Annotated in this window: 55 protein-coding genes, 1 pseudogene and 1 riboswitch (1 of these 57 only partly in view); of the genes and pseudogenes, 33 read left to right on the top strand and 23 right to left on the bottom strand. The window is 61.3% G+C overall.

Going from position 1 to position 55,662, the window contains the following annotated elements:
• Positions 1–1,163, top strand: the 3' portion of a protein-coding gene (tldD, locus tag KGA89_RS10725; protein WP_003197828.1) for a metalloprotease TldD. Its footprint begins 280 nt before the window's first position; 1,163 of the gene's 1,443 nt are visible here — the last part of the coding sequence; the start codon falls outside the window, past its left edge; its stop codon occupies positions 1,161–1,163.
• A 46-nt stretch (positions 1,164–1,209) separates the two neighbouring features.
• Here tldD and yjgA read toward each other — a convergent pair whose 3' ends face one another.
• Positions 1,210–1,734, bottom strand: coding sequence for a ribosome biogenesis factor YjgA (gene yjgA, locus KGA89_RS10720; RefSeq protein ID WP_003197830.1), 525 nt, complete (start codon positions 1,732–1,734; stop codon positions 1,210–1,212).
• Positions 1,735–1,986: 252 nt separating this feature from the next.
• Here yjgA and pmbA point away from each other — a divergent pair, with 252 nt between their 5' ends.
• The 6 genes from pmbA (at position 1,987) to KGA89_RS10690 (ending at position 7,371) form a co-directional block, all read left to right on the top strand.
• Positions 1,987–3,333, top strand: coding sequence for a metalloprotease PmbA (pmbA, locus tag KGA89_RS10715; protein WP_223471504.1), 1,347 nt, complete (start codon positions 1,987–1,989; stop codon positions 3,331–3,333).
• Positions 3,334–3,602: 269 nt separating this feature from the next.
• On the top strand, positions 3,603–3,998 hold the full coding sequence (locus tag KGA89_RS10710) for a FagA protein (RefSeq protein WP_223471503.1): 396 nt from the start codon (positions 3,603–3,605) through the stop codon (positions 3,996–3,998).
• Complete coding sequence (locus tag KGA89_RS10705) at positions 3,991–5,367, top strand: class II fumarate hydratase (RefSeq protein ID WP_223471502.1); 1,377 nt, start codon at positions 3,991–3,993, stop codon at positions 5,365–5,367. The genes KGA89_RS10710 and KGA89_RS10705 overlap by 8 nt, the downstream gene beginning before the upstream one ends.
• A gap of 27 nt (positions 5,368–5,394) precedes the next feature.
• Complete coding sequence (locus tag KGA89_RS10700) at positions 5,395–5,835, top strand: hypothetical protein (RefSeq protein WP_223471501.1); 441 nt, start codon at positions 5,395–5,397, stop codon at positions 5,833–5,835.
• Between the two features lie 2 nt (positions 5,836–5,837).
• Positions 5,838–6,461, top strand: coding sequence for a superoxide dismutase (locus KGA89_RS10695; protein WP_223471500.1), 624 nt, complete (start codon positions 5,838–5,840; stop codon positions 6,459–6,461).
• 19 nt (positions 6,462–6,480) lie between these two features.
• A complete protein-coding gene (locus KGA89_RS10690; RefSeq protein WP_003197841.1) occupies positions 6,481–7,371 on the top strand; it encodes a ZIP family metal transporter in 891 nt (296 codons plus the stop codon).
• A gap of 182 nt (positions 7,372–7,553) precedes the next feature.
• On the opposite strand, the gene KGA89_RS10685 is transcribed toward KGA89_RS10690, so the two are convergent.
• The 10 genes from KGA89_RS10685 to KGA89_RS10640 form a co-directional block, all read right to left on the bottom strand.
• Complete coding sequence (locus tag KGA89_RS10685) at positions 7,554–7,829, bottom strand: HPr family phosphocarrier protein (protein WP_003197843.1); 276 nt, start codon at positions 7,827–7,829, stop codon at positions 7,554–7,556.
• 15 nt (positions 7,830–7,844) lie between these two features.
• Positions 7,845–8,702, bottom strand: coding sequence for an RNase adapter RapZ (gene rapZ / locus KGA89_RS10680; protein ID WP_003197845.1), 858 nt, complete (start codon positions 8,700–8,702; stop codon positions 7,845–7,847).
• 2 nt (positions 8,703–8,704) lie between these two features.
• Positions 8,705–9,169, bottom strand: coding sequence for a PTS IIA-like nitrogen regulatory protein PtsN (gene ptsN, locus KGA89_RS10675; RefSeq protein ID WP_003197847.1), 465 nt, complete (start codon positions 9,167–9,169; stop codon positions 8,705–8,707).
• Between the two features lie 12 nt (positions 9,170–9,181).
• Positions 9,182–9,490 (bottom strand): ribosome hibernation-promoting factor, HPF/YfiA family, encoded by a 309-nt coding sequence (hpf, locus tag KGA89_RS10670; RefSeq protein ID WP_003178005.1) that lies wholly within the window; start codon positions 9,488–9,490, stop codon positions 9,182–9,184.
• Positions 9,491–9,566: 76 nt separating this feature from the next.
• On the bottom strand, positions 9,567–11,060 hold the full coding sequence (locus tag KGA89_RS10665; protein WP_003197849.1) for an RNA polymerase factor sigma-54: 1,494 nt from the start codon (positions 11,058–11,060) through the stop codon (positions 9,567–9,569).
• A gap of 164 nt (positions 11,061–11,224) precedes the next feature.
• Positions 11,225–11,950, bottom strand: coding sequence for an LPS export ABC transporter ATP-binding protein (gene lptB, locus KGA89_RS10660; RefSeq protein ID WP_003197851.1), 726 nt, complete (start codon positions 11,948–11,950; stop codon positions 11,225–11,227).
• Positions 11,950–12,498, bottom strand: a complete 549-nt coding sequence (gene lptA, locus KGA89_RS10655) for a lipopolysaccharide transport periplasmic protein LptA (RefSeq protein WP_223471499.1) — start codon at positions 12,496–12,498, stop codon at positions 11,950–11,952. Before lptA ends, lptB begins: the two co-directional genes overlap by 1 nt.
• The gene (gene lptC / locus KGA89_RS10650; RefSeq protein WP_003197854.1) at positions 12,485–13,054 is read right to left on the bottom strand and encodes an LPS export ABC transporter periplasmic protein LptC; all 570 of its coding nucleotides are present in this window, start codon (positions 13,052–13,054) and stop codon (positions 12,485–12,487) included. The genes lptA and lptC overlap by 14 nt, the downstream gene beginning before the upstream one ends.
• Positions 13,055–13,061: 7 nt before the next feature.
• Positions 13,062–13,586: a KdsC family phosphatase gene (locus KGA89_RS10645; RefSeq protein ID WP_014336638.1), complete on the bottom strand. Its 525-nt coding sequence runs from the start codon at positions 13,584–13,586 to the stop codon at positions 13,062–13,064.
• Positions 13,587–14,561 carry a KpsF/GutQ family sugar-phosphate isomerase gene (locus KGA89_RS10640; protein WP_038858725.1) on the bottom strand — a complete coding sequence of 325 codons (975 nt, stop codon included), beginning with the start codon at positions 14,559–14,561 and terminating at the stop codon, positions 13,587–13,589. It lies immediately after the preceding gene.
• Positions 14,562–14,835: 274 nt separating this feature from the next.
• Here KGA89_RS10640 and KGA89_RS10635 point away from each other — a divergent pair, with 274 nt between their 5' ends.
• From KGA89_RS10635 to hisC, 10 genes are all read left to right on the top strand, one after another.
• Entirely contained in the window at positions 14,836–15,645 is an 810-nt protein-coding gene (locus KGA89_RS10635) for an ATP-binding cassette domain-containing protein (RefSeq protein WP_003197859.1), read from the top strand.
• Positions 15,645–16,442, top strand: coding sequence for a lipid asymmetry maintenance ABC transporter permease subunit MlaE (gene mlaE, locus KGA89_RS10630; protein ID WP_046063856.1), 798 nt, complete (start codon positions 15,645–15,647; stop codon positions 16,440–16,442). The genes KGA89_RS10635 and mlaE overlap by 1 nt, the downstream gene beginning before the upstream one ends.
• Positions 16,442–16,909 carry an outer membrane lipid asymmetry maintenance protein MlaD gene (gene mlaD / locus KGA89_RS10625; RefSeq protein WP_003178020.1) on the top strand — a complete coding sequence of 156 codons (468 nt, stop codon included), beginning with the start codon at positions 16,442–16,444 and terminating at the stop codon, positions 16,907–16,909. The genes mlaE and mlaD overlap by 1 nt, the downstream gene beginning before the upstream one ends.
• Before the next feature lie 11 nt (positions 16,910–16,920).
• The gene (locus KGA89_RS10620; RefSeq protein ID WP_003197862.1) at positions 16,921–17,574 is read left to right on the top strand and encodes a phospholipid-binding protein MlaC; all 654 of its coding nucleotides are present in this window, start codon (positions 16,921–16,923) and stop codon (positions 17,572–17,574) included.
• An 8-nt stretch (positions 17,575–17,582) separates the two neighbouring features.
• Entirely contained in the window at positions 17,583–17,888 is a 306-nt protein-coding gene (locus KGA89_RS10615) for a lipid asymmetry maintenance protein MlaB (protein ID WP_003197864.1), read from the top strand.
• Between the two features lie 115 nt (positions 17,889–18,003).
• On the top strand, positions 18,004–18,243 hold the full coding sequence (locus tag KGA89_RS10610; protein WP_003197866.1) for a BolA family protein: 240 nt from the start codon (positions 18,004–18,006) through the stop codon (positions 18,241–18,243).
• Between the two features lie 22 nt (positions 18,244–18,265).
• Positions 18,266–19,531 carry a UDP-N-acetylglucosamine 1-carboxyvinyltransferase gene (gene murA / locus KGA89_RS10605; protein ID WP_018614024.1) on the top strand — a complete coding sequence of 422 codons (1,266 nt, stop codon included), beginning with the start codon at positions 18,266–18,268 and terminating at the stop codon, positions 19,529–19,531.
• A gap of 242 nt (positions 19,532–19,773) precedes the next feature.
• Positions 19,774–20,409, top strand: a complete 636-nt coding sequence (gene hisG / locus KGA89_RS10600) for an ATP phosphoribosyltransferase (protein WP_223471498.1) — start codon at positions 19,774–19,776, stop codon at positions 20,407–20,409.
• Between the two features lie 123 nt (positions 20,410–20,532).
• Positions 20,533–21,885 carry a histidinol dehydrogenase gene (hisD, locus tag KGA89_RS10595; protein ID WP_223471497.1) on the top strand — a complete coding sequence of 451 codons (1,353 nt, stop codon included), beginning with the start codon at positions 20,533–20,535 and terminating at the stop codon, positions 21,883–21,885.
• Between the two features lies 1 nt (position 21,886).
• Positions 21,887–22,939, top strand: coding sequence for a histidinol-phosphate transaminase (gene hisC / locus KGA89_RS10590; protein ID WP_003197873.1), 1,053 nt, complete (start codon positions 21,887–21,889; stop codon positions 22,937–22,939).
• 184 nt (positions 22,940–23,123) lie between these two features.
• Here hisC and KGA89_RS10585 read toward each other — a convergent pair.
• A pseudogene (locus KGA89_RS10585) lies at positions 23,124–23,798 on the bottom strand (methyl-accepting chemotaxis protein); the annotation flags it as partial.
• The gene (locus KGA89_RS10580; RefSeq protein WP_223471496.1) at positions 23,741–24,007 is read right to left on the bottom strand and encodes a hypothetical protein; all 267 of its coding nucleotides are present in this window, start codon (positions 24,005–24,007) and stop codon (positions 23,741–23,743) included. The gene KGA89_RS10580 and the pseudogene KGA89_RS10585, both read right to left, overlap by 58 nt.
• A 127-nt stretch (positions 24,008–24,134) precedes the next feature.
• On the opposite strand from KGA89_RS10580, the gene KGA89_RS10575 reads away from it, so the two are divergent.
• Positions 24,135–24,950: a M48 family metallopeptidase gene (locus KGA89_RS10575; RefSeq protein WP_003197877.1), complete on the top strand. Its 816-nt coding sequence runs from the start codon at positions 24,135–24,137 to the stop codon at positions 24,948–24,950.
• A gap of 126 nt (positions 24,951–25,076) precedes the next feature.
• Here KGA89_RS10575 and KGA89_RS10570 read toward each other — a convergent pair whose 3' ends face one another.
• The 3 genes from KGA89_RS10570 to KGA89_RS10560 all read right to left on the bottom strand — a co-directional run bounded on the left by KGA89_RS10570 (position 25,077) and on the right by KGA89_RS10560 (position 27,919).
• Positions 25,077–25,661: a TMEM165/GDT1 family protein gene (locus tag KGA89_RS10570; RefSeq protein ID WP_003197879.1), complete on the bottom strand. Its 585-nt coding sequence runs from the start codon at positions 25,659–25,661 to the stop codon at positions 25,077–25,079.
• An 89-nt stretch (positions 25,662–25,750) separates the two neighbouring features.
• Positions 25,751–25,871, bottom strand: a riboswitch (yybP-ykoY riboswitch).
• Between the two features lie 50 nt (positions 25,872–25,921).
• A complete protein-coding gene (locus KGA89_RS10565) occupies positions 25,922–26,920 on the bottom strand; it encodes a class I SAM-dependent methyltransferase (RefSeq protein ID WP_223471495.1) in 999 nt (332 codons plus the stop codon).
• Between the two features lie 33 nt (positions 26,921–26,953).
• The gene (locus KGA89_RS10560) at positions 26,954–27,919 is read right to left on the bottom strand and encodes a 2-hydroxyacid dehydrogenase (RefSeq protein WP_223471494.1); all 966 of its coding nucleotides are present in this window, start codon (positions 27,917–27,919) and stop codon (positions 26,954–26,956) included.
• Between the two features lie 144 nt (positions 27,920–28,063).
• Here KGA89_RS10560 and KGA89_RS10555 point away from each other — a divergent pair, with 144 nt between their 5' ends.
• On the top strand, positions 28,064–28,693 hold the full coding sequence (locus tag KGA89_RS10555) for a LysE family translocator (RefSeq protein ID WP_223471493.1): 630 nt from the start codon (positions 28,064–28,066) through the stop codon (positions 28,691–28,693).
• Positions 28,694–28,738: 45 nt separating this feature from the next.
• Here the strand turns inward: KGA89_RS10555 and KGA89_RS10550 are convergent, their stop codons facing one another.
• Both KGA89_RS10550 and KGA89_RS10545 read right to left on the bottom strand, forming a co-directional pair.
• Positions 28,739–29,356 (bottom strand): CatB-related O-acetyltransferase, encoded by a 618-nt coding sequence (locus KGA89_RS10550; RefSeq protein WP_223471492.1) that lies wholly within the window; start codon positions 29,354–29,356, stop codon positions 28,739–28,741.
• Complete coding sequence (locus tag KGA89_RS10545) at positions 29,353–30,267, bottom strand: glycosyltransferase family 2 protein (RefSeq protein ID WP_223471491.1); 915 nt, start codon at positions 30,265–30,267, stop codon at positions 29,353–29,355. Before KGA89_RS10545 ends, KGA89_RS10550 begins: the two co-directional genes overlap by 4 nt.
• 269 nt (positions 30,268–30,536) lie before the next feature.
• Between KGA89_RS10545 and KGA89_RS10540 the strand changes: the two genes are divergently transcribed.
• The 5 genes from KGA89_RS10540 (at position 30,537) to KGA89_RS10520 (ending at position 39,340) form a co-directional block, all read left to right on the top strand.
• The gene (locus tag KGA89_RS10540) at positions 30,537–32,219 is read left to right on the top strand and encodes a fatty acid--CoA ligase (protein WP_223471490.1); all 1,683 of its coding nucleotides are present in this window, start codon (positions 30,537–30,539) and stop codon (positions 32,217–32,219) included.
• A 331-nt stretch (positions 32,220–32,550) separates the two neighbouring features.
• Complete coding sequence (locus tag KGA89_RS10535) at positions 32,551–34,407, top strand: DUF1302 domain-containing protein (protein ID WP_223471489.1); 1,857 nt, start codon at positions 32,551–32,553, stop codon at positions 34,405–34,407.
• A gap of 25 nt (positions 34,408–34,432) precedes the next feature.
• Positions 34,433–35,797, top strand: a complete 1,365-nt coding sequence (locus tag KGA89_RS10530; protein ID WP_003197892.1) for a DUF1329 domain-containing protein — start codon at positions 34,433–34,435, stop codon at positions 35,795–35,797.
• Between the two features lie 223 nt (positions 35,798–36,020).
• Positions 36,021–38,756, top strand: a complete 2,736-nt coding sequence (locus KGA89_RS10525; RefSeq protein WP_223471488.1) for a LuxR C-terminal-related transcriptional regulator — start codon at positions 36,021–36,023, stop codon at positions 38,754–38,756.
• An 83-nt stretch (positions 38,757–38,839) separates the two neighbouring features.
• A complete protein-coding gene (locus tag KGA89_RS10520; RefSeq protein WP_223471487.1) occupies positions 38,840–39,340 on the top strand; it encodes a methylated-DNA--[protein]-cysteine S-methyltransferase in 501 nt (166 codons plus the stop codon).
• A 132-nt stretch (positions 39,341–39,472) separates the two neighbouring features.
• Here KGA89_RS10520 and KGA89_RS10515 read toward each other — a convergent pair whose 3' ends face one another.
• From KGA89_RS10515 to KGA89_RS10495, 5 genes are all read right to left on the bottom strand, one after another.
• Entirely contained in the window at positions 39,473–41,377 is a 1,905-nt protein-coding gene (locus KGA89_RS10515) for an alkaline phosphatase D family protein (protein ID WP_013692282.1), read from the bottom strand.
• 147 nt (positions 41,378–41,524) lie between these two features.
• Positions 41,525–42,520, bottom strand: a complete 996-nt coding sequence (locus tag KGA89_RS10510) for a TRAP transporter substrate-binding protein (RefSeq protein WP_003197900.1) — start codon at positions 42,518–42,520, stop codon at positions 41,525–41,527.
• A 109-nt stretch (positions 42,521–42,629) separates the two neighbouring features.
• A complete protein-coding gene (gene dctM / locus KGA89_RS10505; RefSeq protein ID WP_003197901.1) occupies positions 42,630–43,913 on the bottom strand; it encodes a C4-dicarboxylate TRAP transporter large permease protein DctM in 1,284 nt (427 codons plus the stop codon).
• Positions 43,910–44,542 carry a TRAP transporter small permease gene (locus KGA89_RS10500; protein WP_223471486.1) on the bottom strand — a complete coding sequence of 211 codons (633 nt, stop codon included), beginning with the start codon at positions 44,540–44,542 and terminating at the stop codon, positions 43,910–43,912. Before KGA89_RS10500 ends, dctM begins: the two co-directional genes overlap by 4 nt.
• Before the next feature lie 64 nt (positions 44,543–44,606).
• Positions 44,607–45,602, bottom strand: coding sequence for a TRAP transporter substrate-binding protein (locus KGA89_RS10495; protein WP_411740629.1), 996 nt, complete (start codon positions 45,600–45,602; stop codon positions 44,607–44,609).
• A gap of 357 nt (positions 45,603–45,959) precedes the next feature.
• Between KGA89_RS10495 and KGA89_RS10490 the strand changes: the two genes are divergently transcribed.
• From KGA89_RS10490 to KGA89_RS10450, 9 genes are all read left to right on the top strand, one after another.
• The gene (locus KGA89_RS10490) at positions 45,960–46,472 is read left to right on the top strand and encodes a type VI secretion system amidase effector protein Tae4 (protein ID WP_003197908.1); all 513 of its coding nucleotides are present in this window, start codon (positions 45,960–45,962) and stop codon (positions 46,470–46,472) included.
• Positions 46,469–46,696 (top strand): hypothetical protein, encoded by a 228-nt coding sequence (locus KGA89_RS10485; protein WP_003197910.1) that lies wholly within the window; start codon positions 46,469–46,471, stop codon positions 46,694–46,696. Before KGA89_RS10490 ends, KGA89_RS10485 begins: the two co-directional genes overlap by 4 nt.
• A gap of 598 nt (positions 46,697–47,294) precedes the next feature.
• The gene (locus tag KGA89_RS10480) at positions 47,295–48,449 is read left to right on the top strand and encodes a mandelate racemase family protein (RefSeq protein ID WP_223471485.1); all 1,155 of its coding nucleotides are present in this window, start codon (positions 47,295–47,297) and stop codon (positions 48,447–48,449) included.
• Between the two features lie 72 nt (positions 48,450–48,521).
• Positions 48,522–50,144 (top strand): ABC transporter substrate-binding protein, encoded by a 1,623-nt coding sequence (locus KGA89_RS10475; protein WP_223471484.1) that lies wholly within the window; start codon positions 48,522–48,524, stop codon positions 50,142–50,144.
• A 34-nt stretch (positions 50,145–50,178) separates the two neighbouring features.
• Positions 50,179–51,216, top strand: a complete 1,038-nt coding sequence (locus KGA89_RS10470) for an ABC transporter permease (RefSeq protein WP_223471483.1) — start codon at positions 50,179–50,181, stop codon at positions 51,214–51,216.
• The gene (locus tag KGA89_RS10465) at positions 51,216–52,121 is read left to right on the top strand and encodes an ABC transporter permease (protein WP_013692287.1); all 906 of its coding nucleotides are present in this window, start codon (positions 51,216–51,218) and stop codon (positions 52,119–52,121) included. The genes KGA89_RS10470 and KGA89_RS10465 overlap by 1 nt, the downstream gene beginning before the upstream one ends.
• Before the next feature lie 10 nt (positions 52,122–52,131).
• Entirely contained in the window at positions 52,132–52,971 is an 840-nt protein-coding gene (locus tag KGA89_RS10460; protein WP_013692288.1) for an ABC transporter ATP-binding protein, read from the top strand.
• 10 nt (positions 52,972–52,981) lie between these two features.
• Positions 52,982–53,749 carry an ABC transporter ATP-binding protein gene (locus tag KGA89_RS10455; protein WP_028237158.1) on the top strand — a complete coding sequence of 256 codons (768 nt, stop codon included), beginning with the start codon at positions 52,982–52,984 and terminating at the stop codon, positions 53,747–53,749.
• Between the two features lie 134 nt (positions 53,750–53,883).
• A complete protein-coding gene (locus KGA89_RS10450; protein WP_013692290.1) occupies positions 53,884–54,606 on the top strand; it encodes an oligogalacturonate-specific porin KdgM family protein in 723 nt (240 codons plus the stop codon).
• The last annotated feature ends 1,056 nt before the right edge of the window (positions 54,607–55,662 follow it).

Below are 55,662 nucleotides of genomic sequence, written 5' to 3'. Positions count from 1 at the left end.
CTGCCCGTGCGGCCCGCTCGATCTCCCGCGCCGGGCAGAACGGCACGGTCCAGGCGTTCAGCAGCCAGGACGTGGCGCAGTTGTATGCGCCGGATAACCCGTTGGAAGTCATGAGCCGCGCCGAAAAAGTCGAGCTGCTCAAGCGCATCGACGTCGCCACCCGTGCCCTCGACCCGCGCATCCAGCAAGTGTCGGTCAGCATGGCCGGGGTCTGGGAACGGATCCTGGTGGCGTCCACCGACGGCGGCCTGGCGGCGGACGTGCGGCCGCTGGTGCGGTTCAACGTCAGCGTGATCGTCGAGCAGAACGGTCGCCGTGAGCGCGGCGGCCATGGCGGTGGCGGGCGCACCGACTACCGTTATTTCCTCAGCGAAGACCGCGCCATGGGCTACGCCCGCGAAGCGTTGCGTCAGGCGCTGGTCAACCTGGAGGCCATTCCGGCCCCGGCCGGTACGTTGCCGGTGGTGCTGGGGTCCGGTTGGTCCGGCGTGCTGCTGCACGAAGCAGTCGGCCACGGCCTGGAAGGCGATTTCAACCGCAAGGGCAGCTCGGCCTACAGTGGGCGCATGGGGGAAATGGTCGCCTCGAAACTCTGCACCATTGTCGATGACGGCACCCTGGCCGGGCGTCGTGGCTCCCTGAGCGTCGACGATGAAGGCACCCCGACCGAATGCACCACGCTGATCGAGAACGGCGTGCTCAAGGGCTACATGCAGGACAAGCTCAACGCCAGGCTGATGGGCGTGGCCCGCACTGGCAACGGTCGCCGTGAATCCTACGCGCACCTGCCGATGCCGCGCATGACCAACACCTACATGCTGGGTGGTCAAAGCGATCCGGCGGAAATCATCGCCTCGGTGAAAAAAGGCATCTATTGCGCCAACCTCGGCGGCGGCCAGGTGGACATCACCAGCGGCAAGTTCGTGTTCTCCACCAGCGAGGCCTACCTGATCGAAGACGGCAAGATCACCGCACCGGTCAAGGGCGCGACCCTGATCGGCAACGGGCCGGAGGCGATGAGCAAGGTGTCGATGGTCGGTAACGACCTGGCGCTGGACAGCGGTGTGGGCACGTGCGGCAAGGATGGGCAATCGGTGCCAGTGGGCGTCGGCCAGCCGACCCTGAAGATCGATGCGATTACCGTGGGTGGCACGGGCGCATGACCGGAGCATCGGGTGGAGTGCAAGGGCCTCCACCCGTGGGCGTTACTCAGCGCAGGCCGCGTTGGGTTTCGTCCAGCTCACGGATGTACTTGAAGATTTTACGGCTCGAGGCCGGTGGCTTGTTCTGTGCCAGTTCGTGCTGGGCCTGACGGATCAGGGAGCGCAATTGCTGACGGTCAGCCTCCGGGTAGTCGATGACGAATTTTTCCAGCACGCCGTCGTCGCCTGCGATCAAGCGATCGCGCCAGCGCTCCAGGTTGTGGAAACGTTCGTTGTACTGCCGGGTGGAGGCATCGAGTTGATCGAGCAGGACCAGGATGGCGTCAGTGTCCTGATCGCGCATCAGTTTGCCGATGAATTGCAGGTGCCGTTTACGCGCGATATTCGCGGTGTGCTTGGGCGCATCGGCCAGGGCCCGGCGCAAGGCGTCGGTCAAAGGCAGTTTGGCCAGCAAGTCAGGCTTGAGTGTTGTCAGGCGCTCGCCGAGGTCAACCAGAGCATGCAGCTCGCGTTTGACCTGGGATTTGCTTTTTTCACCCTCGTAGAGGGAGTCGTCGTAAGAATCAACCATGGTGGCAGTCCGCAAAGAAACGCCGCCATGATAACCAGTCGGGGGCCGCTTGTCCGGCCCGGTCGCTCGAAGGCCAAGGGTTTGTACGAAAAGTCGCCGAGCGGCGATCAGGCAAGGCGAAAACAGGCGAGGAAGCGGAGTTTACTGGTTGTAAATGAGCATTCCGAGCCTGTTTTCAACGCAGCATGATCGTCGCGCAGGCACTTTACGTACAAAGCCTTAACCGAAAGAAGAATTTGAGTGGAGAACACCATGAGTGCAGTTCAAAGCGTCGGCCCGCAGGCATTGCCGGCACTGCAGGAACAAGTCGAGCAGATCCTCGCCGAAGCCAAGCGCCAGGGCGCCAGTGCCTGTGAAGTGGCGGTGTCCCTGGAACAGGGCCTGTCGACATCGGTGCGCCAGCGTGAGGTGGAAACCGTCGAATTCAATCGCGACCAGGGCTTTGGCATCACCTTGTACGTGGGCCAGCGCAAGGGCTCGGCCAGCACTTCGGCGAGCGGCCCGGAGGCCATTCGCGAAACCGTCGCCGCGGCACTGGCGATTGCCCAGCACACCTCCGAAGACGAAGCCTCGGGCCTGGCCGATGCCGCGCTGATGTGCAAGGAACTGCGCGACTTCGACCTGTTCCACGCCTGGGACATCACCCCCGAGCAGGCCATCGAACAGGCACTGCGTTGCGAAGCCGCGGCATTCGAGGCCGACAGTCGGATCAAGAATGCCGACGGCACGACGCTCAATACCCACCAGGGCTGCCGGGTCTACGGCAACAGCCACGGTTTCATCGGCGGTTATGCATCGACCCGCCACAGTCTCAGTTGCGTGATGATCGCTGAGGCGAACGGCCAGATGCAGCGTGATTACTGGTACGACGTGAACCGCCAGGGCACCCTGCTGGCGGACCCGGTGAGCATTGGCCAGAAAGCCGCGCAACGGGCGGCCAGCCGCCTGGGCGCGCGGCCGGTGCCGACCTGCGAAGTGCCGGTGCTGTTTTCGGCCGAGCTGGCCGGTGGCCTGTTCGGCAGCTTCCTGTCGGCGGTGTCCGGCGGCAACCTGTACCGCAAGTCGTCGTTCCTCGAGGGCGCGCTGGGCCAGAAACTGTTCCCGGAATGGATGACCATCGACGAGCGTCCGCACCTGATGCAGGCCATGGGCAGCTCGGCGTTCGATGGCGACGGCCTGGCCACCTACGCCAAACCGTTCGTGGAAAACGGCGAGTTGGTGTCCTACATCCTCGGCACCTATTCGGGCCGCAAGCTCGGTATGCCGAGCACCGCCAATGCCGGTGGCGTGCATAACCTGTTCGTGACCCATGGCGAAGAAGACCAGGCGGCCCTGCTGCGGCGCATGGGGCGGGGCCTGCTGGTGACCGAACTGATGGGCCACGGCCTGAACATGGTTACCGGGGACTATTCCCGTGGCGCGGCGGGTTTCTGGGTCGAGAACGGCGAGATCCAGTTCCCGGTCCAGGAAGTGACCATCGCCGGGAACATGCGTGACATGTTCAAGCAGATCGTGGCCGTGGGCAACGATCTGGAACTGCGCAGCAACATCCGCACCGGTTCGGTGTTGGTCGAGCGGATGACCGTGGCGGGTAGCTAACGCTCACCGCTTGAAAAAGGCGCGTCACCCGTTGGGGTGACGCGCCTTTTTTGTGTCCGCAGAATTCTTTTGTGGCGAGGGGATTTATCCCCGCTGGGGCGCAAAGCGCCCCCCAAAATCTGACCCCGCGTTGTGTCTTGTTAATTGTCGAGGGCTGCTTCACGCCCAACGGGGATAGATCCCCTCGCCACAATGTGATCTTCATTAGACTTGTGTTGCTTCTTATTATCATCTAATAATGAATCTCATTCGCCGAGTGAGCCCCGGTCATGAGTTCTGCCCTGCACGAACAACCCTACCTTGAAAGCTGGCGCTGGATGAGCCGCCAGATCCGTTGCGCGATGAACCCGGACGAGCCGCGGTTGATCGAGCACTACCTGGCCGAGGGCCGCTATCTGGCCTGCTGCACCGTCACTTCGCCATGGATGATCTCCGAGACCGCGTTCCGGCTGCTGCTCGATACCGCCTCGGATGTCGCGCTGCCCTGGCATTGGCGCAATCTCTGCCTCGACCAGGCCTGGCGCCCTCTGCGTGAGCTCGAACAACAATCACTGTGCCGCTGCCGCCTCAAGCGCTGGCAGAGCCACGCCTGGGCGCTGGCGACCTGCGCCCTGGAGCCGTCGATTCCTCTTATTGAACTGGTGCAAGGATCTCCCGATGAGTAATACCCGTATCGAACGCGACAGCATGGGCGAGCTGCAAGTCCCGGTGGATGCCCTCTATGGCGCCCAGACCCAGCGCGCAGTGGATAACTTTCCGGTCAGTGGCCAGCGTATGCCGGCACAGTTCATCCGCGCCCTGATCCTGGCCAAGGCTGCCGCCGCCCGGGCCAACGTAGAGCTGGAACAAATCAGCGCAGCCCAGGGCAAGGCCATCGTCGATGCGTCCCTGGGGCTGCTCGAAGGCCGTTTCATGGACCATTTCCCAGTGGATATCTTCCAGACCGGCTCCGGCACCAGCTCCAACATGAACGCCAACGAAGTGATCGCCACCCTCGCCAGTCGTCTGCTGGGGGAAACGGTCAATCCGAACGACCACGTCAATTGCGGCCAGAGCAGCAACGACATCATCCCCACCAGCATTCATGTCAGCGCGGCGCTGGCCTTGCATGAGCAGCTGCTGCCGGCGCTGTCGCACCTGGTGCAGGTGATCGAGCGCAAGGCCGAAGAGGTCCACCCATTCATCAAGACGGGTCGCACCCATCTGATGGATGCCATGCCGGTGCGCCTGAGCCAGGTGCTCGACGGTTGGGCGCAGCAGCTCAAGGCCAATATCGGCCACTTGCAGGATTTGCTGCCGAGCCTGCAATCCCTGGCCCAAGGCGGTACGGCGGTCGGCACCGGGGTCAATGCCCATCCACGTTTCGCCGAGCTGTTCAGCCAACAACTGACGCAATTGACCCAGGTGCAATTCACCCCGGGCAAGAATCTGTTCGCGCTGATTGGCTCCCAGGACACCGCCGTAGCGGTTTCCGGACAGCTCAAGACCACCGCCGTGTCGCTGATGAAAATCGCCAACGACCTGCGCTGGATGAATTCCGGGCCGCTGGCAGGCCTGGGCGAGATCGAGCTCGAAGGCTTGCAACCGGGCTCCTCGATCATGCCCGGCAAGGTCAACCCGGTCATTCCTGAAGCCACCGCGATGGTGGCGGCCCAAGTGATTGGCAACGACACGGTGATCACTATCGCCGGTCAATCGGGCAACTTCGAATTGAACGTGATGCTACCGATCATCGCCCAGAACCTGCTGAGCAGCATCGCCTTGATGTCCACCGCCAGCCGCTTGCTGGCGGACAAGGCCATCGCCACCTTCAAGGTCAACGAGGCACGGCTCAAGGAAGCGTTGTCGCGCAACCCGATCCTGGTGACCGCGCTCAATCCCATCATCGGTTACCAGAAGGCCGCTGAAATCGCCAAGAAGGCTTACCAGCAAGGCCGGCCGGTCATCGATGTCGCCCTGGAGCACACCGACCTGACACGCAGCGAACTCGAAGTCCTGCTTGACCCGGAGAAGCTCACCGCTGGCGGCGTGTAACCCCGACACCTGTGTGGAGGACTCATCATGGAACACTGGAAACGTACGATCGAACGGGCCAATCGCTGTTTCATGCTGGGCGAACTGGTAGACGCCCGCGAAGCCTACCTGCAAGCCCTGGCGCTGGCCCTGGTGCTGTTCGAGCGTTGGGCGGATGCCGACGAAGCCGTGGCCGCGTGCGTCGTCTCCCATCACAACCTGGCAGACCTGCACTTGCGCCTGAACCAGCCGGAGGAGAGCGCCGAGTATTTGTGCGCGATCCACCAACGGTTGTTGCAGACGATGCAGGACGAACGCCTGGCACCGGCCCTGCGCACCGCCGCACTGCGTCAGAGCCACAAGACCTATGTCGAACTGCTGAGTTTCATCAGCGAGCACGGTGAATACCCACGGACCCAACGCCTGCTGCACTGCAATGCCGCTACGCCCCGGCAGCGCAATGCCCCTCTTCATCATGGAGCTCATTGAACATGGCTTTTACCTTGCCTGCATTGCCCTACGCCTACGACGCCCTGGAACCGCACATCGATGCGCAAACCATGGAGATCCACTACACCAAGCATCACCAGACCTACATCAATAACCTCAACGCAGCGGTGGACGGCACCGAATACGCCGGGTGGCCTGTCGAAAAACTGGTGTCCAGTGTCGAGCAGTTGCCGGCAAGCCTGCAGGCCGCAGTGATCAACCAGGGCGGTGGTCATGCCAACCATTCGCTGTTCTGGGAAGTGATGACGCCCCGGGGCGGCGGCCAGCCCGATGGCGCCCTGGCGGCAGCGATCGAAGCGCAACTGGGCGGTATCGAGGGTTTCAAGGAAGCCTTCACCAAGGCAGCGCTGAGCCGTTTCGGCAGCGGCTGGGCCTGGTTGAGCGTGACCCCGCAAAAGACCCTGGTGGTGGAAAGCAGCGGCAACCAGGACAGCCCGCTGATGAAGGGCAACACGCCGATTCTTGGCCTGGACGTCTGGGAGCACGCCTATTACCTGCGCTACCAGAACCGCCGTCCGGAATACATCAGCGCCTTCTACAACGTGATCAACTGGCCTGAGGTCGCCCGGCGCTACCAGGCTGCGCTGGCTTCGAGTCCTTCATGAAAGCAACCCAAGGCTGACTATGGATACTCAAACACTGGCGATTGGAAGCGGACGGATGTTCCGCTATGCCTTGGGGTCGTTGTTGCTGCTGGCCGGAATGACATTGTTGGCTGCCCAGGGCCTGGCATGGCTGGACTTGGAGCCCAGGTTGTTGCGCGCGCTCGAGGGTGGCGGGCTCTGCGCCTTGGGCACCGCGCTGGGGGCCGTGCCGGTGTTGGTCATCCGGCGCATGCCCCAGGCCGTCAGCGATTCGCTGCTGGGATTCGGTGCCGGGGTGATGCTCGCGGCCACGGCATTTTCGCTGATCGTGCCGGGCATTGCTGCGGCCGAGCAGTTGGGACTGACGCCTTGGGCCGCCAGCGGCCTTATCAGTTTCGGCATTCTATCGGGCGCGTTCGGGCTGTATCTAGTGGACCGCAAAGTCTGCGCCTGTCCCGAAAGGCTGGTCGCTGCGCCAGGCCGGCCGATCATTGCGCCGCGGATCTGGTTGTTCGTGTTTGCCATCATCGCCCACAACATTCCCGAAGGCATGGCGGTGGGGGTGTCGGCGGGCGGCGGCATGCCGGATGCCGACAGCCTGGCGATGGGCATCGCCTTGCAGGATGTACCCGAAGGGCTGGTGATCGCGCTGGTGCTGGCTGCGGCGGGGATGTCGCGGGCCAGGGCGTTCCTGATTGGCGCGGCGTCAGGGTTGGTCGAGCCCGTGTTCGCGCTGCTGTGCGCCTGGTTGGTGAGTCTGGCCGAGATGCTCTTGCCCCTGGGGCTCGCGTTGGCGGCCGGGGCGATGTTGCTGGTGGTGACTCACGAGGTTATTCCCGAATCCCGTCGCAATGGTCACGAGAAACTGGCGAGCCTGGGCCTGTTGGTGGGGTTTTGTCTGATGATGGTGCTGGATACGGCGTTGGCGTGACAAACGGCAGGCATCTAGGGTGATGTGATTTATCTGTGGCGAGGGAATCTGTGGGAGCAAAGCTTGCTCGCGATCCAGGCACCTCGGTTTTCTGAGTTACCGAGTCGCCTTCATCGCGAGCAAGCTTTGCTCCCACAAATGAATTCCCTTGCCACAATAAATCCGCCTTGGGATTTGGTCAGTTATTCGCCTTCGTCGAAGTATCTGTTGATCAGGTCCACCAGGGCATCCATCGCCTCCTGTGCCTGTTCACCTTCGGTGTGCAGGTGGATCTTGGTGCCCTTGCCAGCGGCGAGCATCATCATCGCCATGATGCTTTTACCGTCGACCGCAGTCTCGGGTGTGCGGCCAACCCTGATGGTGGTGTCCTTGAACTGGCCTGCGACTCCGACGAACTTGGCCGACGCTCGGGCATGCAAACCCAGCTTGTTGATGATTTCAATTTCCTGAGCAGGCATCGCGATGTGAATCCTTTAGCTGAGGTCGCGGTGGCGAACCTGGACGTTCTTCAGGGATTGTTGCAGGAGTTGACCCAGGCGTTCGGTCAGGTAGACGGAGCGGTGATGGCCGCCGGTACAACCGATGGCGATCGTGACATAGGCGCGGTTGCTCGCGGCAAAGCGGGGCAGCCATTTGAGCAGGTAGCTGGAGATGTCCTGGTACATTTCTTCGACATCCGGCTGGGCGGCCAGGTAGTCGATCACCGGTTGGTCGAGCCCGGACTGCGCGCGCAATTCCGGCTTCCAATAAGGATTGGGCAGGCAACGCACGTCGAACACCAGGTCGGCATCGACGGGCATGCCACGCTTGAAACCGAACGACTCCACCAGGAACGCCGTGCCCGGCTCGGGTTGGTTGAGCAGGCGCAGCTTGATCGTGTCACGCAACTGATACAGGTTCAGGTGCGTGGTGTTGACCTTCAGGTCCGCCAGGTCGGCAATCGGCCCCAGTAGCTGGCTTTCATCCTCGATGGCTTCGGCCAGCGAACGGTTGGCGTTGCTCAGTGGGTGGCGCCGGCGGGTTTCGGAAAAACGCTTGAGCAGTGTCTCTTCATCGGCATCCAGGTACAGCACGTCACACTGGATATGCCGGCTGCGCACTTCCTCGAGCAGTTCAGGAAAACGCGACAGGTGGCTTGGCAGGTTGCGCGCATCGATGGACACCGCCACCAGCGGCTGCGCCAGCTCGGTGTGGATCAGGGCGCGCTCGGCCAGTTCCGGCAGCAGGCCGGCGGGCAAATTGTCGATGCAATAGTAGCCGCTGTCCTCAAGCACGTTGAGGGCCGTGCTTTTACCGGAGCCGGAGCGGCCACTGACAATGATCATGCGCATTTTTAATGACCGTTCTGCTCGTCCAGGACAACCTGGTACAAAGCTTCGTTACTCGGTGCGCTGCGCAGTTTTTCGCGCACTTCCTTGCGGTCCAGCATGCTGGCAATCTGGCGCAGCAGCTCAAGGTGCGCATCGGTCGCCGCTTCCGGTACCAGCAATACAAACAGCAGGTCGACCGGGGCGCCGTCGATGGCGTCGAAATCTATAGCGGTTTCAAGGTGCAACAGCGCGCTGATCGGCGCGGCACAACCCTTGAGACGGCAGTGGGGAATGGCGATGCCGTTGCCAAAACCGGTGGAACCGAGTTTTTCACGGGCAACCAATGCCTCGAAGACGTCCTGCATTTCCAGATCCGGTACCTCGCGGTGGATCAGGTTGGCAATGTGTTCGAGGGCTTTCTTCTTACTGCCGCCCGGCGCGTTCACCTGGGAACGGCCGGGGGTCAGGATGGTTTCTAGTCGGATCATGGATTGGGGGGGTTAACGACCGGTTGCGCCCTGGAGGAGGCTCTGGGTCTTTTCCTTATGCTTTTTGAGTTGGCGATCCAGCTTGTCGGTCAGCAGGTCAATCGCGGCATACATGTCTGTGTGCTCTGCGTTGGCAACCACTTCTCCGCCGGGGATATGCAGCGTGGCTTCGATTTTCTGCAGCAGCTTCTCGACGTTCATCGTGACTTGCACGTTGGTGATCTTGTCGAAATGCCTTTCCAATCGGTCGAGTTTTTCGCCGATGTAGGTGCGCAGGGGTTCGGTCACTTCCAGTTGGTGTCCACTGATGTTGACTTGCATACAGCTTCTCCTTCGTTGCCAGTGCATAAAGCGGCAGGCAGAAATGCCTGCCACTGGAACGCTGTGGCGTGGCCTGTTACATCAACCGCTTGCGTTCGCTCGAAGGCGCGATCCCGAGGGATTCGCGGTATTTGGCGACGGTACGGCGGGCCACCTGAATGCCTTGTGCCTCCAGTAAACCAGCGATCTTGCTGTCACTCAACGGCTTTTTCTGATTTTCCGCAGCTACCAGTTTTTTGATGATCGCGCGGATGGCCGTGGACGAGCATTCGCCGCCTTCGGAGGTGCTGACGTGGCTGGAGAAAAAGTATTTCAATTCATAGATACCCCGAGGGGTATGCATGAATTTCTGGGTGGTTACCCGGGAAATCGTCGACTCGTGCATGCCCACTGCCTCGGCAATGTCATGCAGGACCAACGGTTTCATCGCTTCATCGCCGTACTCCAGGAAGCCGCGCTGATGCTCGACGATCTGGGTGGCAACTTTCATCAGGGTTTCGTTGCGGCTTTGCAGGCTCTTGATGAACCAGCGCGCTTCCTGCAACTGGTTGCGCATGAAGGTGTTGTCGGCGCTGGTGTCGGCACGCTTCACAAAGCCGGCGTACTGGGCGTTGACCCGCAGCTTGGGCACCGACTCCTGGTTGAGCTCCACCAGCCAGCGATCATTGTGCTTGCGCACGATCACGTCGGGGACCACATATTCGGGCTCGGTGGATTCGATCTGCGAGCCGGGGCGCGGGTTGAGGCTCTGCACCAGTTCGATGACCTGGCGCAGCTCATCTTCCTTGAGCTTCATGCGGCGCATCAGTTGGCTGTAGTCGCGGCCGCCCAACAGGTCGATGTAATCGGTGACCAGTCGCTTGGCTTCGGCCAGCCATGGTGTCTTGGCGGACAACTGGCGCAGTTGCAGCAACAGGCACTCGCCCAGGTTGCGGGCACCGATGCCGGCCGGTTCGAACTGCTGGATGCGATGCAGGACGGCTTCGATCTCGTCCAGCTCGATGTCGAGCTCGGGATCGAAGGCTTCCAGGATTTCTTCGAGGGTCTCGTCCAGGTAGCCCTGGTTGTTGATGCAATCGATCAGGGTCACGGCGATCAGGCGATCGGTGTCGGACATCGGCGCCAGGTTCAACTGCCACAGCAGGTGGCTTTGCAGGCTTTCGCCAGCAGAGGTACGGGTGGTGAAGTCCCACTCGTCGTCATCGCTGCTCGGCAGGCTGCTGGCGCTGGTCTGGTAGACGTCTTCCCAGGCCGTGTCCACAGGCAGTTCGTTGGGGATGCGTTCGTTCCATTCGCCATCCTCGAGGTTGTCCACCGTCGGGGCGGTTTCCTGGTAGGCCGGTTCCGGGATTTCGGTGTTGGTCTTCTGCTCGACGTTGTCGGCCAGCGGATCGGTGTTGTCGAAGTCGTCGCCTTCTTCCTGGCGTTCGAGCATCGGATTGGACTCCAGGGCCTCCTGGATTTCCTGTTGCAGGTCCAGGGTCGACAATTGGAGCAGGCGGATGGCCTGTTGCAGCTGCGGTGTCATCGTCAGCTGCTGGCCCATTCTCAAGACTAGCGATGGTTTCATGGCAGGGGCTTAACACCTTATTCGCCGGCGCACATGCGCCATCCACTACAGGGCGCCGAGGCGCCAAACTTAAGCAAATTATATGCCTGAAACTGAAGTGTTTGCCTAGAGCGTCGCCATAATAAAATTAAACGACGCTCGGACAATTCGCCAGACACTTGTGCTTACAGGCGGAACTCATGGCCCAGATACACTTCCTTGACCAGGTCATTGGCCAGGATGGCTGCGGAGTCGCCTTCGGCGATCAGCTGGCCGTCGTTGACAATGTAGGCGGTTTCACAGATATCCAGCGTCTCGCGCACGTTGTGGTCGGTGATCAGCACGCCGATCCCCTTGGCCTTGAGGTGATGGATGATCTGCTTGATGTCGCCTACCGAGATCGGGTCCACGCCGGCGAACGGTTCGTCGAGCAGGATGAACTTCGGTGCGGTGGCCAGGGCGCGGGCGATTTCCACGCGCCGCCGCTCGCCGCCGGACAGGCTCATGCCCAGGTTGTCGCGAATGTGGCTGATGTGGAATTCCTGCAGCAGGCTTTCCAGCTCCTGGCGACGACCGGCCTTGTCGAGTTCCTTGCGGGTCTCGAGGATCGCCATGATGTTGTCGGCAACCGACAGTTTGCGGAAGATCGACGCTTCTTGCGGCAAATAGCCGATACCTGCCTTCGCCCGGCCGTGCATTGGCTGGTGGCTGACGTCCACGTCGTCGATCAGCACGCGACCCTGATCGGCCTGGACCAGGCCGACGATCATGTAGAAGCAGGTGGTCTTGCCCGCGCCGTTGGGGCCGAGCAGGCCGACGATCTGGCCGCTGTCGATGGACAGGCTGACATCACGCACGACTTGACGGCTCTTGTAGCTCTTGGCCAGGTGCTGAGCTTTCAGAGTTGCCATTACTGGGCCTTCTGCTCGTCGGTTTTCTTTTTCGGTTGGATCACCATGTCGATCCGCGGACGCGACTCGGTCACCTTGCTGCCGGTGGCGCGACCGGCGCTGGCCAGCTTCTTGACTGTGTCGTAGACGATTTTCTCGCCCTGGGTGACGTTGTTGTCCTTGTCGACGACCTTGGCGCGGTCGATCAGGACCACGCGATCCTGGGAGGCGTGGTACTGGATGGTTACCCCATAGCCCTGCACTGGCTTGGTATCGCCTGCGGTTTGCAGTTGCTCGAAATAGGCCAGGTTACCCACCGAGGTCACCACGTCGATGTCGCCGGACGGGGTGCGGGTGATGGTCACGGTATTGCCGGTGACCTTCATCGAGCCCTGGGTGATGATCACGTCGCCTTTATAGGTGGCAACGCCATTCTTGTCGTCGAGCTGGGCGTCGTCGGCCTGGATGCGGATAGGTTGGTCGCGGTCGTTGGGAAGAGCCCAGGCGCTCGCGCTTCCCAGTGCTGCGCCCAGACTGAGCAAAATAGGGAGGGTTTTAGCGAGCTTCATACTGTCCTCTTACGTTCGATAGCAGGTGTATCCTGCTTTCCTTCAAATACGCTTTCATTCCCGTGCCGGTCGATACACCCCCGGCGCCGTCGATTCTAACGGGTTGCTCGGTCTGCGCATATTCTTGCTGTGGGAACACGGTCATGCGCGTGCTGGTGATGATGGTCGTACGGTTTTTTTCGTCGGTTCGGGCGACGCGCACCGAGTCGATCAGTTCCACTTCGGTGCCGCCGGAATTGACTTCGGCGTGCTCGCTCTGCACGTGCCACGGAAACTCGGTGCCGCGGAACATGTTCAGATCGGGCTTGGTAACCAGCGTAATGTCAGTGGCTTTTACGTGGTCGACCTTGTCGGACGTCATCTCGTATTGCACCTTGCCGTCGGGCAGGTACTGCAGGGTATGCGTGTTGGTCGCGTACCAGTCGATCTTTTCCTCGACCTGGGCCGCAGGCTGGTCGAGAAACCGTTCGGGGCTGATGTTCCAGTAGCCCACCGCAGCAAAAATCGCCGCGATACAGCCGAACACCACGATGGTGCGAATCTTCTTGCTCAGCATAAATGGCTCACAGGTACGCGGCGTTGGCCGCTTCGAGGCGGCCCTGGGCGCGCAGGATCAGTTCACAGAATTCGCGGGCCGCACCTTCGCCGCCTCGCGCCGTGGTGACGCCGTGGGCATGCTCGCGGACGAAACTGGCCGCGTTGGCGACTGCCATGCCCAGGCCGACCCGGCGAATCACCGGCAGGTCTGGCAAGTCGTCACCGAGGTAGGCCACCTGTTCATAGCTTAGGTTGAGTTGACCGAGAAGCTCGTCCAGCACCACCAGTTTGTCTTCGCGCCCCTGGTAAAGGTGCGGGATGCCGAGGTTCTTCGCGCGCCGCTCGACCACCGGGGTCTTGCGGCCGCTGATGATAGCGGTCTGCACGCCGGCGGCCATCAACATCTTGATGCCTTGGCCGTCGAGGGTGTTGAACGTCTTGAACTCGCTGCCGTCTTCGAGGAAGTACAGGCGACCGTCGGTCAGCACGCCGTCCACGTCGAAAACCGCCAGCTTGATGGCTTGGCCACGTTGCAACAGGTCTGTGTTCATTTACATGACTCCCGCACGCAGCAGATCGTGCATGTTCAGGGCGCCCACCGGACGGTCTTCGTCGTCGACGACCACCAGGGCGCTGATCTTGTGGTCTTCCATGATTTTCAGGGCCTCGGCGGCGAGCATCTCGGCGCGGGCGGTCTTGCCGTGGGGCGTCATGACTTGCTCGATGGTGGCACTGTGGATGTCGATGGTGCGGTCCAGGGTGCGGCGCAGATCGCCGTCGGTGAAGATCCCGGCGAGCTTGCCGTCGACCTCCAGGACCACCGTCATGCCCAGCCCCTTGCGGGTCATTTCCATGAGCGCGTCCTTGAGCAGCGTGCCGCGCAGCACTTGTGGCAACTCCTGGCCAGCGTGCATTACGTTTTCGACTTTCAGCAGCAGGCGACGGCCGAGGGCGCCACCGGGATGGGAAAAGGCGAAATCTTCCGCGGTGAAGCCCCGGGCTTCCAGCAGCGCCACGGCCAGGGCGTCGCCCATGACCAGGGCAGCGGTGGTGGAGGAGGTCGGTGCCAGGTTCAGCGGGCAGGCTTCGTGTTCGACATGAACATTGAGGTTCACTTCGGCAGCCTTGGCCAGCGGCGAGTCCGGGTTGCCGGTCATGCTGATCAACTGGATGCCCAAGCGCTTGATCAGCGGCAGCAGCGTGATGATCTCATTGGTGGAGCCGGAGTTGGACAGGGCCAGGATGACGTCGTCCCGGGTGATCATGCCCATGTCCCCGTGGCTGGCTTCGGCCGGATGGACAAAAAAGGCCGTGGTGCCGGTGCTGGCGAGGGTGGCTGCGATCTTGTTGCCGATGTGCCCGGACTTGCCCATGCCGACCACGACCACGCGGCCTTTGCTGGCCAGAATCATCTCGCAGGCGCGTACGAAATCAGCGTCGATATGGGGCAGCAAGCCTTGCACGGCTTCGAGCTCGAGGCGGATGGTACGTTGTGCCGATTGAATCAGGTCGCTGGATTGGCTCATGTCAGAAATCGTATAGCCCGATGAAAAGGCGGCGATTATAGCGGCAATGAACAATTCCCTCACGTAAGTTCGTCATGCTTTGTTCGAGGGGCCGCAAGGTTCGACATAAAATGTGGCTTTTTACCTTAAACCAGGCTTAACAGGCGGGGCGTTGGCCTTGGGCGCTTGGCTGTTGCAGTGATATAGTTCGCCGCCGGTTCGTGTGCCCGGCGGTACCGGCGCTTGTCGGCTGCCCTGGGCATTCGAATGTGAGGCTGCATCGCAAGGAGTTTAGATGAGTGCCGACAACGCCTACGCGGTCGAGCTGAAGGGACTGTCCTTCAAGCGAGGGACGCGCAGCATTTTCAATGACATCGATATTCGCATTCCGCGCGGCAAGGTCACCGGCATCATGGGGCCTTCCGGGTGTGGCAAGACCACGCTGCTGCGGCTGATCGGGGCACAATTGCGCCCCAGCGCCGGCGAAGTCTGGGTCAATGGTCAGAACCTTCCCGAGTTGTCTCGCAGTGACCTGTTCGATGCGCGCAAGCACATGGGTGTGCTGTTCCAGAGTGGTGCGCTGTTTACCGATCTCGATGTGTTCGAGAACGTGGCGTTCCCGCTGCGGGTCCATACCGAGCTGCCGGAAGAGATGATCCGCGACATCGTCCTGCTCAAGTTGCAGGCCGTTGGGCTGCGGGGCGCCCTCGACCTGATGCCCGACGAGCTGTCCGGCGGCATGAAGCGCCGGGTCGCGTTGGCGCGGGCGATTGCCCTCGATCCGAAGATCCTCATGTACGACGAGCCCTTCGTCGGCCAGGACCCGATCGCCATGGGCGTGCTCGTGCGCCTGATCCGCCTGCTCAACGATGCGCTGGGCATCACCAGCATCGTGGTCTCCCACGACCTGGCCGAAACCGCGAGCATTGCCGACTACATCTATGTGGTTGGCGATAGCCAGGTGCTGGGGCAGGGCACGCCCCAGGAACTGGCGGATTCGGACAATCCGCGCATCCGCCAATTCATGAAGGGTGATCCGGACGGGCCGGTGGCGTTCCATTTTCCGGCCACGGATTACCGTACCGATCTGCTGGGGAAGCGCTGATGCGCAAGAAATCACTATTGGAAAGAATTCGCCTGTTCGGCCGTTCCGGCATCGATGTGGTGGCGGTACTGGGCCGTTCCTCGCTGTTCCTGATGCACGCCTTGCTCGGTCGCAACTCCACCGGCGGTGGTTTCGGCCTGCTGGTCAAGCAGTTGCACTCGGTGGGCGTGATGTCCCTGGTGATCATCGTGGTCTCCGGGATCTTCATCGGCATGGTCCTGGCGCTGCAAGGCTTCAGCATTTTGTCCAGCTATGGCTCGGAGCAGGCGGTCGGGCAGATGGTTGCGTTGACGCTGCTGCGTGAGCTCGGTCCCGTGGTAACGGCGCTGCTGTTCGCGGGGCGTGCGGGTTCGGCGCTGACCGCCGAAATCGGTAACATGAAGTCCACCGAGCAGTTGTCCAGCCTGGAAATGATCGGTGTCGACCCGCTCAAGTACATCATCGCCCCGCGCTTGTGGGCCGGTTTCATTTCCCTGCCGGTGCTGGCGATGATTTTCAGCGTCGTGGGGATCTGGGGCGGCTCGTGGGTGGCGGTAGACTGGCTGGGCGTCTATGAAGGTTCCTACTGGTCGAACATGCAAAACAGCGTCGACTTCCTCGACGATGTCCTCAATGGCGTGATCAAAAGTGCCGTATTCGCTTTCGTCGTGACCTGGATCGCCGTGTTTCAAGGCTATGACTGTGAGCCCACGTCAGAGGGGATCAGCCGTGCCACAACCAAGACCGTGGTGTACGCCTCGCTGGCGGTCCTGGGCCTTGACTTTATTCTGACCGCCTTGATGTTTGGAGATTTCTGATGCAAAACCGCACCCTGGAAATCGGTGTCGGCCTTTTCTTGCTGGCTGGCATCCTGGCTTTGCTGCTGCTGGCCCTGCGGGTCAGTGGGCTGGCGCCGACGGCAAGCACCGATACTTATAAACTTTATGCAAACTTTGACAATATCGCCGGTTTGACGGTCAGAGCCAAAGTGACCATGGCCGGTGTCACCATCGGCAAGGTCACGGCAATCGATCTGAATCGCGAGGATTTCACCGGTCGGGTGACGCTGCAGTTGGAAAAACGCGTGGATAACCTGCCGACTGATTCCACTGCATCTATCCTCACGGCTGGGCTGCTGGGTGAGAAGTACATTGGCATCAGCGTGGGTGGGGAAGATACCGTGCTCAAGGACGGTGGCGTTATCCACGACACGCAATCATCCCTGGTGCTCGAGGACCTGATCGGTAAATTCCTGCTCAATACCGTTAGCAAAGACGCCAAATGAGGAGCTTTTGAATGATCTCTATCTTGCGACGTGGCTTGTTGGTGCTGCTCGCCGCGCTGCCGTTGATGGCTAACGCCGTGGCTGCGCCTTCGGCCCATGACATCATCCAGGACACGACGACCCGGCTGTTGGCGGACCTTTCCGCCAACAAAGAGAAATACAAGCAGGACCCCAGCGCGTTCTATGACGCACTGAACGGCATTGTCGGCCCCGTGGTGGACGCCGATGGTATCTCCAAGAGCATCATGACCGTCAAGTACTCGCGCAAGGCCAGCCCGGCGCAGATGACCCGGTTCCAGGAGAACTTCAAGCGCAGCCTGATGCAGTTCTATGGCAACGCCTTGCTTGAATACAACAACCAGGGCATCACCGTTTCGCCGGCCAAGGACGAAAGCGGCACCCGCACCAGCGTCGACATGCAGGTCAAAGGCAACAACGGCGCGATCTATCCTGTGTCCTACACACTCGAGAAAATCAACGACGAGTGGAAGGTGCGCAACGTGATCATCAATGGCATCAACATCGGCAAGCTGTTCCGTGATCAGTTCGCCGACGCGATGCAGCGCAATGGCAACGACCTGGACAAGACCATCAACGGTTGGGCCGGTGAGGTCGCCAAGGCCAAGGAAGTGGCCGAAGATGCCAAAGAGAAGCAGGCACAATGATCGAGTCGGTGAGTGAGTCCGCCGTTCGTCTGGGTGAGGCTGGCGTGCTGATGCTCAGCGGCGTGCTGGATTACCGCACCGGCCCGGCCCTGCGCAAGGAGGGCCAGGCACTGATCAAGTCCGTCAGTGCCGCCGAGGTGGTCATTGACTGCTCGGCGGTGCAGAAGTCCAGCAGCGTCGGCCTGTCGCTGCTGCTGTGCTTCATGCGGGACGCCAAGGCTGCCGGCAAAACGTGGAGCATCCGTGGGATGCCCGAAGACATGCGCGAAATAGCCCAGGTCAGCGAACTGACCGAGTTGTTGGCGCACCCCTGACCCACATTGTTGGAAAAGTCCCCCCGTCAGAGTCCTGCTTCGCGGGGTTCGCAGGCGCGGGGCTTTTTTGTATGATGTGCGACCCGCGCGCACAGGGCGCCGATTGAGGTTGAGCATGCAGGCTGTAGAAGTGAAGAGCTTCCTAGAAGGAAAGCTGCCTGGTACGCAGGTGGAAGTTGAAGGCGAAGGCTGCAACTTCCAGTTGAACGTGATCAGCGATGAACTGGCGACGTTGAGCCCAGTGAAGCGTCAGCAGAGCATCTATGCCCATTTGAACCCATGGATCGCCGATGGCAGCATCCACGCGGTCACGATGAAATTTTTCAGCCGCGCGGCCTGGGCCGAGCGCACCTGAGCCCAAGGGCCTCGAGATTCTTATGGATAAACTGATTATTACCGGCGGCGTTCGTCTTGATGGCGAAATCCGTATTTCCGGGGCAAAGAACTCCGCCCTGCCGATCCTCGCCGCGACCCTGCTGTGCGATGGCCCGGTGACCGTGGCCAACCTGCCGCACCTGCACGACATCACCACGATGATCGAGCTGTTCGGCCGCATGGGCATTGAGCCTGTGATCGACGAGAAGCTCAGCGTCGAAATCGACCCACGCACCATCAAGACCTTGATCGCCCCGTACGAACTGGTGAAGACCATGCGTGCGTCGATCCTGGTACTGGGTCCGATGGTCGCCCGTTTCGGTGAAGCCGAAGTCGCCTTGCCTGGCGGTTGCGCCATTGGCTCGCGTCCGGTGGACCTGCACATCCGCGGCCTGGAAGCCATGGGCGCGGTGATCGACGTCGAAGGCGGCTACATCAAGGCCAAGGCGCCGGAGGGCGGTTTGCGCGGCGCGCACTTCTTCTTCGATACCGTCAGCGTGACCGGCACCGAGAACATCATGATGGCCGCCGCACTGGCCAAGGGCCGCAGCGTGCTGCAAAACGCCGCGCGCGAGCCTGAAGTGGTCGACCTGGCGAACTTTCTGATCGCCATGGGCGCCAAGATCAGCGGCGCTGGCACCGATACCATCACCATCGATGGCGTCGAGCGCCTGCATTCGGCCACCTACAAAGTGATGCCGGACCGGATCGAAACCGGCACCTACCTGGTGGCCGCTGCGGTCACCGGTGGTCGCGTCAAGGTCAAGGATACCGATCCGACCATCCTTGAAGCCGTCCTGGAGAAACTCAAGGAAGCCGGTGCCGAAGTCACCTGCGGCGAAGACTGGATCGAAGTGAACATGCACGGCAAGCGGCCAAAAGCCGTCAACGTGCGGACCGCTCCGTACCCGGCGTTCCCGACCGACATGCAGGCGCAGTTCATCTCCCTCAACGCCATTGCCGAAGGCACGGGCGCTGTGATCGAGACGATCTTCGAAAACCGTTTCATGCACGTCTACGAACTGCACCGCATGGGCGCCAAGATCCAGGTCGAAGGCAACACGGCCATTGTTACCGGCACCGAGAAGCTCAAGGGCGCGCCAGTGATGGCCACCGACCTGCGGGCCTCGGCCAGCCTGGTCATCTCGGCCCTGGTTGCCGAAGGCGATACCCTGATCGATCGCATCTACCACATCGACCGTGGCTATGAGTGCATCGAAGAAAAACTGCAGATGCTCGGCGCCAAGATCCGCCGCGTACCGGGCTAATTGGAAAGTGACTGCGCGGCGATCAGGCAAGGCGAAAACAGGCGAGGAAGCGGAGTTGACTGATTGTCAATGAGCATTCCGAGCCTGTTTTCACGCAGTATGATCGTCGCGCAGGCACTTTCCGTGGGCACAAGGATGTGTCCGTTGATTTTGTTTCACATCGAGGGTGTTTGCACCCTCGATGTGTGTCCGGCGCCGCTTGCGACCGGGCATGAGTACCTTGATAAGGACTGACGTTTCCCATGTTGACCATCGCACTGTCCAAGGGCCGCATCCTTGACGACACCCTGCCGCTTCTGGCTGAAGCGGGCATCGTGCCGACCGAGAATCCGGACAAAAGCCGCAAGCTGATCATCCCCACGACCCAGGCCGACGTGCGCTTGCTGATCGTGCGTGCCACCGATGTGCCGACCTACGTGGAACATGGCGCCGCCGACCTGGGCGTTGCCGGCAAGGACGTTCTGATGGAATACGGCGGCCAGGGCCTGTACGAGCCCCTGGACCTGCAGATCGCCCGCTGCAAGCTGATGACCGCTGGTAGAGTTGGCGCGCCGGAGCCCAAGGGGCGTTTGCGCGTGGCGACCAAGTTCGTCAATATTGCCAAGCGTTATTACGCCGAGCAGGGCCGTCAGGTCGATATCATCAAGTTGTACGGTTCGATGGAGCTGGCGCCGCTGATCGGCCTGGCGGACAAGATCATCGACGTGGTCGACACCGGCAACACCCTGCGGGCCAATGGCCTGGAACCCCAGGATTTCATCGCCGACATCACCTCCCGGCTGATCGTCAACAAGGCTTCGATGAAAATGCAGCACGCCCGTATCCAGGCTCTGATCGATACCCTGCGCAAGGCAGTGGAATCGCGACACCGCGGCTGATTCACCTGCGCGACCTTGAGTCGCGCCCGTCTATCCGTGTCATAGCCAATTTTCTCAGGTGCCCACGCGAATGGACTGGTAGCTTAGGGCGCCTGAGCATTTGCCATTAATGAGGCCCTCGCTATGACCGCTCCCACTTCGATTCGCCGACTCAACGCTGCCGACCCGGATTTCGCACATCATCTGGATCATCTGCTGAGCTGGGAAAGCGTGTCTGACGACTCGGTCAATCAGCGGGTGCTGGACATCATCAAGGCTGTGCGCGAGCGTGGCGATGCTGCCCTGGTGGAATTCACCCAGAAGTTCGACGGCCTGCAAGTGGCGTCCATGGCCGACCTGATCCTGCCGCGCGAGCGCCTGGAACTGGCCCTGACCCGGATCACCGTGCCCCAGCGCGAAGCCTTGGAAAAGGCCGCGTCCCGGGTGCGCGACTATCACGAAAGGCAGAAACAGGACTCCTGGAGCTACACCGAAGCCGACGGCACGGTGCTGGGACAGAAGGTCACGCCGCTGGACCGCGCCGGCCTGTACGTGCCGGGCGGCAAGGCGTCCTATCCGTCCTCGGTGCTGATGAACGCCATCCCGGCCAAGGTCGCCGGCGTGACCGAAGTGGTCATGGTCGTCCCGACCCCGCGCGGTGAAATCAACGAACTGGTGCTGGCCGCCGCCTGCATCGCCGGTGTGGACCGGGTGTTCACCATCGGCGGTGCCCAGGCCGTGGCTGCGCTGGCCTATGGCACCGAAAGCGTGCCGCGGGTCGACAAGGTGGTCGGGCCGGGCAACATCTATGTCGCCACCGCCAAGCGCCACGTGTTTGGCCAGGTCGGCATCGACATGATCGCCGGCCCTTCGGAAATCCTCGTGGTGTGCGACGGCCAGACCGACCCGGACTGGATCGCCATGGACCTGTTTTCCCAGGCCGAGCACGACGAAGACGCCCAGGCGATCCTGGTCAGCCCGGACGCCGAGTTCCTCGACAAGGTCGCCGCCAGCATCGACAAGCTGCTGCCGACCATGGACCGCGCCGAGATCATCAATACGTCGATCAATGGCCGTGGCGCGCTGATCAAGGTCCGCGACATGGAGCAGGCCATCGAAGTCGCCAACCGTATCGCGCCGGAACACCTGGAATTGTCGGTCGCCGACCCGCAGGCCTGGTTGCCGCAGATCCGTCACGCCGGTGCGATCTTCATGGGACGCCACACCAGTGAGGCCCTGGGTGACTACTGCGCAGGCCCCAACCACGTGCTGCCGACTTCCGGCACCGCGCGCTTCTCGTCGCCGCTGGGGGTGTATGACTTCCAGAAACGTTCGTCGATCATCTTCTGCTCCGAGCAGGGTGCATCCGAACTGGGCAAGACCGCTTCGGTGCTGGCCCGTGGCGAATCGCTGAGCGCCCACGCGCGCAGTGCCGAGTACCGCATTCTTGATGAGCCATCCATTGACGAGCCATCCGTTGAACGGCAGGGGAACTGAAATGAGTAAATTCTGGAGCCCGTTCGTCAAGAACCTGGTGCCCTACGTGCCGGGTGAACAGCCGAAGCTGACCCGGCTGGTCAAGCTCAATACCAACGAGAACCCCTACGGCCCATCGCCCAAGGCCTTGGCGGCCATGCAGACCGAGTTGAACGACAACCTGCGCCTGTACCCGGATCCCAACAGTGACCTGCTGAAAGGCGCCGTGGCCCGATATTACGGCGTGCAGAGCAACCAGGTGTTCCTGGGTAATGGCTCGGATGAAGTGCTGGCGCACATTTTTCACGGCCTGTTGCAGCACGACCAGCCGCTGTTGTTCCCGGACATCAGCTACAGCTTCTATCCCGTGTATTGCGGACTGTACGGCATCCAGTTCGATGCGGTGCCGCTGGATGAGCAATTCCGGATCGACCCGGCAGACTACGCCAAACCCAATGGCGGGATCATTTTCCCCAACCCGAACGCGCCGACCGGCTGCCTGCTGGCGCTGGAAGCGGTCGAGCAGATCCTCAAGGCCAGCCCGGATTCGGTGGTGGTGGTCGACGAGGCCTATATCGACTTCGGCGGCGAGACGGCCATCAGCCTGGTGGATCGCTATCCGAACCTGCTGGTGACCCAGACCCTGTCCAAGTCCCGCTCCCTGGCGGGGCTGCGCGTGGGCCTGGCGGTGGGCCATCCGGACCTGATCGAAGCGCTGGAGCGGATCAAGAACAGCTTCAACTCCTATCCGCTGGATCGCCTGGCGAATGTCGGCGGCGCGGCGGCGTTCGACGACCGCGAGCATTTCGACCGGACCTGCCAGTTGGTCATCGAGCACCGTGAATGGGTCGTGGCCCAACTGCAAGCCAAGGGCTTTGAAGTGCTGCCCTCGGCGGCCAACTTCATCTTCGCCCGCCACCCCCGGCACGATGCGGCAGGGTTGGCGGCGAAACTGCGGGAGCAGGGGGTGATCGTGCGGCACTTCAAACAGGAGCGGATTGCCCAGTTCCTGCGGATCAGCATCGGCACACCGGAGCAGAACCAAGCGCTGGTAGAAGCCCTCGGCGAACTCTAAACCCCTGTATTGAACCTGTGGGAGTCTGTGGGAGCAAAGCTTGCTCGCGATAGCGGTTTTGTTGTCCGTGACGACGCCATCGCGAGCAAGCTTTGCTCCCACAGTTGTTCTGCTGCGTTCACAAATCGGCATGCCACCGCCCATCCCCTGTGGGAGCGAGCTTGCTCGCGATGGGGCCTTTGGATCAGACCCTGAACTGATTGATCAACCGCCGCTGCTGCTCCGCCAGTTTGGTCAACCCGGCGCTGGCCGCGCTGGACTCGTCGGCGCCGCTGGCGATCTGGGTGTTCATGTCGTTGATCACCGACACGGCCTGGGTGATCGTTTCCAGGGCCTGGGCCGCTTTCGCCGCATGCTGCACGCTTTCGTCGGTACGGTTCTGGCTGTCCTCCATCACCCGCACCACATCCCGAGTGCCTTGTTGCAATTGTTGGACCATCGTCTGGATTTCTTCGGTCGCCTGCTGCGTCTTTTGCGCCAGGTTGCGCACTTCATCGGCGACTACCGCGAAACCACGGCCCTGTTCACCGGCCCGGGCGGCTTCGATGGCGGCGTTGAGGGCCAGCAGGTTGGTCTGCTCGGCGATCCCGCGGATGGCGGTGAGGATCGCGTTGATGTTCTCGCTGTCCTTGGCCAGGGTCTGCACCACGCCCACCGCCTTGCCGATTTCCACGGTCAGGGCAGCGATGGAGGTGGCGGTGTCCCGCACGATCTGCATGCCCTGGCTGGCAGCCTGGTCTGCATGGCTGGCGGCCTGGGCGGCTTGGGTCGCGTTGCGGGCCACGTCCTGGGCGGTGGCGGTCATTTCGTGCACGGCAGTGGCGACCTGATCGATCTCCGACATCTGCTTGTGCACACCCAGCGGGCGTTGGTCTCGCCGATGCCGAATGGCATGTACACCTCGATATGCCCGTGTTCTTCGTCGATGTCATAGCGCACTTCGCCGTCGTACAACTTGCCATCGGCGGCCACGAGCATGTCCTGGATGAAGTTCACTGACAGGTCGGCGCCGACGATGCCCTGGAACTTGCCATCGATCATGATCGGTTCGATGAACGAGGCGAGCATGTGCGTGGGTGTCGCAAATGAACTGTGTAGGGTCTGTCCGAAAAATCTGTAATCCCTCGTTCTGTATCTGGCGCCGATACAAATCAAGGCCTAGGATACGCCCACGTTTCCAGGGAGCTTCTTTTACATGAACAAGACATTGATGGTGAGTGCTCTGAGCGCGGCTCTGCTGCTCACCGGTTGCCAGTCGGTCAATACCACCAGCGGCGGAGCCGTGGGCGTGGAACGCAAGCAGTACATGTTCAGCATGCTGTCGACCGATGAGGTCAATCAGATGTACGCCCAGTCCTACCAGAAAACCATGGGTGAGGCGAAAGCCCAGGGCGCGCTGGACAAGACCAGTAACGATGCCAAGCGCATCCAGGTCATTGCCGACCGCTTGATCGCCCAGGCACCTGTGTTCCGCCCGGATTCGGCGCAGTGGAACTGGGAAGTGAACCTGATCAAGAGCGATGAGCTCAACGCCAATTGCGGTCCTGGCGGCAAGATCATGTTCTACACCGGCCTGATCGACCAGTTGAAGCTGACCGACGCTGAAATCGCCGCGATCATGGGCCACGAAATCGCCCACGCCCTGCGCGAGCACGGGCGCGAAGCGATGTCCAAGGCCTATGGCATCGAGATGGCCAAGCAGGGCGCTGGCGCCTTGTTCGGCCTGGGCCAGGACAGCCTGGCGTTGGCCGACACCGTCGCCAACTACGGCATGACCTTGCCCAACAGCCGCGGCAACGAGAACGAAGCCGACCTGATCGGCCTCGAACTGGCCGCCCGCGCCGGCTACGACCCGAACGCGGCGATCACCTTGTGGAACAAGATGGCCAAGGCCTCGGAAGGCGCACCGCCGGAGTTCATGAGCACCCACCCGTCCTCGAGCAGCCGTATCGCTTCGTTGCAGGCGGCGATTCCGAAGGTGATGCCGCTTTATCAGCAGGCCAAGAAGTAAGCATCGTTGTGGGAGCAAAGCTTGCTCGCGACAGGGGCGACGCAGACGTCAATCGGACCGCGTCATCGTTTATCGCGAGCAAGCTATGCTCCCACGGTTATCCTCTGCCCAAGGTGTGACACAGGGTCAAACCCACCCACTACTCTGCATCGCCTTGTACACCGCCACGATCGCCAGGACGAAGAATGCCGAGGCGGCCAGGCGACGGATCAGGGTCAGGGGCAGCTTCTCGGCGGCGAAATTGCCCGCCAGGACCACCGGCACGTTGGCAATCAACATGCCCACGGTGGTGCCGATGATTACCAACCACAACTCCGGGTATTGCGCGGCGAGCATTACTGTGGCGATCTGCGTCTTGTCGCCGATTTCCGCCAGGAAGAACGCAATCAGCGTGGTCAGGAACGGTCCGAACTTGCGGGCCGTGTTTGCTTCCTCATCGTCCAGTTTGTCCGGGACCAGGGTCCACAGCGCCGTGGCCGTGAAGCTTGCCGCCAGTATCCAGTGCAACACCGCATTGGAGAAAAATCCGCTGACCCAGGCCCCTACCGCCCCGGCGGCGGCGTGGTTGGCGAGTGTTGCGGCAATGATGCCGGCGATGATCGGCCAGGGTTTTCGAAAGCGAGCGGCCAGTATAAGCGCGAGCAATTGCGTCTTGTCGCCGATTTCGGCCAGCGCAACGATAGCAGTAGGTACGAGGAGTGAGTCCAGCATCAGGAATTCCTAAAGGGGCGGGTCGACACGGCTATGACACGTACAGCCTTCCCGCCCCGGGTAAGGTGTGCGTGTCATAGGTCTTGTCAAACCCAGCGACCATCTGCGTGGACGCTTGGGCCGCATACGCCATGGTCTGCTGACCAAGTATGTTGACGTATGCCGGGCGAGCATGGCGCTCGCGGGAGACTACTCCCCTAGGACGGAGCGGATTCTGCCTAGGCAAATCCGATTGAGCAAGTGCTGTTGCCTAAAAGATTTCAACCGCGCTTGGCCCGATAGATGCGAAAGCCCTGGCCTTCGGCCTTGATGGCGCAGACGCCCAGATGCTCCTCGATCAGTGGCTGGTATTTGAGGAAGCTATTGGCAACAAGCCGCAGTTCGCCGCCGTTTTTCAGATGTTTGGCTGCTTTTCGCAGCAGGTTTTCCGTGGCGTGGTAATCGGTATGCACGCCGACATGGAACGGTGGGTTGCTCAGGATCGCGCTCAAGCCCATCGGTGCGGCGTCGATGCCGTCACCGGTCAGCACGTCGGCCTCCAGGCCGTTGGCGGCCAGGGTCAGGCGACTGCTGGCGGCGGCAAATGCGTCCACGTCCAACAGGGTGACGGTGTTGTGCGGATAGCGCCGCTTGACCGCCGCCCCCAGCACCCCGGCACCGCAGCCGAAGTCCAGCAAATGCCCGCTGGGCAGTTTATCCAGGTGTTCCAACAGCAGCGCACTGCCGCGGTCCAGGCGACCGTGGCTGAACACCCCCGGCAGGCTGATGACCTTCAACGGGCCTTCGGCCAGGGGTAATTCGTAGGTCTGGGCCAGGCTTTCCAGTGGCGTGGCCTCGGGCGCGTTGGCGACGGTGACCTGCCACAGTTGGCAATGCCGCGCGCTGTCGAGCTTGCGTGGCTTGCCGAACGGGTTGAGCTGTTTGGACGCGCCTTCGATGCCGCTGCGTTTTTCCCCCACCAGGTACACCTCGCGACCGGCCAGGCGCGCCGCCACGGCATTGAGGATGTAGTCGGTCAGGTCCTTGGCCTTGGGCAGGAACACCACGGCTGTGTCGAACCCACGCTCGGGTACGTTCACGCCAAAGTGGCTGCGCTCGGGGAAGCGAGCCTCCAGCGCTGCCTGATCTCCAGCATGCCAGCACCAGCCATGGGCCTCGGGCAAACGGCCGAGCAGGTCATCGGCGGGCAGGCCGGCCAACAACACCGAGCCCTGGAATAACTCGGCCTGACGAAGCAGTACTTCACTGCGCGGATCCATGGTCTGCTCCTTGAAAAAAAGTGCGGCAGTTTATCAACTGACGACACGCCGCGCTGTACCGCTGAAAAAGCCTTGGGCGTTTTCGCTCATTTGCCCGACGATCCGTTGCCGCGCCTCGCGGCTGCCCCAGGCGTTATGTGGCGTGACGATCAACCGTGGAATATCGCCGGCCAGCAGCGGGTTGCCTTGGGCCGGCGGCTCCACGCTGAGCACGTCGGTGGCGGCGCCCCCCAAGTGACCGCTGCGCAGGGCTTCGGCCAGGGCCTGTTCGTCAATCAGGCCGCCACGGGCAGTGTTGACCACGAATGCACCGGGCTTGAGCTGCGCCAGTTCGCGGGCGCCGATGAAGTTCCGGGTGTGCTCGTTGAGCGGGCAGTGCAGGGTCAACGCATCGACTTGCGGCAACAACTGTTCCAGCGGCAAGCGGTCGGGGCGGGCCGGGCGCCCGGGGATCTGCCCCAGCAGCACACGCATGCCAAAGGCTTCGGCCAGCTGCCCGACGGCACTGCCCAATTCGCCATGGCCCAGCAAACCCAGGGTCTTGCCTTCCAGTTCGACAATCGGATAGTCCAATAGGCAGAACTGTGAAGCCTGCTGCCAGCGACCTTCACCCACCGCTTTTTGATAATCGGCCAGGCGCGTCGCCAGGTTCAGCAATAGCATGATCGTGTGCTGGGCCACCGACGGTGTGCCGTAGCCCTGGCAATTGCACACGGTGATGCCATGGCTGCGGGCGGCGGCCAGATCGACATTGTTGGTGCCGGTGGCGCTGATCAGGATCAGCTTCAGTTCGGGGCTGGCCGCCATGGCCTGTGCATCGATCACGATTTTGTTGGTGATCGCCACGGTGGCGCCCTTGAGCCGCTCGATGACCTGGTTCGGGGTGGTCCGGGCGAACAGTTGCAGGTCGCTGAAGCAGTTGCGCAGCGGGCCCAGGTCCAGATCGCCGAGGTCCAGGGAAGGGTGGTCGAGGAAGACTGCGCGGGCGGTGTTCGTCATCAGCTGTACCTTTTATGTGAAGAACCGAAGGCGTAATGTGGCGAGCCTATCAGATGTCTGTGGAAGCAAGCTTTGCTCCCACACAGCCCCCTCACTACACCGTTGATGTTTGTTTCGAGATTGCGTTAGCCAAGGAGCTTCACCATGTACCTCACCGAATTCCTCACCGTCGCCCTGATCCACCTGCTGGCCGTTGCCAGCCCCGGGCCGGATTTTGCCGTGGTGGTGCGCGAAAGCGTGACCCATGGCCGGCGCGCCGGGACCTGGACGGCGCTGGGCGTCGGCACGGCGATTTTCCTGCACGTGGGCTATTCGTTGTTGGGCATCGGCCTGATCGTGTCGCAATCGATCGTGCTGTTCAACGCGCTGAAGTGGGCCGCCGCCGCGTACCTGCTGTACATCGGCTTCAAGGCTCTGCGGGCGCAACCGGCCAAGCCCACCGAGGACAACCTGCACAAGGAAGTCGGTGAGCGTACCCCTCGCGGCGCGTTCACCTCGGGCTTCGTCACTAATGGCCTGAATCCCAAGGCGACGCTGTTTTTCCTGTCGCTGTTCACCGTGGTGATCAACCCACACACACCACTGGCTGTCCAGGCCGGTTACGGCGTGTACCTGGCGGTTGCGACGGCTGCCTGGTTCTGCCTGGTGGCGCTGCTGTTCAGCCAGCAACGGGTGCGCGCCGGTTTTGCGCGCATGGGCCACTGGTTCGACCGGACCATGGGTGCGGTGCTTATCGCCATTGGGGTGAAGCTGGCGTTTACCGAGGCGCATTGACCGTTTCGCCTTTCCTGCGATCGCACCCACGCGAATGTGGAGCGATCAATGCCGTTGGCGGACGTAATCCATGAAGGCGTCGATGTTGTCATTGCATAGCAGTGGCGACACCGCCTTGACTTCCGCCATCGGCCACTCCCACCAGGCCGACTCAAGCAGGGCCTGACGCACGGGTTCCTCGAAGCGCCAGCGAATGAACCGGCACGGGTTGCCACCCACCATGGCATAAGGCTCGACATCGCGTGTCACTACCGCTCCGGCCGCGACCACGGCACCATGGCCGATGGTCACGCCCGACAGGATCATTGCTTCAGCGCAGATCCAGCAGTCGCTGCCAATCACCACGTCGCCCTTGGTCGGATTGCTGTCGGGAATGTCCCGGGCTTCGTCGATCATCAATGGAAATGGAAACGTGCTGACCCAGTCGGTACGATGTCCACCGCCTAAAAGGATCTTCACCCCTTGGGCGATCGACGTGTAAGAGCCTATCCTGAGCGTCGTGTCATTGCCGAACTCAATCACCTCGGGAATGCCATAAGTGCCCACCCCGACCTGGTATTTCGGATAGCGCAGACGGATTTTTTCCGGCGCCCTTTCGAGTTTCTCCAGGCGCTTGAGGTGCTTTCGCTCCTTTCGTTCCTTGAGTTTCTGCAAGAACTTCATGATCGGAACCTTGTCATCGGCAATTGCAAGACCAGTCGCTTGAGGCGCTTGAAACTGGTCTTGTTCCAGTGACGCCACGGGATGCTGCGCAACAGTTGCCAGGCTTCTTTCCGGTCCTCGACTACGGCGTACTTCAGCGCTTTGTGCACCAGCACCGTGCGGGCCAACTCGTAGGCGGGGTGGTCCCGATAGGGCTCGATGGCCTGCAAGTCCGACTTGAGCATCAAGCGGTATTTCCTTGATAGGTTATTGGGGTGGCGTCGATAGCGCGTGACGCTGATCGGTAATTCATGGATTTCATAGCCCAGGCGGGCGATCCGCAGGGTGATCTGGAAATCCTGGACCCGCAGCAACGGATCATAAAAACCGGCGTGCTGCAGGGTGCTCATGCGATACAGGGCCGTGGGTGCGCCGATGACCGTGGCGTCGCGCAGCAGATCATCGAAGGTATACACCTGGATGTGATCGCGCCGTTGCTCCTTGATAGTCCGGCCTTCGCTGTCCATATAGATGACCAGCGCGCCGACGAAGCCCACCTGCGGATGCTCGTCCAGGTATTGGGCACGGACCCGGATCGAGTGGGGCAACATCACATCGTCAAGGTCCGGGGTTGCTACATAAGTGCCCTTGGCATGCTTCAGCCCGTGGTTGAGTGCCGCACTGACGCCCTGGTTCTCCTGAGAGTAGAGCTGGAAATCGTAGGTTTGCTGCAACTGCCGGAGCATGGCGAGGCTGTTGTCGGTGGAGCCGTCGTCCACCACGATGACCTCAAGGTGCCGGTAATCCTGGGCAAAGATGCTGTGGATCGCTTCTTCCAGGTATTTCCCGGCGTTGTAGCAAGGGGCCACGATCGACACAAGCGGCGCACCCTGAGGCTCGGTGGCCTGGGAAGAGGCCGGTTCGTTGTTCATTATTCTCTGCCCAAAAGTGGTGGCATGCTGGAAACCTGCCAGGGCATTTTTCCCACTGGCTTTTGTAACTAGCGTGATACCTATGCTCGCTGTTGGATCCCGATCTGACAAGGTTTGGCTCCACAAGGCTTGCGAAACCTGGTGCGGGATGGCCCAAGGCTAGTATTTACGTGCCAATCAAATCATTCCTTCGGCTGATTTGATCAGTGTATAAGCGCTCTAGAGTGCTTACTTCCAGCCAAGACCGTGCAGTCAGAAAAGGGACTCTTATGTTGCAGACTCGCGTTATTCCTCCAGCCGAAGGCGCCTATCAATACCCGCTGCTGATCAAGCGGCTGCTGATGTCCGGCACGCGTTACGAGAAAACCCGCGAGATCATCTACCGTGACCAGTTGCGCTACAGCTATCCGACGCTGATAGAGCGGGTCGCGCGCCTGGCCAACGTGTTGACCGAGGCGGGGGTCAAGGCCGGCGATACCGTGGCGGTGATGGACTGGGACAGCCATCGCTACCTGGAGTGCATGTTCGCGATCCCGATGATCGGTGCGGTGATCCACACCATCAATGTGCGCCTGTCACCGGAACAGATCCTCTACACCATGAACCACGCCGAGGACCGCTTCGTGCTGGTCAACAGCGAGTTCGTCGGCTTGTACCAGGCGATTGCCGGGCACCTGACCACGGTGGACAAGACCCTGCTGCTGACCGACCTGCCGGAGAAAACCGCCGACCTGCCGAACCTGGTGGGTGAATACGAGCAACTGCTGGCCGCCGCCGCCCCCACCTACGACTTCCAGGATTTCGACGAAAACTCCGTCGCCACCACGTTCTATACCACCGGCACCACGGGCAACCCCAAGGGCGTGTACTTCACCCATCGGCAACTGGTGCTGCACACCATGGGCGTGGCGACCATCATGGGGTCTATCGACAGCGTGCGGCTGCTGGGCACCAACGACGTGTACATGCCCATCACGCCGATGTTCCATGTCCACGCCTGGGGCCTGCCCTATGTCGCGACCATGCTCGGGCTCAAGCAGGTTTACCCGGGGCGCTACGACCCCGAATTCCTGGTCCAGTTGTGGCGCAAGGAAAAGGTCACCTTTTCCCATTGCGTGCCGACCATCCTGCAAATGGTCCTCAACGCCAAAGGGGCCCAGGACACCGATTTCGGCGGTTGGAAAATCGTCATCGGTGGCAGTGCCCTGAATCGCAGCCTCTACGAAGCGGCCAAGGCCCGGGGTATCCAGCTCACCGCTGCCTACGGCATGTCGGAAACCGGCCCGCTGGTGTCCTGCGCCCACCTCAACGATGAACTGATGGCCGGCAGCGAAGACGAACGCACCACCTACCGGATCAAGGCCGGTGTGCCGGGCCCGCTGGTGGAGGCGGCGATCGTCGACACCGAAGGGCGCTTCCTGCCGGCCGACGGCGAGACCCAGGGCGAACTGGTGCTGCGCGCGCCGTGGCTCACCGAGGGCTATTTCAACGAGCCGCAGAAGGGCGCCGAGCTCTGGGCCGGCGGCTGGCTGCACACTGGTGACGTCGCCACGCTCGACAACATGGGCTTCATCGACATCCGTGACCGCATCAAGGATGTGATCAAGACCGGTGGCGAATGGATCTCCTCCCTGGACCTGGAAGATCTCATCAGCCGTCACGCGGCGGTACGCGAAGTAGCAGTGGTCGGCATTCCCGATCCGCAGTGGGGTGAGCGGCCGTTTGCCCTGCTGGTGATTCGCGAAGGGCATCAGATCGGGGCTCGCGAACTCAAGGAACACCTCAAGCCGTTCGTCGAGCTGGGCCACTTGAGCAAGTGGGCGATCCCGAGCCAGATCGCCCTTGTTACGGAAATTCCCAAGACCAGCGTCGGCAAGCTCGACAAGAAGCGCATCCGCGTCGACATCACCGAATGGCAGAGCAACAACAGCACCTTCCTGTCCACGCTTTAGGCCTTTTTGCCGTGCCCGAAAGGGCACGGCAGCCCCACCAAGCAAGCGCTTGCCTTGTCAAACCGAAAATTTCAGCCATCCTTGCCGTGCCGACATCTGTCGGCCTGGCGAAAGGACTGTTCCAGAGTGGTTGAGGGCTGCAAATCACACTTTAGAGGGATCAAGCCGTACTACCTGCTGGCTATAGTCCGCTCACGGATTCTCAGGAACGGGGCGCACGCACGAAAGGGCGATGCGACTTCGACGGATGTCGGGACGCTGCCGATCCCAGCCATCGAGGTGTTCTTGAAATGTCCACTGCCATAACAATAATGCACATGGAGTAGCGTCGATGACCTCAGCAACCACGTTCTGGCGCCGGGCAAAACTGCCTCTGGCGGTCAGTCTCGCCTCTTCGCTCGCCGGGCCAGCATTCGGCGTCAGTTTCAACATCGGTGAAATCGAAGGCCAGTTCGACTCGTCCCTGTCGGTCGGCGCGAGCTGGTCCACGGCCAACGCCAACAAGGACCTGATCGGTGTCAACAATGGCGGCAAGGGCTTGTCGCAGACCTCCGATGACGGCCACTTGAACTTCAAGCGAGGGGAAACCTTCTCGAAGATATTCAAGGGCATCCATGACCTGGAACTGAAGTACGGCGATACCGGCGTGTTCGTGCGCGGCAAGTACTGGTACGACTTCGAACTCAAGGATGAAAACCGCCTGTACAAGGACATCAGCGACAACAACCGCAAGGAAGGCGCCAAGTCCTCCGGCGGGCAGATCCTCGATGCATTCGTCTACCACAACTACGCCATCGCCGATCAGCCGGGTTCGGTCCGCCTGGGCAAACAGGTGGTCAGCTGGGGTGAAAGTACCTTCATCCAGGGCGGCATCAACTCCATCAACCCGGTCGACGTGTCCGCCTTCCGTCGCCCTGGTGCCGAGGTCAAGGAAGGCCTGATCCCGGTCAACATGTTCTACGTCTCCCAGAGCCTGACCGACAACCTGTCGGCCGAGGCTTTCTACCAGTTGGAGTGGGACCAGACCGTGGTGGATAACTGCGGTACGTTCTTCTCCCAGCCGGATGTGATTGCCGATGGGTGTACCGATAACCTGCGGGTGCTGAACAAGCGTTCGGCCGTTCCGCTGCCGGGAGTCGTTCTCCCGCTATTGGCGGGCCAGGGCGTCGATATCAACGAAGAAGGCGTGCTGGTACGTCGTGGCCCGGACCGCGATGCCCGCGACAGCGGCCAGTGGGGCGCGTCCCTGAAGTACATGTTCGAGCCGCTGGACACCGAGTTCGGTGCCTACTTCATGAACTACCACAGCCGTGCGCCGATTTTCAGTGCCCAGGGGGCTGCGCAGCAGTTCTATACCGCGGGACCAATCGCGGCACTGCGTCCTCTGATCGTGGCAGGTAACTCCAACTACTTCGTCGAATACCCGGAAGATATCCGTCTCTATGGCCTGAGTTTCTCCACGACACTGCCTACCGGCACGGCGTGGAGCGGTGAGATCAGCTATCGTCCGAATGCGCCAGTGCAACTGAGCACCACTGACATTCTCTTCGCCGGTGTGACGCCGCTTCCCGGTTTTGGCAATGCATCGGTGCTTCAGGGCACTCCAGGCCAAGACCTGCATGGTTATCGCCGTAAAGAGATCACTCAGTTCCAGACCACGTTCACTCACTTCCTGGACCAGGTCATGGGCGCCAGTCGCCTGACCCTGGTGGGCGAAGTCGGGGTGACCCATGTCGGTGGCCTGGAAAGCAAATCCGACGCTCGCTACGGCCGCGATCCGGTGTTCGGGCCGGGTGAGCTGCCCAACGGCTTCTGTAACTCGCTCAATACCTCTACTGCGGCGGGGGGCGGCCAGACCATCAACGACGTGAACAGCAATTGCAACAACGACGGCTTCACCACCGCCACCTCCTGGGGCTACCGTGCGCGTGCCATCTGGGAATACCCGGACGTCTTCGCTGGCGTGAACCTCAAGCCCAACGTGGCCTGGTCCCATGACGTCAAAGGCTACTCGCCAGGCCCTGGCGGCAACTTCGAAGAAGGTCGCAAAGCCGTCAGCCTCGGGCTGGATGCCGAGTACCAGAACACCTACAACGCCAGCCTGGCCTACACCAACTTCTTTGGTGGCGACTTCAGTACCGTGGACGATCGTGACTTCCTGGCGCTCAGCGTCGGCGTGACCTTCTAAGCACCGAATTTCAGGACGACACACTATGAAAATAACAAAGAATCTGTTGCAGGCCGGTGTTCTGGGGCTCTCCCTGCTGGCCGCCAGCGTCATGGCGGCAGTGCCTGCGGCCGAGGCCGATAAACTCGGCAAGAGCCTGACGCCGATGGGCGCCGAGATGGCCGGCAATGCCGACGGCTCGATCTCGGCCTGGAAACCCATGGCCAAGAATGCCGGTTCCGTGGACAGCAAGGGCTTCCTCGCCGATCCATACGCCAGTGAAAAACCGCTGTTCACCATCACCGCGCAGAACGTCGACCAGTACAAGGACAAGCTCGCGCCGGGCCAGTACGCGATGTTCAAGCGTTACCCGGAAACCTTCAAGATGCCGGTCTATCCGACCCATCGCGGTGCCACCGTGCCGGACGAGGTGTTCGCCTCCATCAAGAAAAACGCGGTCAACACCAAGCTGGTCTCCGGCGGCAACGGCCTGGAGAACTTCGAGACGGCCGTGCCGTTCCCGATTCCCCAGAGCGGCGTGGAAGTCATCTGGAACCACATCACCCGCTATCGTGGCGGCAGCGTGACGCGCCTGGTCACCCAGGCCACCCCACAGCCCAACGGTTCGTACAGCCTGGTGTACTTCCGCGACCAGTTCGTGTTCCGCGACAAGATGAAGGACTTCGATCCGGCCAACCCCGGCAACATCCTGTTCTACTTCAAGCAGCAAGTGACCGCGCCGGCGCGCCTGGCCGGTGGCGTGCTGTTGGTGCACGAAACCCTCGACCAAGTGAAGGAGCCGCGTTCGGCGTGGGTCTACAACGCCGGCCAGCGCCGTGTGCGCCGTGCCCCGCAAGTGTCCTACGACGGCCCGGGTACCGCCGCCGACGGCCTGCGTACCTCCGACAACCTGGACATGTACAACGGCGCGCCGGACCGCTACGACTGGAAGCTGGAAGGCAAGAAAGAGCTGTACATCGCCTCCAACAGCTACAAGATCGATTCGCCGCAACTCAAGTACGCCGACATCCTCAAGGCCGGCCACATCAACCAGGACCTGGCACGCTACGAGCTGCGTCGTGTCTGGCACGTGACCGCGACGCTGAAGGAAGGCCAGCGCCACATCTACGCCAAGCGTGACTTCTTCATCGATGAAGACACCTGGCAAGCTGCGGTGATCGACCACTACGACGGCCGTGGCCAACTGTGGCGCGTGGCCGAGGCTCATGCCGAGAACTACTACGACAAGCAAGTGCCGTGGTACGCCCTGGAAACCCTCTACGACCTGCAGTCCGGCCGCTACCTGGCACTGGGCATGAAGAACGAAGAGAAATCGGCCTACGATTTCGGCTTCACCGCCACCACCGCCGATTTCACCCCGAATGCCCTGCGCCAGGACGGCATCCGCTAAACCGCTTTACCCGAGGCCGCATCCTCGAAGAAACGCCCCGACTGGTTCGGGGCTTTTTTTTGCCCAACACAAATCTCCTCGCCACAAAAGCGGCGCCTTCAAGGGCAATCACTTTTGTAGTCTTTTTGTAGCCATTTGTAGCACTCCCTTCAATACCTCATCGTTTACCGCTAGTCTGCGGACATCTGCAACGCCGCCACCCGCATTCCAACAAGAGCCGGCCATGACTGATTTGTCTTCACTTCCGGATTCTGCCCGCGCAGCCATCGCGGTACAGGACGGGCGTTTCTACCGCCCGCCCTTGCCCGACGGCCATGTCGTGCGGCCGCGGTTGTGCGAACGCTTGAGTGCAGGGCTCGGAGGCAGGTTGCTGTTGGTCAGTGCCCCGGCGGGGTTCGGTAAAAGCTCCCTGGCGGTGGAGTTCTGCCAGAGCCTGCCGGCCCATTGGCAAAGCCTCTGGCTGGGTCTCAGTGCCCGGGACAACGATCCCGGCCGCTTCCTGGAGCGGTTGCTCGAAGGGCTCCAGGCTTTTTTCCCGCAACTGGGCGGTCGCGCCCTGGGGCTGCTGAAAATGCGCCAGCGTCATCAACCCTTTGCCTTCGAAGAATGGCTCGATGGCCTGTTGGACGAACTGTCCACGCACTTATCGCCCCATGAGCCCTTGCTACTGGTGCTCGACGATTACCACTTGGCCCAAAGCCCGGTGCTGGACCGCTGCCTGCAATTTTTCCTCAATCACCTACCCGACGGGTTGCTGGTCCTCGTCACCAGCCGCCAGCGCCCGGACTGGCATTTGGCGCGCCTGCGCCTGTCGCGGCAACTGCTCGAACTCAATGAACAGGACCTGCGCCTGACCCATGACGAAGCCTTGACCCTGCTCCAGCACCACAGCAGTTCGTTGCGCGGTGAGGCGCTGGAAAATCTTATCCAGCGCAGCGAAGGTTGGGTGGCCGGGCTGCGTTTCTGGTTGCTTGCCGCCTCCGAAGCCGGTACCGAAGGCCTGCTGCCCCAGGCCTTGCACGGCGGCGAAGGGCTGATTCGCGATTATCTGCTCGAAGAGGTCATCGACTGCCTGCCCGCCGAGGTGCAGGCATTTCTCTACGACACGGCCCCTCAGGAACGCTTTTGCAGCGAACTGTGCGACGCCGTGCGCGAGGCCCATGACAGCGCCGAAATCCTGCGTTACCTGGCGGCCCACCAGGTGTTCCTGGTGCCGCTGGACGAGCACGGCCATTGGTACCGATACCACCACCTGTTCTCCGACCTGCTGCGCAGTCGTCCCAGCGCACCGGCCATGGTCCCGGCGGCTACCCTGCACCTGCGAGCCTGCCGCTGGTTCAACGCTCAGGGCCTGATCGACGAAGCTGTGGAGCAGGCGCTGCGGGCCGGGCATCTGGACGTGGCGGCGAACCTGGTGCAGAACCTCTCGGAGGAGCAACTGCTGGCCGAGCAGAACGTCGGCATGTTGCTGCGCTGGAAAATGGACTTGCCCGACAGCCTGCTCATCAGCACCCCGCGGCTGATCGTGCTCTACAGCTGGGCGTTGGGGCTGGCCTGCCAGTTGGACGCTGCCGAAGAGCTGGCGGCGCACTTGAGTCGTTTCCTGCCGGCTCCCTCGGCCACAGCGCAAAAATCCATGCTCGCCCAATGGCTGGCCCTGAGCGGGATCGTCGCCCGTGGCCGGGGCGACCGCGAGACCACCGTGCGGTATTGCAGCGAAGCTTTGGAGAGCCTGCCGCAAAAACGCTACGGCCAGCGCCTGATGTGCCTGTCCACACTGTCGAACCTGGCGATTGCCGACGGCGACCTGTGGCGCGCCCGGAACCTGAACCGCGATTCCCTGGAGCTGGCGCAGCGGGTCGGTAATCCACTGTTCGAGGCCCTGGCCCATTACGATCGTGCCCGGGTCCTGCAGGCACGGGGAGAGATCCTGCGGGCGCTGGATGAAGTGCACCAGGGCCTGCAACGTTTGCACAAGCTGTCGCCCCAGCGGCTTTATGCGGTACGGGCGCGCTTGATCATGTACGAAGGTTTTTTGCTGACCTTGCGCATGCAGCCCCAGGCCGGCCTTGCGCGGCTGCAGGCGGGCCTCACCGAGGCCCGTGCCTGCCGCGACATCAGCGTGCTGATCGGCCATTGCGTGATCGCGCGTATCGAAGGCTACAGCGGCGAGTTCGCCCGGGCCTTCGCCGAACTGGCGGAAGCCGAGCGCCTGATGCATATCTGGGATGTTCCGCCGATCTACTATCTGGCGATGATCACCCTGGTCAAGTGCGAACTCTGGTTGGCCCAGGGCCGCACCGACCTGGCCGAAGCCTGGTTGGCCCGGCTGGGCCAGACCTACACGGGCGAACGGGCCGCCGCACCACCGGAATTCCACCCGCAACTGCCGCTGCATGTCGAGTTGCAACAGGCGGTGCTGGAGTCCATCCGGGGCCAACCTATACTCGCGCAAGGGCGGCTCGATGCCTTGCTTGAACACGGTCAGCAGAGTGGCCGGCAGATGCTCAGCGTGATGGCGCTCAACCAGAAAGTCGCCTTGCTGCTGAGCATCGGGCGTGAACCCGAAGCCCGTCGCACCCTGGCCCAGGCTTTCGAAGCCGCCAGCGGCGGGGTATTGCAGCCTTTCGAGTGGTTGTTCGGCGAGCACCGTGAATGGTTGCGCGAACAGCTGCTGCAGGCACCGCCCAGTACCTTGCGCGAGCACCTGCTCGAACGCCTGCCCTCGACGGTGGCCCAGCCTGCCGACCCAGCGGCGCCGGTCGAAACCCTCAGCAGTCGCGAGCGGGCGGTGTTGCAGTTGATTGCCCAAGGCTGCTCGAACCAGGAAATCAGCGAGCAGTTGTTTATCTCGCTGCACACCGTCAAGACCCACGCCAGCCACATCAACAGCAAACTCGGCGTCGAGCGCCGCACCCAGGCGGTGGCGCGGGCGAAGGCGTTGGGGTTGTTGGGTTGAGCGAGATTTTGGGAGCGGTGAGAACCCCCTGTGGCGAGGGAGCAAGCTCCCTCGCCACAAAGGCTTTGACAAGGAATCCTTCGATGTTGCCCCGCTACAAAACCATCCAATCCCCCGTCGGCCAACTGATCCTCGTCGCCCGGGAGACACGGCTGGCGGCCATCCTCTGGGAAAACGAGCGGCTCAATCGGGTGCGGCTGGGGCCTTTGGAGGAGGACACCCAGCACCCGGTCCTCAAGGAAACCGAGCGTCAGTTGCTGGAATACTTCGCCGGCCAGCGCCGTCGTTTCGAGCTGAAGCTGGACTTCGCAGGGACTGATTTCCAGATCCGCGTCTGGCAAGCCCTGTTGACCATCCCCTTCGGCGAAACCCGCAGCTACCGCGACATCGCCATCCAGATTGGCCAACCGACGGCGGTTCGGGCGGTTGGCGCCGCCAATGGCCGCAACCCCATCTCGATCATCGCCCCATGCCACCGCGTCATCGGCAGCTCCGGCAGCCTTACCGGCTTCGCTGGCGGCCTGGCGGCGAAGCAGCTGCTGCTCAGCCTTGAAGGCCAGCAGAGCCTGCAATTGGCGTTCTGACCTGCCGACTTCCCTGTGGGAGCGACCTTGCTCGCGATAGCGGAGTGTCAGCTTGCGAAAATACTGATCATGCCGCCGTCATCGCGAGCAAGCTCGCTCCCACAGGTGTTTTTGCATCCGCTCCCACAGGTTTCAGGCTGGTGGGGATTTGGGAGGCCGCATGCGCGTCGGCGGTTGGCCGTTGGCGTTGTGCTGGTAGATCTTCGTGGGCTGGCCCTGTTCATTGAAGAACACCTGGCCAATGCCTGCGCTGTTCCACAGCCGCTCACCGGCTTCGGCGTGTTCCGGGGTGTGGGGGACGATGCGCATGCTGCGGCGCTTGGTGAACCAATTCAAGGGCGAGCGCGGCGAGTAGAGCCAGCGGTTCAGGCGGTCGAACCATTCCAGCAGCGCAGGGGGAAATTCATTCTTGATGCCGCTGCTGGTGATCTGCCAGATGCGTGGGCCACCCTTGCGGTGCGGGATCAATACTTCGTAAACGAAGGAATAATGCACGTCCCCGGACAGCACCACGTAATTACCGGGCGTACGCGAGTGGCGGAAAATATTCAGGATCACCTGGGCAGCACCGCGATGGGCCATCCAGTTTTCCGCATCCACCAGCAGCGGATAACCGCACCAACTGAACACCCGCTGCACAGTCTCGATCAGCTTCACACCGAAGATCGGTGCCGGTGAGACGATGATCGCCGACGGGTGATCCAACAACTCCTGCTGCAACTCGCTCAGGGCTTCCCAATCCAGCAGGCCGGAAGGCTGCTTGAGGTTGTTCTCGCTGCGCCAGCGGCGGGTGCGGGTGTCGAGCACCACCAGGGCCGGGGTGCTCGGCAGCACGTAATGCCATTGCTGGAAAGCCAGCAGGGTGTCGATCAGTTGGTCCTGGGGTTCGCTGTCGAGGTAACGATCCCGGGCGGTGTCGCTCAGGGCCAAGGTTTGCGGGAGCACGTCAGCGAAGGCATCCGGGTTGTTGCCCCAGCCCTGGCAGAGCATGTAGGCGATCAACGCATTACCGATGATGCGTTTGGAGAACGGATGGCCGTAGGCCGTTTCCTCCCACTGCGCAGACAGGTTCCAGTCATCGGTAATGTCGTGGTCGTCGAAAATCATCAGGCACGACAGGTGCGCAAACACCCGCGCCACACCGCCCAGCCCGGTCTTGAACGCATCGATGCGCTGCTGTTCCAGGTCGTAGCGCTGGCGCCGTTCGACGGTCAGTTCGGGCGGTTGCACCGTGATCAGCGTCCAAGGCACGGGTGACCACACCAGTAGGTACATCGCCATGACCTCGGCGAAAGTCACCAGGTGATTGTCGGCGCTGCTGCTGGTGAAAATCGGCTTGCGGGCCCCGCCGAAAAATCGCTCGCGCAGGGTTTCGTTACTCTCAAGTGCCGGCAGCAAATCGGCACGATGGTAATAACTGGCCGGGTGCTGATAGAGCTTGGCGCTGTCTTCCACCACGGCACCGTCCAGGCATTCCTCGAACAGCCCCAAGCGTTCGATCAGCGCATGAATCGCCCGCAACATGGGCCCGGCGACGTCGTCGGCATAGACCTGGTCGCCGCTCATCATCAGCAATGCCGGGCGCTGCTCCGGGGTTTGCGCCAGCAGCCGGTCGACGCAGAGCAGGCCGTCGTTGGCTGGGTAGTGGGGTTTGCGGCAAGAGCCGTGGACCAGTTGCTCGATGCGCGAATGCAACATGAAATTCGGGCACGGTGCGCCGTCATACAGCAGATGCGGCGCCCATTCGGCGATGGGCGCGCCGTCCACCAGCAAGTCGTAGTCAATCGTCACATCCCGGGGCAGGGGGCTGTCGAGCCGTACATCGATCAGGTGTACAAAAGCCTGCTGCCCCACCGGCACCACGGTGCAGCACGTCGCATCCAGTGCACGATCGCCCACGCCGGCCACGCGCAACGTCAACGCCAATGCTCGCGTACCCACCAGCCACATCACCAGCCGCGAGGGCTCCAGCCGTCGCAACAGTGGGCCGACCAGGACGGCGGGCAGGGCGGTGGTATCGGCGGTGGACGGCAGCATTCGCGAGTAAAAGCTCTGTTCAGGGAGAGGCGGGGATCATAACGCAATGTGCCGGGTTGCTGGGGACGGTGGATTCAACGTGGATGACCGCTTTTGTGGCGAGGGAGCCTGCTCCCTCGTCACAGGGCCGTGCTATACCTTGTTACATCACTGGGCCTTGTTGGAAGCCTCAGCCGCCTTGATCAGGTCCGGCCCGATCTCCTGTTCAAACTTCGCCCACACCGGCTTCATTTTTTCGCGCCAGGCGTTACGCTGCTCTGGTGTGAGGGTAATGATCTCGGTGGTCTTGGCGTCCAGCACATGCTGCTTGTCCTGCTGGTTGAATCGCTCCGCTTCCTGGTTGGCATGGGCGGTGGATTCGACCACGATCTTGTCCAGTTCGCTGCGGATATCCGGCGGCAGGCCGTTCCAGAAGTCCGAGGTGGTGATCAGCATGTAGTCGAGTATGCCGTGGTTGGACTCGGTGACGTATTTCTGCACTTCATTGAGTTTCTGGTTGTAGAAGTTCGAATAGGTGTTTTCCGTGCCGTTGACCAGACCGGTGCGCAAAGCCTGGTACACCACCGAGAAGATCATCGGTTGCGCCTTGGCGCCCACGGCCTGGAACTGTTCCTGCAGCACCGCGGAGGTCTGTATCCGGAACGCCAGGCCGCGGGCATCCTCGGGGGTGCGCAGCGGCTTGTTGGCCGATAGCTGCTTCATGCCGTTGTGCCAATAGGCCAGGCCGGTGATGTTCTTGCTTTCCATGGACTTGAGCAGCTTCTGGCCCTCGGGGCTGCGCTGGAAACGGTCCACGGCGGCGATGTCGTTGAACAGGAAGGGCAAGTCGAACAACTGCACCGACTTGGTGTACTGATCGAACTTGGCCAGCGACCGCGCAATGATCTGCACTTCCCCGAGGAGCAAGGCTTCCAGCTCCTTGTCATCGCCATACAGCGTGGAGTTTGGGTACACCTCCACCTTCACCTTGCCCGCCAGTCGTTCATCCACGAGCTTCTTGAACATCAACGCGCCCTGGCCTTTGGGCGTTTGTTCGGCCACGACATGGGAAAACTTGATCACGATCGGTTCCGCCGCCGTGGCCGTGCCCAACGCACTGAAGGCCAGGGTACAGGCGAGCGTTATCCACATAGGTTTGAGCATTGCCGGATTTCCTTATGCATGTGTCGACGGTGCATTAACCACACCAGGAGCTGCACCTGCGGAGTGATGAGCCAGTGCCTTCGCTCCGCAGGTCTGTGTTCGGTTGGGCTTAACTCATCCCCAACCAGTTCGGTAGCACCAGCGAGATCCACGGCACATAGGTAATCAGCACCAGGAACGCCAGCAGAATCATCAACCATGGCATGGCGGCGCGGATGGTGGCGGGCAGGGACATGCCGGTCACCGCCGAGGTGACGAACAGGTTCAATCCCACTGGTGGCGTGATCAGGCCGATCTCCAGGTTCACCACCATGATGATGCCCAGGTGGATCGGGTCGATGCCCAGCTTCATGGCGATGGGGAACAGGATCGGCGCCAGGATCAGGATGATCGCCGAAGGCTCCATGAACGCGCCCGCGACCAGCAGCACGATGTTCACCACCAGCAGGAAGGTCACCGGCGTCAAGCCGGCATCGATCACCCATGCGGTGATTTGCTGCGGCAGTTGCTCGGTGGTCAGTACGTGGGCGAAGAGCATGGCGTTGGCGATGATGAACATCAGCATGATGCTCAGCTTGGCCGACTCCAGCAGCACTTTCGGCGTCTCACGGAACGTCAGGTCCTTGTAGACGAACAACGCAATGAACGCCGAATACACCGCCGCCACCGCCGCTGCTTCGGTGGGGGTGAACATCCCGGAGTAAATCCCGCCGAGGATGATGAACATCAGCAGCAGGCCCCAGATGGCCTGGCGTGCCGTGCTCAACCATTCACGGAGCGTCGCCCGGGGCAGGGCTGGGAGGTTTTTCTTCACTGCGACGATGTAGATCGCCACCATCAGGAAAAAACCCAACAACAAGCCGGGAATCACACCGGCCATGAACAGCTTGCCCACCGAGGTTTCGGTCGCCGCGGCATACACCACCATCACGATCGAGGGCGGAATCAGGATGCCCAGGGTCCCCGCGTTGCACACGATGCCTGCGCCAAACGCCTGTGGATAACCCGAGCGCACCATCCCGGCAATGGCGATGGAACCGACCGCTGCCACTGTCGCGGGGCTTGAGCCCGACAACGCCGCAAACAGCATGCAAGCCAGCACCGCCGCAATCGCCAGGCCGCCACGGATATGCCCGACGCAGGCGTTGGCAAAGTCGATCAGCCGTCGTGCCACACCGCCGGTAGTCATGAACGCACCGGCCAGCAGGAAGAACGGAATCGCCAGCAACGTGTAGTGCTCGGACGTTTCGAACAGCTTGATCGCCAGTGAGCGCACCGAGTCGGGGCTGAAGAAAATGATGGTCAGCGAACCGGCCAACCCCAGCGATATGGCAATGGGCACGCCGATGAACATCAGCACGAACAGCGCTATGAACAGGAAGGCAATGGTCATGGCTTGTCTTCCTCATGTTCGGTCAATTTGATGGCTTCGGCCGCTTCATCGGCCAGGCCCAGACCGGTCTGGCGGTTGCGCAGGATCCGTACGAGAATTTCCGCGAAACGGATAAACACCAGGGCAAAACCGACTGGCACGATCAACCCGACATGCCACTGCATGATGCCGAAATGGCCGAGATCCTCGGCGCCGATCTGGGCAATCATCAACGTGTTGATCCATTCGAAACTCGCCACCGCCAGCAGCCCGGCATAGCCAAGGCAGCACAGGCAAGCAATGACGCCGATGAAGCGCTGCACCGGTTTGCTCGCCAGTTTCACCAGCGCATCGACGCCGATGTGCCCGGCCGTGCGCACGCCGTACGACAACCCGAAAAAGATCAGCCAGCCAAACAGGGCCTTGGTCAGCGAATTGCTCCAGGTCATTGCCTGGGCCATGGACATGATGCTGTCGCCCGCGGCGAACAGCGGCTCGCTGGCGGCTGACCAGTGGTCGCCAAGGCTGTAGAACACGCTGTAGAGGTTGTTGAGCACCACGTAGACGAATGTAACCAGCGTCATGGCGGCCAGAAGGAAGGCGATGAAACCTTCCTCGAAGTGTTCCCAAATGCGCCGAAGGGCGTTCATGGACGACATCTCCTGTAGGGGACGACTGGCCGGTGCTACCAGGACAGCGGCACCGGCCAACCCATCACTGGGCCTTGTTGGAGGCTTCGGCGGCTTTGATCAGGTCAGTGCCGATATCATCTTCGAACTTACTCCAGACGGGCTTCATCTTGTCGCGCCATGCGTTACGCTCTTCAGGCGTGAGGGTCATGATCTCGGTGGTCTTGGCGTCGAGGATGCGTTGCTTGTCGTGCTGGTTCAGCTGTGCCGCTTCCTGGTTTACATGGGTGGTGACTTGCGCGACGATCTTTTCCAGTTCGCTGCGAATATCCGGCGGCAGGCCGTTCCAGAAGGTGGTGTTGGTGATCAGCATGTAGTCGAGTACACCGTGGTTGGATTCGGTGATGTACTTCTGCACTTCATGCAACTTCTGGCTGTAGATGTTCGAGTAGGGGTTTTCCGCACCGTTGACCACGCCGGTCTGCAAGCCCTGATAAACCTCGGCGAAACTCATCTTGCGCGGGTTGGCGTTCACCGCCTTGAATTGCTCTTCCAGTACCGCCGATGCCTGTACGCGGAACTTCAGGCCACGAGCATCCTTGGGTTCACGCAGGGGTTTGTTCGCCGACAGCTGCTTCATGCCGTTGTGCCAATAAGCCAGGCCGGTGATGTTCTTGCTTTCCATGGATTTGAGCAGCTTCTGGCCTTCAGGGCTCAACTGGAAACGGTCCACGGCGGAGATATCATCGAACAGGAACGGCAAGTCAAACAACTGTACGGTCTTGGTGTATTGCTCGAACTTGGCCAGTGACGGCGCGATCATCTGCACGTCGCCCAATAGCAGGGCTTCCATTTCCTTGCCATCGCCGAACAGTGAAGAGTTGGGGTAGACCTCGACCTTCACTTTGCCTGGCAACCGTTCTTCCACGAGTTTCTTGAACAGCAGCGCGCCTTGGCCTTTTGGTGTTTGTTCGGCGACCACATGGGAGAACTTGATCACCACCGGATCTGCCGCCATGGCCGTGCTCATCGCACTAAGGGCCAATGTGCAAGCGAGCGCTTTCCAGATAGGTTTGAACATTACGGGCTTTCCTCTTGTTTTTAGTATTTTCGTGCGGGCTCATTCAAAACACAGCGCACGGCGGAACAGTGATGAGTCTAGGCAGAAAAACAACTTGTCGGGGACGGTTAACGGGAAAACTGTCATTCGGAGGTACGTCTCGACAGGTTGCGCTAGAGCCTTCCTTGCGCCGGGCTGAAACATCACAAACGGTGATTTCGAAAGGTTTCAGCCAATAACCGTGCCTGGGACAGGAAACCGTAAAGGGTCGGTGATGGCTACTGGCTTTCAATCTTGCGCCAGCGCTTATTGGATCCATGGTGCGAGCAGGTCTGCTAGGCTATTCGTCCAGGATAAAAACCTCATGGAGAGGGCAGAATGTTTACATTCGACACGTTGTGGAAAAGCCATCCGCAGATATTTGGTGATGCCGCGCCTTGCAGAACCAATGGAGCCAAGAACTTCAGTGACCAATGCGCGATCAACCTCGGCGTGGCCCTGCGTCGCGCTGGTGCAGACATGAGTCAGCTCAAAAGCGTGCGACATTGCTGGCAACACCCCAAGAGCGACGGGCACATATTGGCCGCCGAAGAGCTCGCCAAGGCCTTGAGCCGCGCCAAGATTCCTGGCTTGCAGGCCATGAAGACCATTAAAAGCGAAGAATTCGAAGAGACCCTGAGCGGGCAGCAGGGCGTTATTTTCTTCAAGGACTTCTGGCGTCGGGCAAACGAAACCACGACCAACCGCAGCGGCGATCACATCGACCTGTGGAATGGCCGTCGCCTGACGGATTGGCTGAGCTACCCACGTATACAAATGGGTTTTTCGATCGAAGGCACGTTCTCGGACTTTCACGATTCCAAGGACATCTGGTTCTGGAAAGTCATATGAACGTCATCAAGGAAACTTTGTTTGTTCTCCTGATCATCGTGTTGGCGGTCGGTACATTTAATTTGGCATTCATGGCCGTTGGTAGTTATTTCGGGCCGTTCTATGAGAGCGAAGCAGACCAGAGCCGCAACTTTGCGATCTGGTTGTTTGGCAATGTCGGGGTGGTGGTCGTGGCTGCGACGGTGGGCATTGTCTGGAGTCGACGGCGCAAACCTCGAATCTAGCCAGGCAGCCAAAGTCAGCACAAAATCTGTGACAGGGAGTCCACCCTCCGCAGCCACCGCCTCCCACAGTTTTTGATTGCGGCTATTCACAAGTTCGGCGTTCGCCAGAGATCCCTGTGGGAGCGAGCCTGCTCGCGATGACGGCGGCACAGTCAACATCACCGCCGCTGACACACCTCTATCGCGAGCAAGCTCGCTCCCACAGTTTTGATCCCAGGTGTTCACGAATTCTGCGCTCACCACAGTCCCCCTGTGGGAGCGAGCTTGCTCGCGATGCCGGCGGCACAGCCAACATCACCGTCTCAGACAGACCGCTATCGCGAGCAAGCTCGCTCCACAGTCGCCCATCCCCTGGCCCACGTCTTCAGCCTTCAAGGCACTACGTCGTCTGCGGCAAGTGGTCTCACTTCAGGCTGCGTGGTATGACGACATTTTAGAATTTTGCTCATGGAAATAACCTCTTCTTCGCGGAAAACCTCGTGCGTACGCAAGTTTTATTGCGTTTAAGGGGTTGACAGTCCACCAAGAACGTCAGAATAATCCGCATCGTTGTATGACGACATACAAATAAACAATAACAACATTGGTGTTCCTCCCCATGAGAATCACAGGCGTTCACGTCGACGTTTTTTCCACCCCTTCGCGCCGTGCCCAGGACAGCGCCGGCCATGCCCATCCCGGCGATGAGGTCATGATCAAGATGGCTTTGCTGCGAATCGGTTGCGACGATGGCTCCGAGGGCTATGCCTTCGGCCCGCCTGAGTTGATTCGGCCGCACATCATCGAGTCCTTCGTGCGCAAAGTGCTGATCGGTCGCGACCCGATGGATCGCGAGAGCATCTGGCAAGACCTGGCACACTGGCAGCGCGGCAGTGCCGGGCAGTTCACCGACCGGGCGCTGGCGCTGGTGGAGCAAGCCTTGTGGGACTTGGCCGGGCGTGCGCTCAAGCTGCCGGTGCACAAGTTGATTGGCGGCTATCGTGACAAGGTTCCGGCGTACGGCTCGACGATGTGCGGCGACGATTTGCCGGGTGGGTTGTCGACGCCGGACGAGTACGCTCAGTTCGCCGAGAAGCTGGTCCAGCGCGGCTACAAGGCCATCAAGTTGCACACCTGGATGCCGCCGATTTCCTTCGCCCCCAACCCGCAGATGGACATCCAGGCCTGCGCCGCCGTGCGTGAGGCGGTCGGCCCCAACATCGCGTTGATGCTCGACGGTTACCACTGGTACAGCCGCATGGACGCGCTGACCATCGGCAAGGCACTGCAGGAACTGAATTTTGCCTGGTTCGAAGAACCGATGATGGAAGACTCGGCCGAGTCCTATGCCTGGCTGGCGGCCAACCTGGATATTCCAGTGCTGGGCCCGGAAAGCATCGCCGGCAAGTTTCACAGCCGCGCCAGTTGGGTCACCCACAAGTCCTGTGACATCCTGCGTGCCGGCGTGGCCGGGGTCGGTGGTATCGGGCCGTGCCTGAAGGTGGCGCACTTGGCTGAGTCGTTCGGCATGGATTGCGAAGTCCACGGCAATGGCGCGGCGAACCTGGCGGTGGTCGGTGCCATCAGCAACTGTCGTTGGTACGAGCGTGGCCTGCTGCACCCGTTCCTCGACTATGAAGAAGTCCCGGCGCACCTCAACAGCATCGTCGACCCGATGGATGCCAACGGTTTTGTGCATCTCTCCGATCGGCCAGGGTTGGGCGAAGACATCAACTTCGCGTATATCGAGGCCAACACCCTGTCTCGACATTGATCCTGTTCCACGCCTGAGGCTGATGGCTGCCCGGGCGACAAAGTCTTTATAAATATAAGAAAGGACTGAACCATGAATCTCTGGCCCAAGCGCCTGACCAGGCTGCTATGTGTCGCCGTGGCCCTGTGCGCAGTGCAGGTGCCCGTCAGCCTGGCCCAAGGCGAAACGCCCCCCGACCAATTGGTGGTGGGCATGAGCATGATCAACCTGCTGTCTCTGGACCCCGCTGCGGCCACCGGCCTGGAGGTCGCCGAAGTCAACGCCAACGTCTATGACATGCTCCTGGAGCAGGACGCGGCGCAGCCGGACACGCTGATTCCGGCCCTGGCGAAAACCTGGGAAGTCAGCCCCGACCGCATGCGCCTGACGTTCCAGTTGCGCGACGACGTGCGTTTTCACTCCGGTGCGCCACTGACCGCGCAAGACGTCGCCTGGTCATTGCAACGGGTGGTCACCCTCAACCGCGCCCTGGCTTCAACCTGGAAAGCCTACGGCTTCACCGCCGACAACGTCGTCAAACTGATGCGTGCCGAAGGGCCGCACACCTTTGTCATGGAGCTGCCCCGCATTACCGACCCGATGCTGGTGCTCAATACCCTGGCGACCTCTCCTAGCGCCTTCATCATCGATCGCTCGGTCGCCTTGCAACATCAGGTCGGCGACGACCAGGGCGCTGCATGGCTGGCGACGCACACGGCCGGGTCCGGCGCGTTCAAGCTCGACATCTGGCGGGCCAACGACGTGATCCTGATGAGTCGTCATGACGACTATTGGCGCGGCCCCGCGAAGTTGCGCCGGGTGATCATGCGCAACATGACCGAGTCCCAGGCACTGCGCCTGATGGTCGAGCGCGGTGACCTGGACGTCGCCCGGGGCATGGCCGCCACCGACATCAAGGCGCTGGGCAAGGTCGAAGAAGTGCGCATCCAGAGCATCGCCCGCGGCACGCTGTATTACGTGGCGATGAGCATGCAGCAACCGTTGTTCCAGGACATCCGCGTGCGCCAGGCCATCCGCCTGCTGATCGACTACCAGGGCATCAACGATGTGGTGATGCCGCACTACGGCGTGATCAATCAGCGGCCGTTGCAACTGGGGCTGCCTGCACGCCTGGAGGATCCGGGCTATCGCCTGGATGTGGCCGAGGCCAAGCGCCTGCTGGCGGCGGCCGGACATGCCGAAGGCTTCAAGGTGACCATCCGTTCGCTGACCGATCCACCGTTCATCAACATCGCCACCAGCCTGCAAGCGACACTGGCCCAGGCGGGCATCCAGGCGACGATCATCACCGGCACCGGCAACCAGATCTATGGGGCGATGCGCGACCGCCAGTTCGACATCCTCGTCGGTCGTGGTGGCGGCGGGGCGGAGCGTCATCCGCACTCGAGCCTGCGGGCCCTGGTGTACAACCCGGACAACCGCACCGAAGCCAAGCTGAGCAACTTCCAGGGCTGGCGCACCTCGTTCTTCAGCCCGCAGCTCAATCAACTGATCGAGCAAGCCGAGCGCGAGCGTGACCCCGAGCACCAGCGCGAAATCTACGCGCAGATCCAGACCCTCTACGACCAACAGGCCGGGGCGATCATGCCGGTCTCACAGATGGTGGACGAAGTGGTGATCCATGCGGATGTGCGCAACTACATTGGCCACACCGCCGCCACCACGCGTCTTCGGGACGTCTACAAGCAGCGCTGAAATCGACGGCCACAGGGCCAAGGCAGGAATGAACATGTCGACTGCATCCTTTTCAATCTGGACCACCCGGGCCGCTTCGGCGACCCGACGCGGCGGCTCGGTGGCGGTGACGTTGCTGGGGTTGCTGCTACTGACTTTTTTCATCGGACGAGTGATGCCCCTGGACCCGGTGCTGGCCATCGTCGGCCCGGACGCCGACGCCTCGGCCTACGCCCAGGTGTACAAAGAGCTGGGCCTGGACAAACCGTTGTGGACCCAGTTCGCGATCTACCTCGGCGACCTGTTGCACGGTGATTTCGGCATGGCCTTGCTGACCGGCAACCCGGTCATCACCGACATCGCCCGGGTCTTCCCGGCTACGTTGGAACTGGCGACCCTGGCCATTCTGTTCGGCGTGTTGGCGGGCCTGCCGCTGGGTGTCTACGCCGCGACTCATCAGGGACGTGCCGGTGACCATATCGCGCGTCTGATTACCCTGTTCGGTTATTCCACACCGATTTTCTGGATCGGCATGATGGCTTTCCTGGTGTTCTACGCCTGGCTGGGTTGGGTCGGTGGCGTCGGGCGCATCGGCCTGGCCTATGACGGGCTGATCCCGAGACACACCGGGCTGTTGTTGATCGACACCGCCTGGTCCGGCGACTGGGAGGCCTTTCGCAGTGCGTTGCGCCACATCCTGCTGCCGGCGGTAATCCTCAGCTTCAACTCGGTCGCCTACATCAGCCGCATGACCCGCAGCTTCATGCTCGAGCAGCTGTCCCAGGAATACATCATCACCGCCCGGGTCAAGGGTTTGTCCCAGCGACGCATCGTCTGGGGTCATGCGTTCGGCAACATCCGCGTGCAGTTGCTGACCATCGTCGCGCTGGCCTACGGCGGCCTGCTGGAGGGCGCGGTGCTGATCGAAACCGTGTTCGCCTGGCCGGGCTTCGGCCAGTACCTGACCAGCAGTTTGCTGCTCGGTGACATGAACGCGGTGATGGCCTGCGTGCTGTTGATCGGCCTCATCTTCGTGACGCTGAACCTGATCAGCGACGCGCTGTACAAGATCTTCGACCCGAGGACTCGCTAATGAACCTGCCCCTGGCTTCCAGCGCACCCGCCGCCGCGCTGCCCGCTTCCAGTACCGCAGCGATGGCCGCCAGCACCTTGCGCCTGCTGCGTTTCCTGCTGCGCAACCCGATGACCTTCGCCGGCCTGGTCGTTGTCTCGACCCTGATGCTGGTCGCGGCTTTTGCTCCCTGGATCGCCGGCCACGATCCGTTGCTGCAGAACCTCGCCGGCGCGTTGCAGGCACCCAGTAGCGCGCACTGGTTCGGCACTGACGAATACGGTCGCGATGTGTTCGCCCGGCTCGTCTACGGCTCGCGCATCACCCTGTACATCGTCTTGCTGGTGACGGTGATTGTCGGCCCCATCGGCCTGCTGGTCGGGACGGTTTCCGGTTACTTCGGTGGCTGGGTCGACAGCCTGTTCATGCGCATCACCGACATCTTCATCTCGTTCCCCAGCCTGGTCCTGGCGCTGGCGTTCATCGCCGCCCTCGGCCCGGGGCTGGAGCACGCAGTAATCGCCATCGCACTCACCGCATGGCCGCCGATTGCCCGGCTTGCCCGCGCCGAAACACTGCCGTTGCGCAACGCCGACTTCGTCGTCGCGGTACAGCTCCAGGGTGCATCCAGTACCCGGGTCATCCTGCGGCACATCATTCCAATGTGCCTGTCGTCGGTGATCATCCGCCTGACCATGAACATGGCGAGCATCATCCTCACCGCCGCCGCCCTGGGCTTTCTCGGTCTCGGCGCCCAGGCACCGTTGCCGGAGTGGGGCGCGATGATCTCCACCGGGCGGCGCTACATGCTCGAAAGCTGGTGGCTGGTGGCGGCGCCCGGTGCGGCGATCATGCTGGTCAGCCTGGCTTTCAACCTGTTGGGCGACGGCTTGCGCGACGTCCTTGACCCCCGCAGCCAATCCTGAGGACAGCCCCATGACTGAGATAAAACTTGCGGTACAGGACTTGTGCGTGGAGTTTCGCAACGCCGGCAAAACCTCCCTGGCGGTGCGTGACGTGTCGTTCACCCTGGGCCGGGAAAAACTCGCCATCGTTGGTGAATCCGGCTCGGGCAAATCCACCGTCGGCCGCAGCCTTTTGCGTCTGCATCCGCCGACCGCGCGGGTCACCGCCAAGACGTTGCGCTTCGCCGACATCGACCTGTTGGCCGCCAGCGAAAAGCAGATCCAGGCGATTCGCGGCGCGCGCATGTCGATGATCATGCAAGACCCAAAGTACTCGCTGAACCCCGTGGTGCGGGTCGGCGAACAAATCGCCGAGGCCTACCTGGCCCATCACAAAGTGCCCCATCGCGAGGCCCGCGAACGCGCCCTGGACATGCTCGCCAAGGTGCACATTCGCGACCCTCGGCGGGTCTATGAACTGTACCCCCACGAGGTCTCGGGCGGCATGGGCCAGCGGATCATGATCGCCATGATGGTGATCACCGATCCCCAGGTGATCATCGCCGACGAACCGACTTCGGCGCTGGACGTGTCGGTGCGCCGCCAGGTGCTCAACGTGCTGGAAGAGTTGGTCAGCGAGCGTGACCTGGGGCTGATTTTCATCAGTCACGATTTGAATCTGGTGCGGCATTTCTGTGACCGCGTGCTGGTGATGTACGCCGGTCGCGTGGTCGAGTCGATTGCCGCCGCCGACCTGGGTAACGCCACCCATCCTTACACCCAGGGCCTGTTGGCCGCATTGCCGAGCCTGGACCATCCACGCGCCACGCTGCCGGTGCTGCAGCGCGACCCACACTGGTTGAATGCTTGAGGAGCCTGTCATGAGCATGATTGAAATCGCCGGCCTGAACCTCAGTTTTGGCTCCGGCGCGGCACTGAACGCGGTACTGCACGACGTCGATTTGAGTGTCGCCGAAGGCGAGGCATTCGGCCTGGTGGGGGAGTCCGGTTCGGGCAAGACCACCGTGCTGCGCTGCCTGGCCGGGCAGTACCAGCATTGGAACGGACAACTGCGGGTCGCAGGGCAAGCCGTGACCCGCAACCTGCCGCTGAATCACTACCGCACCGTGCAGATGGTGTTCCAGGACCCGTATGCCTCGTTGCATCCGCGCTACACCGTCGATGCCGCGTTGCAGGAACCGCTGCGCATCCACGGCATCGACGGGCGTGCGCAGAAGGTCAGCGAGATCCTGCGCAAGGTCGGCTTGAACGACAGCTTCCGCTTTCGTTATCCGCACCAGTTGTCCGGCGGTCAGCGCCAACGGGTGGCGATTGCCCGTGCGCTGATCCTGCGTCCCCGGGTGCTGTTGCTGGACGAGCCGACCTCGGCGCTGGATGTCTCGGTGCAGGCGGAGATCCTCAACCTGCTGGCCGACTTGCGTCGCCAGGAAGGGCTGACCTACCTGATGGTCACCCATGATCTGGCGGTGGTGGCGCACCTGTGTGATCGGCTGGCAGTGATGCAGCAGGGCAGGGTGGTGGAGACGCTCGACAGTCACCTGCTGGCGAGCGACGGCGCTGTCCATGCGTACACCCGTTTGCTGGTGCAAGCCAGTCGCGACATACAGCGTGTACCCATCGCTGTCTGAGTTTTTTAACTGACGAGTTGTACTTGTTTTAACCCGTAAAAGACGTTGAGCCCCAGGTATCAATGCCGCGCACGCGCTCGCCTGTGATTTGGCGTTTACCCCAACTAACTATTAAACCAACAAGAATAAAAAACATGAAAAAGTCCCTCGTAGTTCTGTCCATCGCTTCGTTGTTCACGTCGGTTGTTGCACAGGCCGATACCGGTTATATCAACGTACGCCATCAATATGCGGAACAGTCGCGCATGCATGCCGACCGCGCCAAGTTCGGCATGCGGCTGGACAACGGCATTGGGTTGGAAGGTGAACTCAAATACAAGACCGCCGGTGATCGCGAAGACGTCGCCTTCGACAACACCGTTGGCAGCGGCCATGAATTCACCGTCAACTACCAGCACAAGATCGATGACCGCTGGACGCTGACGCCCTCGTTCGCCATGGAGAGCGATGAGGAATCCACCACCTACAAATTGGGCATGCGCCTGGGCTACAAGATCACCAAGGAACTGAGCATCGCCGGTCGCTACCGCTACGATTCGTCCAAGCTGGACCGTGACAAGGTTGATCATGACGTGCCGGACAACGGCCAGGACGATCAGAAAATCAATCGCTACGACGTCTACGTCAACTACGCCGATCAAGGGCCGTGGGCTTATGAGTATCAACTGACGTACTTCGATGCCAACTACATCCGTTATAACGGCGGCACCGATGACTATGAACAGAATGCCGTGGTCAAGTACAAGTGGGATAAGCGCTGGGCACCGTTCTTTGAAGTGGGCGATATCAAGGTCAACTCGGTCGACAGTGATCGCCAACTGCGCCTGCGGGTCGGCATTCAATACAACTTTTTCTAAGTTGTGGTAGCACTGGGATCAACTTGTGGGAGCCGAGCGTTCACAGATCAGGCGTTCACCATAGATCCCCTGTGGGAGCTGAGCTTGCTCGCGATGGCGGTGTGTCTGTGCCAATGATGTTGTGGATGTATCGCCGTCATCGCGAGCAAGCTCGGCTCCCACACTGGTTTTCGAGCGTTCACAGATCAGGCGCTCACCATAGTCCTCTGTGGGAGCTGAGCTTGCTCGCGATAGCGGTCTGCCTGTGCCGATGATGTTGAATGTATCGCCGTCATCGCGAGCAAGCTCGGCTCCCACACTGATTTTCGGGCGTTCACAGATCAGGCGCTCACCCTAGATCCCCTGTGGGAGCTGAGCTCGCTCGCGATAGCGGTCTGCCTGTGCCAATGATGTTGAATGTCTCGCCGTCATCGCGAGCAAGCTCGGCTCCCACACTGGTTTTCGAGCGTTCACAGATCAGGCGCTCACCATAGTCCTCTGTGGGAGCTGAGCTTGCTCGCGATAGCGGTCTGCCTGTGCCGATGATGTTGAATGTATCGCCGTCATCGCGAGCAAGCTCGGCTCCCACACTGATTTTCGGGCGTTCACAGATCAGGCGCTCACCCTAGATCCCCTGTGGGAGCTGAGCTCGCTCGCGATAGCGGTCTGCCTGTGCCAATGATGTTGAATGTCTCGCCGTCATCGCGAGCAAGCTCGGCTCCCACACTGATTTTCGAGCGTTCACAGATCAGGCGCTCACCATAGCTCCCCTGTGGGAGCTGAGCTCGCTCGCGATAGCGGTCTGCCTGTGCCGATGATGTTGAATGTCTCGCCGTCATCGCGAGCAAGCTCGGCTCCCACACTGGTTTTCGAGCGTTCACAGATCAGGCGCTCACCATAGCTCCTCTGTGGGAGCTGAGCTCGCTCGCGATAGCGGTCTGTCTGTGCCGATGATGTTGGATGTATCGCCGTCATCGCGAGCAAGCTCGGCTCCCACACTGGTTTTCGAGCGTTCACAGATCAGGCGCTCACCATAGCTCCTCTGTGGGAGCTGAGCTCGCTCGCGATAGCGGTCTG

The organism is Pseudomonas sp. A-RE-22, assembly GCF_019956035.1.
GTDB classification, from domain to species: Bacteria; Pseudomonadota; Gammaproteobacteria; order Pseudomonadales; family Pseudomonadaceae; genus Aquipseudomonas; species Aquipseudomonas brassicacearum.
Note: the sequence above shows the minus strand (reverse complement) of the source record. Positions and strands in the feature narration are given on the sequence as shown.

What these genes read in the sequence shown, in the direction of transcription:
- murA (WP_018614024.1), top strand. Translation starts at nt 18,266, where the DNA reads ATGGATAAACTGATTATTACCGGCGGCGTTCGTCTTGATGGCGAAATC.
- KGA89_RS10610 (WP_003197866.1), top strand. Translation starts at nt 18,004, where the DNA reads ATGCAGGCTGTAGAAGTGAAGAGCTTCCTAGAAGGAAAGCTGCCTGGT.
- yjgA (WP_003197830.1), bottom strand. Translation starts at nt 1,734, where the DNA reads ATGGTTGATTCTTACGACGACTCCCTCTACGAGGGTGAAAAAAGCAAA.
- KGA89_RS10475 (WP_223471484.1), top strand. Translation starts at nt 48,522, where the DNA reads ATGAATCTCTGGCCCAAGCGCCTGACCAGGCTGCTATGTGTCGCCGTG.
- hisC (WP_003197873.1), top strand. Translation starts at nt 21,887, where the DNA reads ATGAGTAAATTCTGGAGCCCGTTCGTCAAGAACCTGGTGCCCTACGTG.
- KGA89_RS10540 (WP_223471490.1), top strand. Translation starts at nt 30,537, where the DNA reads ATGTTGCAGACTCGCGTTATTCCTCCAGCCGAAGGCGCCTATCAATAC.
- rapZ (WP_003197845.1), bottom strand. Translation starts at nt 8,702, where the DNA reads ATGCGCATGATCATTGTCAGTGGCCGCTCCGGCTCCGGTAAAAGCACG.
- KGA89_RS10460 (WP_013692288.1), top strand. Translation starts at nt 52,132, where the DNA reads ATGACTGAGATAAAACTTGCGGTACAGGACTTGTGCGTGGAGTTTCGC.
- KGA89_RS10495 (WP_411740629.1), bottom strand. Translation starts at nt 45,602, where the DNA reads ATGTTCAAACCTATCTGGAAAGCGCTCGCTTGCACATTGGCCCTTAGT.
- KGA89_RS10570 (WP_003197879.1), bottom strand. Translation starts at nt 25,661, where the DNA reads ATGCTGGACTCACTCCTCGTACCTACTGCTATCGTTGCGCTGGCCGAA.
- KGA89_RS10455 (WP_028237158.1), top strand. Translation starts at nt 52,982, where the DNA reads ATGAGCATGATTGAAATCGCCGGCCTGAACCTCAGTTTTGGCTCCGGC.
- KGA89_RS10575 (WP_003197877.1), top strand. Translation starts at nt 24,135, where the DNA reads ATGAACAAGACATTGATGGTGAGTGCTCTGAGCGCGGCTCTGCTGCTC.
- KGA89_RS10480 (WP_223471485.1), top strand. Translation starts at nt 47,295, where the DNA reads ATGAGAATCACAGGCGTTCACGTCGACGTTTTTTCCACCCCTTCGCGC.
- lptC (WP_003197854.1), bottom strand. Translation starts at nt 13,054, where the DNA reads ATGCTGAGCAAGAAGATTCGCACCATCGTGGTGTTCGGCTGTATCGCG.
- KGA89_RS10700 (WP_223471501.1), top strand. Translation starts at nt 5,395, where the DNA reads ATGGAACACTGGAAACGTACGATCGAACGGGCCAATCGCTGTTTCATG.
- mlaD (WP_003178020.1), top strand. Translation starts at nt 16,442, where the DNA reads ATGCAAAACCGCACCCTGGAAATCGGTGTCGGCCTTTTCTTGCTGGCT.
- KGA89_RS10500 (WP_223471486.1), bottom strand. Translation starts at nt 44,542, where the DNA reads ATGAACGCCCTTCGGCGCATTTGGGAACACTTCGAGGAAGGTTTCATC.
- KGA89_RS10510 (WP_003197900.1), bottom strand. Translation starts at nt 42,520, where the DNA reads ATGCTCAAACCTATGTGGATAACGCTCGCCTGTACCCTGGCCTTCAGT.
- KGA89_RS10635 (WP_003197859.1), top strand. Translation starts at nt 14,836, where the DNA reads ATGAGTGCCGACAACGCCTACGCGGTCGAGCTGAAGGGACTGTCCTTC.
- KGA89_RS10640 (WP_038858725.1), bottom strand. Translation starts at nt 14,561, where the DNA reads ATGAGCCAATCCAGCGACCTGATTCAATCGGCACAACGTACCATCCGC.
- lptA (WP_223471499.1), bottom strand. Translation starts at nt 12,498, where the DNA reads ATGAAGCTCGCTAAAACCCTCCCTATTTTGCTCAGTCTGGGCGCAGCA.
- ptsN (WP_003197847.1), bottom strand. Translation starts at nt 9,169, where the DNA reads ATGATCCGACTAGAAACCATCCTGACCCCCGGCCGTTCCCAGGTGAAC.
- KGA89_RS10490 (WP_003197908.1), top strand. Translation starts at nt 45,960, where the DNA reads ATGTTTACATTCGACACGTTGTGGAAAAGCCATCCGCAGATATTTGGT.
- KGA89_RS10565 (WP_223471495.1), bottom strand. Translation starts at nt 26,920, where the DNA reads ATGGATCCGCGCAGTGAAGTACTGCTTCGTCAGGCCGAGTTATTCCAG.
- hisG (WP_223471498.1), top strand. Translation starts at nt 19,774, where the DNA reads ATGTTGACCATCGCACTGTCCAAGGGCCGCATCCTTGACGACACCCTG.
- mlaE (WP_046063856.1), top strand. Translation starts at nt 15,645, where the DNA reads ATGCGCAAGAAATCACTATTGGAAAGAATTCGCCTGTTCGGCCGTTCC.
- KGA89_RS10465 (WP_013692287.1), top strand. Translation starts at nt 51,216, where the DNA reads ATGAACCTGCCCCTGGCTTCCAGCGCACCCGCCGCCGCGCTGCCCGCT.
- KGA89_RS10685 (WP_003197843.1), bottom strand. Translation starts at nt 7,829, where the DNA reads ATGCCTGCTCAGGAAATTGAAATCATCAACAAGCTGGGTTTGCATGCC.
- lptB (WP_003197851.1), bottom strand. Translation starts at nt 11,950, where the DNA reads ATGGCAACTCTGAAAGCTCAGCACCTGGCCAAGAGCTACAAGAGCCGT.
- KGA89_RS10645 (WP_014336638.1), bottom strand. Translation starts at nt 13,586, where the DNA reads ATGAACACAGACCTGTTGCAACGTGGCCAAGCCATCAAGCTGGCGGTT.
- dctM (WP_003197901.1), bottom strand. Translation starts at nt 43,913, where the DNA reads ATGACCATTGCCTTCCTGTTCATAGCGCTGTTCGTGCTGATGTTCATC.
- KGA89_RS10485 (WP_003197910.1), top strand. Translation starts at nt 46,469, where the DNA reads ATGAACGTCATCAAGGAAACTTTGTTTGTTCTCCTGATCATCGTGTTG.
- KGA89_RS10450 (WP_013692290.1), top strand. Translation starts at nt 53,884, where the DNA reads ATGAAAAAGTCCCTCGTAGTTCTGTCCATCGCTTCGTTGTTCACGTCG.
- KGA89_RS10665 (WP_003197849.1), bottom strand. Translation starts at nt 11,060, where the DNA reads ATGAAACCATCGCTAGTCTTGAGAATGGGCCAGCAGCTGACGATGACA.
- KGA89_RS10530 (WP_003197892.1), top strand. Translation starts at nt 34,433, where the DNA reads ATGAAAATAACAAAGAATCTGTTGCAGGCCGGTGTTCTGGGGCTCTCC.
- KGA89_RS10620 (WP_003197862.1), top strand. Translation starts at nt 16,921, where the DNA reads ATGATCTCTATCTTGCGACGTGGCTTGTTGGTGCTGCTCGCCGCGCTG.
- hisD (WP_223471497.1), top strand. Translation starts at nt 20,533, where the DNA reads ATGACCGCTCCCACTTCGATTCGCCGACTCAACGCTGCCGACCCGGAT.
- KGA89_RS10520 (WP_223471487.1), top strand. Translation starts at nt 38,840, where the DNA reads ATGTTGCCCCGCTACAAAACCATCCAATCCCCCGTCGGCCAACTGATC.
- KGA89_RS10690 (WP_003197841.1), top strand. Translation starts at nt 6,481, where the DNA reads ATGGATACTCAAACACTGGCGATTGGAAGCGGACGGATGTTCCGCTAT.
- pmbA (WP_223471504.1), top strand. Translation starts at nt 1,987, where the DNA reads ATGAGTGCAGTTCAAAGCGTCGGCCCGCAGGCATTGCCGGCACTGCAG.
- KGA89_RS10470 (WP_223471483.1), top strand. Translation starts at nt 50,179, where the DNA reads ATGTCGACTGCATCCTTTTCAATCTGGACCACCCGGGCCGCTTCGGCG.
- KGA89_RS10515 (WP_013692282.1), bottom strand. Translation starts at nt 41,377, where the DNA reads ATGCTGCCGTCCACCGCCGATACCACCGCCCTGCCCGCCGTCCTGGTC.
- hpf (WP_003178005.1), bottom strand. Translation starts at nt 9,490, where the DNA reads ATGCAAGTCAACATCAGTGGACACCAACTGGAAGTGACCGAACCCCTG.
- KGA89_RS10550 (WP_223471492.1), bottom strand. Translation starts at nt 29,356, where the DNA reads ATGAAGTTCTTGCAGAAACTCAAGGAACGAAAGGAGCGAAAGCACCTC.
- KGA89_RS10695 (WP_223471500.1), top strand. Translation starts at nt 5,838, where the DNA reads ATGGCTTTTACCTTGCCTGCATTGCCCTACGCCTACGACGCCCTGGAA.
- KGA89_RS10560 (WP_223471494.1), bottom strand. Translation starts at nt 27,919, where the DNA reads ATGACGAACACCGCCCGCGCAGTCTTCCTCGACCACCCTTCCCTGGAC.
- KGA89_RS10710 (WP_223471503.1), top strand. Translation starts at nt 3,603, where the DNA reads ATGAGTTCTGCCCTGCACGAACAACCCTACCTTGAAAGCTGGCGCTGG.
- KGA89_RS10535 (WP_223471489.1), top strand. Translation starts at nt 32,551, where the DNA reads ATGACCTCAGCAACCACGTTCTGGCGCCGGGCAAAACTGCCTCTGGCG.
- KGA89_RS10525 (WP_223471488.1), top strand. Translation starts at nt 36,021, where the DNA reads ATGACTGATTTGTCTTCACTTCCGGATTCTGCCCGCGCAGCCATCGCG.
- KGA89_RS10705 (WP_223471502.1), top strand. Translation starts at nt 3,991, where the DNA reads ATGAGTAATACCCGTATCGAACGCGACAGCATGGGCGAGCTGCAAGTC.
- KGA89_RS10545 (WP_223471491.1), bottom strand. Translation starts at nt 30,267, where the DNA reads ATGAACAACGAACCGGCCTCTTCCCAGGCCACCGAGCCTCAGGGTGCG.
- KGA89_RS10580 (WP_223471496.1), bottom strand. Translation starts at nt 24,007, where the DNA reads ATGCTCGCCTCGTTCATCGAACCGATCATGATCGATGGCAAGTTCCAG.
- KGA89_RS10555 (WP_223471493.1), top strand. Translation starts at nt 28,064, where the DNA reads ATGTACCTCACCGAATTCCTCACCGTCGCCCTGATCCACCTGCTGGCC.